The sequence below is a fragment of the Streptomyces sp. PKU-EA00015 genome (genome assembly GCF_013387495.1).
Taxonomy (GTDB): Bacteria; Actinomycetota; Actinomycetes; order Streptomycetales; family Streptomycetaceae; genus Streptomyces.
Map to the genome: position 1 here is coordinate 55816 of NZ_JABZEE010000002.1, position 57291 is coordinate 113106.

The 57291-nt window shown below is 71.1% G+C and carries 52 protein-coding genes and 1 tRNA gene (2 of these 53 cut by a window edge); 36 read left to right on the top strand and 17 right to left on the bottom strand.

The window, feature by feature from the left end; genetic code table 11:
* Window positions 1-627, top strand: the final stretch of a protein-coding gene (locus HW130_RS01925; RefSeq protein ID WP_177147580.1) for a site-specific integrase. Its footprint begins 747 nt before the window's first position; the window shows 627 of its 1374 coding nt (coding positions 748-1374); its start codon lies beyond the left edge, outside the window; it ends in the stop codon at window positions 625-627.
* 219 nt (window positions 628-846) lie between these two features.
* Here HW130_RS01925 and HW130_RS01930 read toward each other — a convergent pair.
* A tRNA-Arg gene (locus HW130_RS01930) sits at window positions 847-918 on the bottom strand.
* 146 nt (window positions 919-1064) lie between these two features.
* On the opposite strand from HW130_RS01930, the gene HW130_RS01935 reads away from it, so the two are divergent.
* From HW130_RS01935 to HW130_RS02055, 25 genes are all read left to right on the top strand, one after another.
* Window positions 1065-1556 carry a response regulator gene (locus HW130_RS01935; RefSeq protein ID WP_177147581.1) on the top strand — a complete coding sequence of 164 codons (492 nt, stop codon included), beginning with the start codon at window positions 1065-1067 and terminating at the stop codon, window positions 1554-1556.
* A 145-nt stretch (window positions 1557-1701) separates the two neighbouring features.
* Window positions 1702-2679: an ArgS-related anticodon-binding protein NrtL gene (gene nrtL / locus HW130_RS01940; RefSeq protein ID WP_177147582.1), complete on the top strand. Its 978-nt coding sequence runs from the start codon at window positions 1702-1704 to the stop codon at window positions 2677-2679.
* Between the two features lie 14 nt (window positions 2680-2693).
* Entirely contained in the window at window positions 2694-4085 is a 1392-nt protein-coding gene (gene lysA / locus HW130_RS01945) for a diaminopimelate decarboxylase (protein ID WP_177147583.1), read from the top strand.
* A 95-nt stretch (window positions 4086-4180) separates the two neighbouring features.
* Entirely contained in the window at window positions 4181-5473 is a 1293-nt protein-coding gene (locus HW130_RS01950; protein WP_177147584.1) for a homoserine dehydrogenase, read from the top strand.
* 7 nt (window positions 5474-5480) lie between these two features.
* Entirely contained in the window at window positions 5481-6551 is a 1071-nt protein-coding gene (gene thrC / locus HW130_RS01955) for a threonine synthase (protein WP_177147585.1), read from the top strand.
* Window positions 6552-6895: 344 nt separating this feature from the next.
* Window positions 6896-7816, top strand: a complete 921-nt coding sequence (gene thrB / locus HW130_RS01960; RefSeq protein ID WP_177147586.1) for a homoserine kinase — start codon at window positions 6896-6898, stop codon at window positions 7814-7816.
* 390 nt (window positions 7817-8206) lie between these two features.
* Complete coding sequence (gene rho, locus HW130_RS01965) at window positions 8207-10258, top strand: transcription termination factor Rho (protein ID WP_177147587.1); 2052 nt, start codon at window positions 8207-8209, stop codon at window positions 10256-10258.
* 188 nt (window positions 10259-10446) lie between these two features.
* On the top strand, window positions 10447-11562 hold the full coding sequence (locus HW130_RS01970) for an LCP family protein (RefSeq protein WP_177147588.1): 1116 nt from the start codon (window positions 10447-10449) through the stop codon (window positions 11560-11562).
* Window positions 11563-11763: 201 nt separating this feature from the next.
* Window positions 11764-11988: a 50S ribosomal protein L31 gene (gene rpmE / locus HW130_RS01975; RefSeq protein WP_005311879.1), complete on the top strand. Its 225-nt coding sequence runs from the start codon at window positions 11764-11766 to the stop codon at window positions 11986-11988.
* A 108-nt stretch (window positions 11989-12096) separates the two neighbouring features.
* On the top strand, window positions 12097-13176 hold the full coding sequence (prfA, locus tag HW130_RS01980) for a peptide chain release factor 1 (RefSeq protein ID WP_177147589.1): 1080 nt from the start codon (window positions 12097-12099) through the stop codon (window positions 13174-13176).
* Between the two features lie 42 nt (window positions 13177-13218).
* Window positions 13219-14064, top strand: a complete 846-nt coding sequence (prmC, locus tag HW130_RS01985) for a peptide chain release factor N(5)-glutamine methyltransferase (RefSeq protein WP_177147590.1) — start codon at window positions 13219-13221, stop codon at window positions 14062-14064.
* A 277-nt stretch (window positions 14065-14341) separates the two neighbouring features.
* Window positions 14342-14989: an L-threonylcarbamoyladenylate synthase gene (locus tag HW130_RS01990; RefSeq protein WP_177147591.1), complete on the top strand. Its 648-nt coding sequence runs from the start codon at window positions 14342-14344 to the stop codon at window positions 14987-14989.
* A 28-nt stretch (window positions 14990-15017) separates the two neighbouring features.
* On the top strand, window positions 15018-15668 hold the full coding sequence (locus HW130_RS01995; protein ID WP_177147592.1) for a protein-tyrosine-phosphatase: 651 nt from the start codon (window positions 15018-15020) through the stop codon (window positions 15666-15668).
* Between the two features lie 131 nt (window positions 15669-15799).
* On the top strand, window positions 15800-17059 hold the full coding sequence (glyA, locus tag HW130_RS02000; RefSeq protein WP_177147593.1) for a serine hydroxymethyltransferase: 1260 nt from the start codon (window positions 15800-15802) through the stop codon (window positions 17057-17059).
* Window positions 17060-17159: 100 nt separating this feature from the next.
* Complete coding sequence (locus tag HW130_RS02005) at window positions 17160-18494, top strand: MraY family glycosyltransferase (protein WP_177147594.1); 1335 nt, start codon at window positions 17160-17162, stop codon at window positions 18492-18494.
* 354 nt (window positions 18495-18848) lie between these two features.
* A complete protein-coding gene (locus tag HW130_RS02010) occupies window positions 18849-19286 on the top strand; it encodes a hypothetical protein (protein ID WP_177147595.1) in 438 nt (145 codons plus the stop codon).
* A gap of 274 nt (window positions 19287-19560) precedes the next feature.
* Entirely contained in the window at window positions 19561-20331 is a 771-nt protein-coding gene (gene atpB / locus HW130_RS02015; RefSeq protein WP_177147844.1) for a F0F1 ATP synthase subunit A, read from the top strand.
* Between the two features lie 72 nt (window positions 20332-20403).
* A complete protein-coding gene (gene atpE, locus HW130_RS02020; RefSeq protein WP_147988146.1) occupies window positions 20404-20640 on the top strand; it encodes an ATP synthase F0 subunit C in 237 nt (78 codons plus the stop codon).
* Between the two features lie 41 nt (window positions 20641-20681).
* Window positions 20682-21230: a F0F1 ATP synthase subunit B gene (locus HW130_RS02025; RefSeq protein WP_177147596.1), complete on the top strand. Its 549-nt coding sequence runs from the start codon at window positions 20682-20684 to the stop codon at window positions 21228-21230.
* Window positions 21227-22042, top strand: coding sequence for a F0F1 ATP synthase subunit delta (locus HW130_RS02030; protein ID WP_177147597.1), 816 nt, complete (start codon window positions 21227-21229; stop codon window positions 22040-22042). The genes HW130_RS02025 and HW130_RS02030 overlap by 4 nt, the downstream gene beginning before the upstream one ends.
* Before the next feature lie 137 nt (window positions 22043-22179).
* Entirely contained in the window at window positions 22180-23778 is a 1599-nt protein-coding gene (gene atpA / locus HW130_RS02035; protein WP_177147598.1) for a F0F1 ATP synthase subunit alpha, read from the top strand.
* 20 nt (window positions 23779-23798) lie between these two features.
* Window positions 23799-24716, top strand: coding sequence for a F0F1 ATP synthase subunit gamma (locus tag HW130_RS02040; protein WP_177147599.1), 918 nt, complete (start codon window positions 23799-23801; stop codon window positions 24714-24716).
* On the top strand, window positions 24716-26158 hold the full coding sequence (gene atpD, locus HW130_RS02045) for a F0F1 ATP synthase subunit beta (RefSeq protein ID WP_177147600.1): 1443 nt from the start codon (window positions 24716-24718) through the stop codon (window positions 26156-26158). The genes HW130_RS02040 and atpD overlap by 1 nt, the downstream gene beginning before the upstream one ends.
* 195 nt (window positions 26159-26353) lie before the next feature.
* Complete coding sequence (locus HW130_RS02050) at window positions 26354-26728, top strand: F0F1 ATP synthase subunit epsilon (RefSeq protein WP_177147601.1); 375 nt, start codon at window positions 26354-26356, stop codon at window positions 26726-26728.
* Window positions 26729-26858: 130 nt separating this feature from the next.
* Complete coding sequence (locus HW130_RS02055) at window positions 26859-27305, top strand: DUF2550 domain-containing protein (protein ID WP_177147602.1); 447 nt, start codon at window positions 26859-26861, stop codon at window positions 27303-27305.
* Between the two features lie 96 nt (window positions 27306-27401).
* Here HW130_RS02055 and HW130_RS02060 read toward each other — a convergent pair whose 3' ends face one another.
* From HW130_RS02060 to HW130_RS02070, 3 genes are all read right to left on the bottom strand, one after another.
* Window positions 27402-29168 carry a glycoside hydrolase family 18 chitinase gene (locus HW130_RS02060; protein ID WP_177147845.1) on the bottom strand — a complete coding sequence of 589 codons (1767 nt, stop codon included), beginning with the start codon at window positions 29166-29168 and terminating at the stop codon, window positions 27402-27404.
* A gap of 250 nt (window positions 29169-29418) precedes the next feature.
* Window positions 29419-30063 carry a response regulator transcription factor gene (locus tag HW130_RS02065; protein ID WP_309140306.1) on the bottom strand — a complete coding sequence of 215 codons (645 nt, stop codon included), beginning with the start codon at window positions 30061-30063 and terminating at the stop codon, window positions 29419-29421.
* Between the two features lie 143 nt (window positions 30064-30206).
* Window positions 30207-31412 carry a histidine kinase gene (locus HW130_RS02070; RefSeq protein ID WP_177147604.1) on the bottom strand — a complete coding sequence of 402 codons (1206 nt, stop codon included), beginning with the start codon at window positions 31410-31412 and terminating at the stop codon, window positions 30207-30209.
* A gap of 152 nt (window positions 31413-31564) precedes the next feature.
* Here HW130_RS02070 and HW130_RS02075 point away from each other — a divergent pair, with 152 nt between their 5' ends.
* Entirely contained in the window at window positions 31565-32140 is a 576-nt protein-coding gene (locus HW130_RS02075) for a hypothetical protein (RefSeq protein WP_177147605.1), read from the top strand.
* Window positions 32141-32529: 389 nt separating this feature from the next.
* On the opposite strand, the gene HW130_RS02080 is transcribed toward HW130_RS02075, so the two are convergent.
* Entirely contained in the window at window positions 32530-33102 is a 573-nt protein-coding gene (locus HW130_RS02080; protein WP_177147606.1) for a cob(I)yrinic acid a,c-diamide adenosyltransferase, read from the bottom strand.
* 221 nt (window positions 33103-33323) lie between these two features.
* Between HW130_RS02080 and HW130_RS02085 the strand changes: the two genes are divergently transcribed.
* From HW130_RS02085 to HW130_RS02095, 3 genes are all read left to right on the top strand, one after another.
* Entirely contained in the window at window positions 33324-34172 is an 849-nt protein-coding gene (locus tag HW130_RS02085) for a 3-hydroxyacyl-CoA dehydrogenase family protein (protein WP_177147607.1), read from the top strand.
* A 149-nt stretch (window positions 34173-34321) separates the two neighbouring features.
* Entirely contained in the window at window positions 34322-34645 is a 324-nt protein-coding gene (locus HW130_RS02090; protein ID WP_177147608.1) for an STAS domain-containing protein, read from the top strand.
* A 331-nt stretch (window positions 34646-34976) separates the two neighbouring features.
* Window positions 34977-37370: an ATP-binding protein gene (locus tag HW130_RS02095; protein ID WP_177147609.1), complete on the top strand. Its 2394-nt coding sequence runs from the start codon at window positions 34977-34979 to the stop codon at window positions 37368-37370.
* A gap of 438 nt (window positions 37371-37808) precedes the next feature.
* Here the strand turns inward: HW130_RS02095 and nucS are convergent, their stop codons facing one another.
* Window positions 37809-38471 carry an endonuclease NucS gene (gene nucS / locus HW130_RS02100; RefSeq protein ID WP_177147610.1) on the bottom strand — a complete coding sequence of 221 codons (663 nt, stop codon included), beginning with the start codon at window positions 38469-38471 and terminating at the stop codon, window positions 37809-37811.
* 243 nt (window positions 38472-38714) lie between these two features.
* Here nucS and HW130_RS02105 point away from each other — a divergent pair, with 243 nt between their 5' ends.
* Window positions 38715-39107, top strand: a complete 393-nt coding sequence (locus HW130_RS02105; protein ID WP_177147611.1) for an SCO5389 family protein — start codon at window positions 38715-38717, stop codon at window positions 39105-39107.
* Window positions 39108-39244: 137 nt separating this feature from the next.
* Here the strand turns inward: HW130_RS02105 and HW130_RS02110 are convergent, their stop codons facing one another.
* Window positions 39245-40276, bottom strand: coding sequence for an LLM class flavin-dependent oxidoreductase (locus tag HW130_RS02110; RefSeq protein WP_177147612.1), 1032 nt, complete (start codon window positions 40274-40276; stop codon window positions 39245-39247).
* 212 nt (window positions 40277-40488) lie between these two features.
* Here HW130_RS02110 and HW130_RS02115 point away from each other — a divergent pair, with 212 nt between their 5' ends.
* Window positions 40489-40821, top strand: a complete 333-nt coding sequence (locus HW130_RS02115; protein ID WP_177147613.1) for an ATP/GTP-binding protein — start codon at window positions 40489-40491, stop codon at window positions 40819-40821.
* 4 nt (window positions 40822-40825) lie between these two features.
* Here the strand turns inward: HW130_RS02115 and HW130_RS02120 are convergent, their stop codons facing one another.
* From HW130_RS02120 to mce, 7 genes are all read right to left on the bottom strand, one after another.
* Window positions 40826-41659 carry an ABC transporter permease gene (locus tag HW130_RS02120; RefSeq protein ID WP_177147614.1) on the bottom strand — a complete coding sequence of 278 codons (834 nt, stop codon included), beginning with the start codon at window positions 41657-41659 and terminating at the stop codon, window positions 40826-40828.
* Complete coding sequence (locus HW130_RS02125; RefSeq protein ID WP_177147615.1) at window positions 41656-42828, bottom strand: ABC transporter ATP-binding protein; 1173 nt, start codon at window positions 42826-42828, stop codon at window positions 41656-41658. The genes HW130_RS02120 and HW130_RS02125 overlap by 4 nt, the downstream gene beginning before the upstream one ends.
* Window positions 42829-43001: 173 nt before the next feature.
* Window positions 43002-43781 carry an ABC transporter permease gene (locus HW130_RS02130; protein ID WP_177147616.1) on the bottom strand — a complete coding sequence of 260 codons (780 nt, stop codon included), beginning with the start codon at window positions 43779-43781 and terminating at the stop codon, window positions 43002-43004.
* 3 nt (window positions 43782-43784) lie between these two features.
* The gene (locus HW130_RS02135) at window positions 43785-44771 is read right to left on the bottom strand and encodes an ABC transporter ATP-binding protein (RefSeq protein ID WP_177147617.1); all 987 of its coding nucleotides are present in this window, start codon (window positions 44769-44771) and stop codon (window positions 43785-43787) included.
* Between the two features lie 145 nt (window positions 44772-44916).
* The gene (locus HW130_RS02140) at window positions 44917-45855 is read right to left on the bottom strand and encodes a cellulose-binding protein (protein WP_177147618.1); all 939 of its coding nucleotides are present in this window, start codon (window positions 45853-45855) and stop codon (window positions 44917-44919) included.
* 113 nt (window positions 45856-45968) lie between these two features.
* Window positions 45969-49979 (bottom strand): polarized growth protein Scy, encoded by a 4011-nt coding sequence (scy, locus tag HW130_RS02145; RefSeq protein ID WP_177147619.1) that lies wholly within the window; start codon window positions 49977-49979, stop codon window positions 45969-45971.
* A 167-nt stretch (window positions 49980-50146) separates the two neighbouring features.
* On the bottom strand, window positions 50147-50575 hold the full coding sequence (gene mce / locus HW130_RS02150; protein WP_177147620.1) for a methylmalonyl-CoA epimerase: 429 nt from the start codon (window positions 50573-50575) through the stop codon (window positions 50147-50149).
* Window positions 50576-50719: 144 nt separating this feature from the next.
* Here mce and HW130_RS02155 point away from each other — a divergent pair, with 144 nt between their 5' ends.
* Both HW130_RS02155 and meaB read left to right on the top strand, forming a co-directional pair.
* Entirely contained in the window at window positions 50720-51922 is a 1203-nt protein-coding gene (locus HW130_RS02155; protein ID WP_177147621.1) for an acetyl-CoA C-acetyltransferase, read from the top strand.
* 35 nt (window positions 51923-51957) lie between these two features.
* Entirely contained in the window at window positions 51958-52914 is a 957-nt protein-coding gene (gene meaB / locus HW130_RS02160; RefSeq protein ID WP_177147622.1) for a methylmalonyl Co-A mutase-associated GTPase MeaB, read from the top strand.
* A 179-nt stretch (window positions 52915-53093) separates the two neighbouring features.
* Here meaB and HW130_RS02165 read toward each other — a convergent pair whose 3' ends face one another.
* Window positions 53094-53717 (bottom strand): PepSY domain-containing protein, encoded by a 624-nt coding sequence (locus tag HW130_RS02165; RefSeq protein WP_177147623.1) that lies wholly within the window; start codon window positions 53715-53717, stop codon window positions 53094-53096.
* A 125-nt stretch (window positions 53718-53842) separates the two neighbouring features.
* Between HW130_RS02165 and HW130_RS02170 the strand changes: the two genes are divergently transcribed.
* Both HW130_RS02170 and HW130_RS02175 read left to right on the top strand, forming a co-directional pair.
* Window positions 53843-54508 carry a response regulator transcription factor gene (locus HW130_RS02170; protein WP_177147624.1) on the top strand — a complete coding sequence of 222 codons (666 nt, stop codon included), beginning with the start codon at window positions 53843-53845 and terminating at the stop codon, window positions 54506-54508.
* Window positions 54505-55932: a HAMP domain-containing sensor histidine kinase gene (locus tag HW130_RS02175; RefSeq protein ID WP_177147625.1), complete on the top strand. Its 1428-nt coding sequence runs from the start codon at window positions 54505-54507 to the stop codon at window positions 55930-55932. Before HW130_RS02170 ends, HW130_RS02175 begins: the two co-directional genes overlap by 4 nt.
* Window positions 55933-55980: 48 nt before the next feature.
* Here HW130_RS02175 and HW130_RS02180 read toward each other — a convergent pair whose 3' ends face one another.
* Window positions 55981-56457, bottom strand: a complete 477-nt coding sequence (locus HW130_RS02180; protein WP_177147626.1) for a MarR family winged helix-turn-helix transcriptional regulator — start codon at window positions 56455-56457, stop codon at window positions 55981-55983.
* A gap of 126 nt (window positions 56458-56583) precedes the next feature.
* On the bottom strand, window positions 56584-57291 hold the 3' portion of the coding sequence (locus HW130_RS02185) for an AIM24 family protein (RefSeq protein ID WP_177147627.1). It continues 75 nt past the right edge of the window; only the last 708 of its 783 coding nucleotides appear in the window; its start codon lies off the right edge, out of view; its stop codon occupies window positions 56584-56586.

Genomic DNA, 57291 nt, shown 5'->3' on the forward strand with positions numbered 1-57291 from the left:
TCGTACGTCGGCGGCTACAGGCGCGCCCGTGGCCGGAGGCTCGTGGGTCTTTTCGCCGGGATGTACTTCGGTGGCTTCCGTCCCGCTGAGGTCGTGGGCCTGGCTGAGCCGGATCTGACGCTCCCGGCATCCGGCTGGGGGTCCGCGCTTCTGCACCGGACGCGTCCGAGCGTCGGCAAACAGTGGACCGACTCTGGGGAGAGCCACGACGACCGCGGCCTGAAGAATCGACCGAACGAGGACGTCCGGCGGGTGCCGATTCCACCCCAGCTCGTGACCATCTTCCGAGAGCACATCGACACCTTCGGGACTGCAGACGACGGCCGCCTGTTCTTCAGTGAGGGCGGGGGAGTGGTTGCCTCCTCGACGTACTACCGTGCCTGGCAGGAAGCCCGGACACTGGCGCTCCCGCCGGCCGCGGTCGCCTCGCCGCTCGCCCGGCGCCCTTACGACCTCCGGCACTCCGCGCTCTCCACGTGGCTGAACGCCGGAGTCGACGCCACCGAGGTGGCCGAGCGCGCCGGCAACAGTGTCGAGGTTCTGCTCAGCCGGTACGCCAAGTGCCTCGACGGCAGGCAGGAGGTGGCGAACCGGCGTATCGAAGATCTCCTGCGCGAGTACGAGTGAGATCCCCAGTCTCGCGCTACGCTCCTTGGCCCCTGGACCTGTCCGGGGGCCTTCGCCGTTCCCGGGCATGACCTGGGGCGATGCTCCAAGATCCTGTCCACGAATAGTCCACGGACCCCGACATACGCCCGCTCCGAGCGGCATACGGCTGCATATACAAGAAGACCCCGTCCTCAGCGTTCTCGCTGGTGGCGGGGTCTTTGGGCACCTCATACAGGGTGCCCCCGGCAGGATTCGAACCTGCGCACACGGCTCCGGAGGCCGTTGCTCTATCCCCTGAGCTACGGGGGCGTGCGCCGCGCTGCTGCGTGGCGACGGGTAGAACCCTACCAGCTCCGGAAGGGTCGCTGTGAACAGGTATTTCCAGCCCGTGACGCCCCCTTGATACGCGCCCCCTGCGCCCCCTCGTGACCCCGCGTCCCCCGCACGGGGCGGAAGTGGGGAAAAGCCGGACGCGGCCGTGCTCGCGCACCTACTCTCGAGTTGTGTCCGGCGCGTCCGGTCGAGTCCTCGTTGTCGATGACAACCGGGTGATTCGGCAGCTGATCAGGGTCAACCTCGAGCTGGAGGGCTTCGAGGTCGTGACCGCGGCCGATGGTGCCGAGTGTCTGGACGTCGTCCACCGGGTACGGCCGGACGTGATCACTCTCGACGTCGTCATGCCCCGGCTCGACGGCCTGCGGACCGCCGCGCGGCTGCGGGCCGATCCCGCGATCCGGCATGTGCCGCTCGCGATCATCAGTGCGTGTACGCAGTACGAGGTCGAGTCCGGGATCACCGCGGGCGTGGACGCCTTTCTCGCCAAGCCCTTCGAACCCGCCGAGCTCGTCCGGATCGTGCGGCAGCTGATGTACCGCGAGCGCCGGGAGGGTCCGCCGTCCGTGGACGGCAGGCATGAGGCCGGGCGGGCCGGCAGCACCCGCGGCTGACCCCCGGCGGCTGATCACCACCGCGGATCAGAGCTCGGCGCAGCTGCCGCTGATCACCTGCCCCGGGCCGGACCTCGACGCCCCCGCTGACCGCATGGCGAAACCGGTTCGCAAAGCCACCCCCTCCCTCCCATACGCTTGTCCCGTGACTCCCGCCGAGCTCTCCCGTACCGTCCTGCACGCCGTGTGCCGTGCGGTGGAGGACGGTGTGCTGCGGGCGCCCGTGCCCGAGAGCGTGCGGATCGAGCGGCCCCGGCCCGGCGGGCGCGGGGACTACGCCACCAACGTCGCCCTCCGGCTCGCGGGACCCGCCGGGCAGCCGGCCGGTGACGTCGCCGTGCTCCTCAGGGAGCGGATCGGCCGCACCGGCGGCATCGAGCGCATCGAGATCACGGGGCCCGGGTTCCTCAACTTCACCCTCGCCGGCAGCGCCCAGCAGCGGCTTCTCGTGACCGTGCGCGAGCAGGGCGAGCGGTACGGAATGCCCGGCAGCGCCGACAAGCCTCACAGCGCCGGCCTGCCCGACGGCCCCGGCCCGGCCGCCTTCCCGCACGCCGACGAGCTGCGCGCCCGCGTCTGGGCCGAGACCCTGCTCCGCCTCGGGGCCCGGCCCCTCGACGGCGAGACCGTCACGGTCGTCCCCGCCCCCCACGGCGACCTCCCCGAGTCCCTCGGCAGCGACGCCGTCCGCTGGGCGCTCCTCGCCGCCGCCGCGCACGACCGGCCACGGACCGAGGGGCTCCTCGTGCAGCACGAGCGCAGTCCGCTGTACCGGGTGCGCTACGCCCACGCCCGCGCGAGGGCCCTCAGCAGGAGCGCCGCCGCGCTCGGCTTCGGCGCCGCGCCCGACGCGTACGTCGACGCCCCCGCCCTCACCACCGCCGTCGCCGACCACCCCGCGGTCGTCGCCGACGCGGCCCGGCTGCGCGCGCCCGACCGGCTCGCGCGGCACCTGGACGTCACCGCCGACGCGCTCCTCGCCTTCCAGCACACGGTGCTGCCCGTCGGGGACGAGAAACCCTCGGCCGCCCATCGCTCCCGGCTCGCTCTCGCCGAGGCCGCCGGGACGGTGCTCGCCGGTGGCCTGTCCCTGCTCGGCATCAGCGCACCCGAATACCTGTGAGATGTGAGAGACAGATGAGCCGATCCGCCCACCCCGCCGGGCCCCGTCACGCCGATGTCCTTCCCGAGGGCCACTACACCGCTCCGCCCACCGACCTCAACGCCCTCGACGGCAAGGTGTGGTCCACCACCGTCACCCGGAACACGGACGGTGTCGTGACCGTCGGCGGGATCGAAGTCACCCGGCTCGCGGAGGACTTCGGCACGCCCGCGTACTTCCTCGACGAGACCGACTTCCGCGCCCGGTGCCGTGCCTGGGCCGAGGCGTTCGGCAAGGACGCCGACGTGTTCTACGCGGGGAAGGCGTTCCTCTCGCGCGCCGTCGTCCGGTGGCTGACGGAGGAAGGGCTCCATCTCGACGTGTGCTCCGGCGGCGAGCTCGCGACCGCCCTCGACGCCGGGATGCCCGCCGAGCGCATCGCCTTCCACGGCAACAACAAGTCGGAGGCCGAGATCGAGCGCGCCGTGCGCGCGGGCGTCGGGCGCATCGTGCTCGACTCCTTCCAGGAGATCGTCCGCGTCGCGCACATCGCGCAGGGCCTCGGCAAGCGGCAGCGGGTCCAGATCCGGGTGACCGTGGGCGTCGAGGCGCACACGCACGAGTTCATCGCCACGGCCCACGAGGACCAGAAGTTCGGCATCGCGCTGGCGGGCGGGCAGGCCGCCGAGGCCGTACGCCGCGCGCTGAAGCTCGACGGCCTCGAGCTCATCGGCATCCACTCCCACATCGGGTCCCAGATCTTCGACATGGCCGGCTTCGAGGTCTCGGCCCGCCGCGTCGTGCAGCTGCTGGCCGAGGTGCGGGACGAGCACGGCGTGGAGCTGCCCGAGATCGACCTCGGCGGCGGTCTCGGCATCGCGTACACCCCCGAGGACGACCCGCGCGAGCCGCACGAGATCGCGAAGGCCCTCGGCGAGATCGTCACCCGCGAGTGCGAGGCCGCCGGGCTGCGCACCCCGCGTATCTCCGTCGAGCCGGGCCGCGCCATCGTCGGGCCGACGGCCTTCACGCTGTACGAGGTGGGTACGGTCAAGCCGCTGGAGGGCCTGCGGACGTACGTCAGCGTCGACGGCGGCATGTCGGACAACATCCGCACCGCGCTGTACGACGCCGAGTACAGCGTCGCGCTCGTGTCGCGGACGTCGGACGCGGCGCCGATGCTGAGCCGTGTCGTCGGCAAGCACTGTGAGAGCGGCGACATCGTGGTCAGGGACGCGTTCCTGCCGGCCGACCTGGCGCCCGGCGACCTGATCGCCGTGCCGGCGACCGGCGCGTACTGCCGATCCATGGCCAGCAACTACAACCACGCACTTCGCCCGCCCGTCGTGGCCGTCAGGGACGGCGAGGCGCGGGTGATCGTCCGGCGTGAGACGGAGGAAGATCTCCTGCGTCTCGACGTCGGTTAATTGAGATAGATGTCTCGCATGCCGGACGAGGGATAGAAACTCCGGTCCGGTGGGTGAGACTGGTCCAACCGTAGAAGTAAGAGAAACGAGGTCGGATGATGCGTACGCGTCCGCTGAAGGTGGCGCTGCTGGGCTGTGGTGTGGTCGGCTCAGAGGTGGCGCGCATCATGACGACGCACGCCGACGACCTCGCCGCGCGCATCGGCGCCCCGGTGGAGCTCGCCGGGGTCGCCGTGCGCCGCCCCGGGAAGGTGCGCGCCGGGGTCCCCGACGAGCTCGTCACCACCGACGCCACCGCGCTGGTCAAACGCGGCGACATCGACGTCGTCATCGAGGTCATCGGCGGCATCGAGCCGGCGCGCGCCCTCATCACCACGGCGTTCGAGCACGGCGCCTCCGTCGTCTCCGCCAACAAGGCGCTCCTCGCCGAGGACGGGGCGACGCTCTACGCCGCTGCCGAGCAGCACGGCCGCGACCTGTACTTCGAGGCGGCGGTGGCGGGCGCGATCCCGCTGATCAGGCCGCTGCGGGAGTCCCTCGCGGGCGACAAGGTCAACCGCGTCCTCGGCATCGTCAACGGCACGACGAACTTCATCCTGGACAAGATGGACACGTCCGGGGCCGGCTACTCCGAGGCGCTGGACGAGGCGACGGCCCTGGGGTACGCGGAGGCGGATCCCACCGCCGACGTCGAAGGGTTCGACGCGGCCGCCAAGGCCGCCATCCTGGCCGGGATCGCCTTCCACACCCGCGTACGGCTCGACGACGTCTACCGCGAGGGCATGACCGAGGTCACCGCCGCCGACTTCGCCTCCGCCAAGCGCATGGGCTGCACCATCAAACTGCTCGCCATCTGCGAGCGCGCCGCCGACGGGCAGTCCGTCACCGCGCGCGTGCACCCCGCGATGATCCCGCTCAGCCACCCGCTGGCATCGGTCCGCGAGGCGTACAACGCGGTGTTCGTCGAGGCCGAGGCCGCCGGCCGGCTGATGTTCTACGGCCCCGGCGCCGGCGGCTCGCCGACCGCTTCCGCGGTCCTCGGCGACCTCGTCGCCGTCTGCCGCAACAAGCTCGCCGAGGCAACGGGGCCCGGCGAATCCGTGTACACCCAGCTGCCCGTGAGCCCCATGGGCGACGTGGTGACGCGGTACCACATCAGCCTCGACGTGGCCGACAAGCCGGGCGTCCTCGCCCAGGTCGCGACGGTCTTCGCCGAGCACGGGGTGTCGATCGACACCGTCCGCCAGCAGGGCAAGGACGGCGAGGCATCGCTCGTCGTCGTCACCCACCGCGCGCCCGACGCCGCCCTTTCCGGGACCGTCGAGGCGCTGCGCAAGCTCGACACCGTGCGCGGTGTCGCCAGCATCATGCGTGTTGAAGGGGAGTAAGGGACCCATGACCACCAACGGCACCCACCAGTGGCGCGGCATCATCGAGGAGTACCGGGACCGCCTTCCGGTCACGGACACGACGCCCGTCGTCACGCTCCGTGAGGGTGGCACGCCGCTCGTCCCGGCGCAGGTCCTCTCCGAGCGCACGGGCTGCGAGGTGCACCTCAAGGTCGAGGGCGCCAACCCGACCGGGTCCTTCAAGGACCGCGGTATGACGATGGCCATCACCCGGGCCAAGGAGGAGGGCGCGCAGGCCGTCATCTGCGCCTCCACCGGCAACACCTCCGCGTCGGCCGCCGCCTACGCGGTGCGCGCCGGCATGGTCTGCGCGGTGCTCGTCCCGCAGGGGAAGATCGCGCTCGGCAAGATGGGCCAGGCACTGGTCTACGGCTCGAAGATCCTCCAGGTCGACGGCAACTTCGACGACTGCCTGAACCTGGCCCGCAGCCTGTCCGAGAACTATCCGGTGGCGCTGGTCAATTCGGTCAACCCCTACCGCATCGAGGGCCAGAAGACCGCCTCCTTCGAGATCGTCGACGCGCTCGGCGACGCCCCCGACATCCATGTGCTGCCCGTGGGCAACGCCGGCAACATCACGGCGTACTGGAAGGGCTACACCGAGTACGCCGGCGACAAGATGGCGTCCCGGACGCCCCGCATGTGGGGCTTCCAGGCCTCCGGCTCCGCGCCGATCGTGCGCGGCGAGGTCGTCAAGGACCCGTCGACGATCGCCACCGCGATCCGGATCGGCAACCCGGCTTCCTGGAAGCAGGCGCTCGCCGCGCGCGACGAGTCGGGCGGCTTCATCGACGAGGTGACGGACCGTGAGATCCTGCGCGCCTACCGCCTGTTGGCCTCGCAGGAGGGCGTCTTCGTCGAGCCGGCGTCGGCCGCCTCCGTCGCCGGCCTGCTGAAGGCCGCGGAGCAGGGCAAGGTCGACCCGGGCCAGAAGATCGTGTGCACGGTCACCGGCAACGGCCTGAAGGACCCCGACTGGGCCGTCGCCGGAGCACCCCAGCCGGTCACCGTCCCGGTGGACGCCGCGGCCGCGGCCGAGCGCCTCGGCCTCGCCTAGAGCCTTCGGCGCCTGCCCGGCCCGACCGGCCGGGCAGGCGCCCCGCGGGCCGGGCCCGCAGACCGGGGTCCAGCTCAAAGCTCCCTTGCGGCCGCGCGGTTGCCCTACTGGAAAGTAGGGCAACCGGGACAACGGCACAGGTAGGGGCACAGGTGGCCCGCGACACGCATCGTGCGCCTCCCGTGCGCCCTATGTCGCAGGTGAACCTTCCTTCGATAGGCTGTACCCGAACCCGCCCCGCCGCATATGCCGCGGTGTTGTTGCCATTGAGGCCATCGGGTGTTCGTCCTCTCGAACAAATCTCGTACATCTCACAGTTCAGAACCAAGGAGAGTCGTCGAGCGATGGCCGGTCCAGCGTTCCGTGCCGCCGCCGTCCGGGTGCGCGTCCCCGCCACCAGCGCCAACCTCGGTCCGGGCTTCGACGCCCTCGGGCTGTCGCTCGGTCTGTACGACGACGTCGTCGTCCGGGTCGCGGATGCCGGTCTGCACATCGACATCGCGGGCGAGGGCGCCGAGACGCTGCCCCGCGACGAAAGCCACCTGCTCGTGCGCTCCCTGCGCACCGCCTTCGACCTGCTCGGCGGGCAGCCGCGCGGCCTCGAGGTCGTCTGCGCCAACCGCATCCCGCACGGTCGCGGCCTCGGTTCCTCCTCGGCGGCCATCTGCGCCGGCATCGTCGCCGCGCGTGCCGTGACCATAGGCGGCGACGCGAAGCTCGACGACGCGGCGCTGCTGGAGCTCGCCACCGAGATCGAGGGGCACCCCGACAACGTGGCCGCCTGTCTGCTCGGCGGCTTCACCCTGGCGTGGACCGAGGCCGGAGCGGCGCGCGCGATCAGGATGGACCCCACCGATTCCGTCGTTCCGGTGGTTTTCGTCCCCGCGAAGCCGGTGCTGACCGAGACGGCCCGCGGACTGCTGCCGCGCACCGTCCCGCACGTCGACGCCGCGGCGAACGCGGGCCGCGCGGCGCTGCTGGTCGAGGCTCTGACCAGGCGCCCGGAGCTGCTGCTGCCCGCCACCGAGGACCGGCTGCACCAGGAGTACCGCGCCCCCGCCATGCCGGAGAGCATCGAGCTGGTCAACCGACTGCGCGCCGACGGCGTCCCCGCAGTCATCTCCGGTGCGGGCCCCACGGTGCTCGCGCTGGCCGAGGACGGTGTGGCCGACAAGGTCGCACGACTGGCGGGCGAGGGATGGGCGGCCAACCGGCTCGCCTTCGACGCCGCGGGCGCGAGCGTCCTGCCGCTCGCTCCCCAGTGACACGCGATTGCCGGTGAGTGAGAGGGGGAATGTTTGTTGGAGCCGGTAGTGTTAACCTCAAGTCTGCAACCGTCGTCATCACGACGCGGTGCTGCGTGTCCCTCATCGGGACCACCATTCTTCCGAGAGCCTCCCACACTGCCTGAGCAGCCTGCCTGAGCAGTTCGAGCACGCTCCGGAACCGGCACGACACCCCTCGCTTTTCCCAGGAGTGGGCCGAGCAGGGGGACCTCGGGCCGGGCTTGCACGTATGCATGTATATCTCTCCGCCGTTGATTTGCACCGGCGGGACCACCGCTCCGACACGGTCCGCTGCGACGGGCCGATGCCGGACAGCACAACCGGTCGCCGAGCCAGAAGGCCGACGTCCGCTCCAGGGAAGGACCCTTCGTGAGCGACACCACCGATCTGATGGGCGTGACTGCCGACAACAACGTCGACACCGCCGCGCCCGCCGCAGGTGCTGCCTCCGGCACCACCGCACGGCGCCGCCGCTCCGGCACCGGCCTCGAGGGCATGGTCCTGGCCGAGCTGCAGCAGGTCGCGTCCGGCCTCGGCATCAGGGGCACTGCGCGCATGCGCAAGAGCCAGCTGATCGAGGTCATCAAGGAGGCGCAGGCCGGCACCGGGGTCTCTCCGGCGAAGAGCGCGGAGGCCGAAGGCGAGGCGCCGACGAAGCCCAAGCGCCGCACCACCTCCAAGACGCGTACGGGCGAGGAGTCCGCCGCCCCGGCCGAGGAGAAGGCGGACAAGGCCGAGAAGGCCGTCGCCCAGCAGCAGATCGAGATCCCGGGACAGCCGGCCAGCGACGAACAGCCGGCCGGTGAGCGCCGCCGTCGTCGTGCCACCGCCCAGGCGGGCAGCCCCGAGACTCGTACCGAAGCGCGCACGGACACGGCCGTCGACGTCAAGACCGACGTCAGGACCGAGCCGCAGGGCGACGCCAAGGCCGAGACCGCCATCGGCGCCCAGGAAGGCGAGGGCCGCCGCGACCGTCAGGAGCGCGGTCAGCGCGGCGAGCGCCGCGACCGCGGTGAGCGCGGTGAGCGCGGTGAGCGCGGTGAGCGCGGTGAGCGCGGTGAGCGTCAGCGCGACCGCCGCGGCAAGGGCGACGACCAGCAGGGCGGCCAGCGCCAGCAGCGCCAGGGCGGCCAGCAGGGCCAGCAGGGCGGCGGCCCGCAGGACGACTTCGACGAGGACGGCGGCGGCCGGCGCGGACGCCGCGGCCGCTACCGCGACCGTCGCGGCCGTCGCGGCCGTGACGACTTCGCGAGCGGCGAGCCGCAGGTCTCCGAGGACGACGTCCTGATCCCCGTCGCGGGCATCCTGGACATCCTCGACAACTATGCGTTCATCCGGACCTCCGGCTACCTGCCCGGCCCGAACGACGTGTACGTCTCCCTCGCCCAGGTCCGCAAGAACGGCCTGCGCAAGGGCGACCACGTCACCGGTGCCGTGCGCCAGCCCAAGGAGGGCGAGCGCCGCGAGAAGTTCAACGCGCTGGTCCGCCTCGACTCGGTCAACGGCATGGCGCCCGAATCGGGCCGCGGCCGCCCCGAGTTCAACAAGCTGACCCCGCTGTACCCGCAGGACCGCCTCCGCCTGGAGACCGACCCGGGTGTGCTGACCACGCGGATCATCGACCTCGTGTCGCCGATCGGCAAGGGCCAGCGCGGCCTGATCGTGGCCCCGCCGAAGACCGGCAAGACCATGATCATGCAGGCGATCGCCAACGCGATCACCCACAACAACCCCGAGTGCCACCTGATGGTCGTCCTCGTCGACGAGCGTCCGGAAGAGGTCACCGACATGCAGCGGTCGGTCAAGGGCGAGGTCATCTCCTCGACCTTCGACCGTCCCGCAGAGGACCACACCACCGTCGCCGAGCTGGCCATCGAGCGCGCCAAGCGTCTCGTCGAGCTGGGTCACGACGTGGTCGTCCTGCTCGACTCGATCACCCGCCTGGGCCGTGCGTACAACCTGGCGGCCCCGGCCTCCGGGCGCATCCTGTCCGGTGGTGTCGACTCGACCGCGCTGTACCCGCCGAAGCGCTTCTTCGGTGCCGCGCGCAACATCGAGGACGGCGGATCCCTGACCATCCTCGCGACCGCTCTGGTGGACACGGGTTCGCGCATGGACGAGGTGATCTTCGAGGAGTTCAAGGGCACGGGCAACGCGGAGCTCAAGCTCGACCGCAAGCTCGCCGACAAGCGCATCTTCCCGGCGGTGGACGTCGACGCGTCCGGCACCCGCAAGGAGGAGATCCTGCTCGGCAGCGACGAGCTCGCGATCACCTGGAAGCTGCGCCGTGTGCTGCACGCGCTGGACCAGCAGCAGGCGATCGAGCTGCTGCTCGACAAGATGAAGCAGACGAAGTCGAACGGCGAGTTCCTGCTCCAGATCCAGAAGACCACTCCCGGCATCGCCAACGGCAACGACTGAGAGATCTTCGCCACGGCAGCCGGGGCCCGGTCACGGGCCCCGGCGCCGCCGTCGGCCACTGTGCCCACCGTGCGACGCACGGTGGGCACACGTCGTTCTCAGGGACTTCTCATACGCCCGTGCAACCCTTTCGGGCGCTTCACCGTCTGTCATCCCAAGGGCAGCGGTCCGACAGAGCCGAGGAGACCATGACCGACAGCAGCGGTGGCGGCCGGATACTCCCCCTACGCCCAGGGGGCGTGGGGGGACCCCCAAGCGGCGTACGCCGCTTGGGGGTGTGGACCGCCGCGGCATGGTCGGCGGCCGCCCTCGTCCTCGTCGGCGGCTCCGGCCTCGGGTACGTGTACGTCAAGGTCGACGGGAACCTCGAGGGCGTCGACATCAACCAGGCCCTCGGCACCGAACGCCCGAAGAACATCGACAACGGCTCCATGGACATCCTGGTCCTGGGCTCCGACTCCCGCGCCGGCGCGAACGGCGCATACGGCACCGACGAAGGCGCCGCCCGCTCCGACACCGCGATGGTCGTGCACGTCTATCAGGGCCACAAGAAGGCCGGCGTGGTCTCCATACCCCGCGACACCCTCGTCGAGCGGCCCGAGTGCACCGACACCGAGGGCGCCGTCCACGCCGGGGCACCCCGCGCGATGTTCAACACGGCGTACGAGGTCGGCGGCCCGGCCTGCGCCGTCAAGACCGTCGAGGCCATGTCCGGCATCCGCATGGACCACTACATCGAGGTCGACTTCACCGGCTTCACGAAGCTGATCGACGAACTCGGCGGCGTGGAGGTCACCACGACGCGCCCCATCGACGACTCCAAGAGCCACCTCAGCCTTCCGCCCGGCACCCACACGCTCGACGGCGAGCAGGCCCTCGGCCTCGTCCGCACCCGCAAGGGCGTCGGCGACGGCAGCGACCTCGGGCGCATCCAGCTCCAGCAGGCGTTCATGAAGGCGTTCATCGACCAGGTCAGGAACGTCGGCGTCTTCAGCAACCCGAAGAAGCTCCTGGACCTCGCCGACACCGGCAGCAAGGCGATCACCCCGGACTCCGAGCTCGACTCCGTCAGCGAGCTCGTCGGCTTCGCCCGTGGCCTGAGCGCCCTCGGCGCCGAGGACGTCCACATGGTCACGATGCCGGTCCGCTACGACCCGCTCGACCCCAACCGCGTCGTCCCGGTGGAGACGGGTACCGCGCAGGTGTGGTGGGCGCTCAAGCAGGACAGGCCGATCCCCGCCGCCGCACTTGAGGACTCCGCCGGCGACAAGGGTGAGGCCGCCGGCGTGGTCAGCGGCGGGTGACGGCTGCCCGACCGTAGCCGCTCCGGCACGGCATGTGGCCGCAAGCGCCGTCCGTACCCGCCGAAGGGGCCCGGAATACTGCGGGCCCCACCCCGGTTTTGGGAGATACGGCCGGTCCTGGCAGACTGGTACGTCGGCCCCGGTTCACGTACGAGCAATCCGCGCGTACGACCCGGTGCCCTCCCGAATCTAGGAGACACCTTGAAGCGCGACATCCACCCCGAGTACGTCGAGACCCAGGTCAGCTGCACCTGCGGTGCGTCGTTCACCACCCGTAGCACGATCCAGAGCGGCAACATCCGTGCCGAGGTCTGCTCCGAGTGCCACCCGTTCTACACGGGCAAGCAGAAGATCCTCGACACCGGTGGCCGTGTGGCCCGCTTCGAGGCCCGTTTCGGCAAGGCTGCCGGCTCCGCCAAGAAGTAGCGAGCCACTGCGCCGGTCGTCGGCCGTCCTCTCGGGGGCGGCCGGGACCGGCGCTTTGTCCGTTCTGAGCAGCAGCCACCCCACGTGTACGGAAGCAGGAACCCGGAGATGTTCGAAGCGGTCGAGGAACTGGTCGGCGAGCACGCCGACCTCGAGAAGAAGCTCGCCGACCCTTCGGTCCACGCGGACCAGGCGAACGCGCGTCGGCTCAACAAGCGCTACGCCGAGCTGACGCCCATCGTCGGCACGTACCGCTCGTGGAAGCAGGCCGGTGAGGACATCGAGACGGCGCGTGAGTTCGCCCAGCACGACCCCGACTTCGCCGCCGAGGTGAAGGAGCTGGACAAGCAGCGCGAGGAGCTCACCGAGAAGCTGCGGCTGCTGCTCGTCCCGCGCGACCCCAGCGACGACAAGGACGTCATCCTCGAGGTCAAGGCGGGCGCGGGCGGCGACGAGTCCGCCCTGTTCGCCGGCGACCTGCTGCGCATGTACCTGCGCTACGCCGAGCGCGTCGGGTGGAAGACCGAGATCATCGACGCCACCGAGTCGGAGCTGGGCGGCTACAAGGACGTCCAGGTCGCCGTGAAGACCAAGGGCGGCCAGGGCGCGACCGAGCCCGGCCAGGGCGTGTGGGCGCGGCTGAAGTACGAGGGCGGCGTGCACCGCGTGCAGCGCGTGCCGGCCACCGAGTCCCAGGGCCGTATCCACACCTCCGCGGCCGGTGTGCTCGTCACGCCCGAGGCCGAGGAGATCGACGTCGAGATCCACGCCAACGACCTGCGGATCGACGTCTACCGTTCGTCCGGCCCCGGTGGCCAGTCCGTCAACACGACCGACTCCGCCGTGCGCATCACGCACCTGCCGACCGGCATCGTCGCTTCCTGCCAGAACGAGAAGAGCCAGCTCCAGAACAAGGAGCAGGCAATGCGTATCCTGCGCTCCAGGCTGCTCGCGGCCGCGCAGGAGGAGGCGGAGAAGGAGGCGGCGGACGCCCGTCGCAGCCAGGTCCGCACCGTCGACCGGTCCGAGAAGATCCGGACGTACAACTTCCCGGAAAACCGGATCTCGGACCACCGCGTCGGGTTCAAGGCGTACAACTTGGACCAGGTGCTCGACGGGGACCTCGACGCCGTGATCCAGGCGTGCGTCGACGCGGACTCCGCGGCGAAGCTCGCGGCCGCGCAGTAGCCCGCGATCAGTCCCCACGAGCGTCACAGGAAGGGTGGGCGCGTGAACCTGCTGCTTGCCGAGGTGGCCCAGGCCACCCAGCGGCTGGCCGACGCCGGCGTGCCGTCGCCGCGCTTCGACGCGGAGGAGCTGGCCGCTTACGTCCACGGTGTGAAGCGCGGAGAGCTCCACAACGTCAAGGACGCGGACTTCGACGCCCGTTACTGGGAGGCCGTCGCGCGCCGTGAGGCGCGCGAGCCGCTGCAGCACATCACCGGACGGGCCTTCTTCCGCTTCCTGGAGCTCCAGGTCGGACCCGGCGTCTTCGTGCCGCGGCCCGAGACCGAGTCCGTGGTCGGCTGGGCCATAGAGGCCGTACGGGCCATGGACGTCGTCGAGCCGCTCATCGTCGACCTGTGCACGGGATCGGGCGCGATCGCCCTGGCCATGGCGCAGGAGGTGCCGCGCTCGCGGGTGCACGCCGTGGAGCTGTCCGAGGACGCCCTCACGTGGACGCGCAAGAACGCCGAGGGGTCCAGGGTCACCGTCCACCAGGGCGACGCCCTGAGCGCCCTGCCCGAGCTCAACGGCCAGGTCGACCTGGTGATCTCCAACCCGCCGTACATCCCGCTCACCGAGTGGGAGTACGTCGCCCCGGAAGCACGTGACCACGACCCGCAGATGGCGTTGTTCTCCGGGGAGGACGGTCTCGACACCATCCGCGGCATCGAGCGCACCGCGCACCGGCTGCTGCGGCCGGGCGGTCTCGTCGTCGTCGAGCACGCCGACACCCAGGGCGGCCAGGTGCCGTGGATCTTCAACGAGGAATCCGGCTGGGCCGACGCCGCCGACCACCCCGACCTGAACAACCGGCCGCGGTTCGCGACCGCACGCAAGGCGATGCCATGACGGCGTCGACTCCGAAGGCTCCGAAGGCGCCTGGAGCGAGTGAATTCAAGAGGCGTGGCGCCGCCGGAAGGGAGTGGGGGCACTGCCCCCACTCCCGCCACCCAGCGGGGGCAGCCGGGGGAGCGCGCAGGGCGCGAGGGCTGTGCCGCACGTGCGGCTGCCGCCGCGTCAGCGACCGAGCACGGTCGACCGTCGGCGGGGTCTTCGGCGCCCCGTGGGGGTGCCCGCGCCGCAAGCTGGGGGAGAACCGAGTGACCATGAAAAGGGAGGCCCGCTGATGGCTCGGCGATACGACTGCAACGACGCGACGGACCGGACCACCGGGCTGCGCGAAGCAGCCTCCGCGGTCCGCCGCGGCGAGCTCGTCGTGCTGCCCACCGACACCGTGTACGGGATCGGGGCCGACGCCTTCACCTCCGAGGCCGTGGCCGACCTGCTGGCGGCCAAGGGGCGCGGCCGCAACATGCCCACGCCCGTCCTCATCGGCTCCCCGAACACCCTGCACGGGCTCGTCACGGACTTCTCCGAGCAGGCGTGGGAGCTCGTCGACGCCTTCTGGCCGGGCGCGCTGACGCTCGTCGCCAAGCACCAGCCGTCGCTGCAGTGGGACCTCGGCGACACCCGGGGGACCGTCGCGATCCGTATGCCGCTGCACCCGGTCGCCATCGAACTGCTCACCGAGGTGGGCCCGATGGCGGTCTCCAGCGCCAACCTCACGGGACACCCCTCGCCCGAGGACTGCGACGCCGCGCAGGAGATGCTCGGCGACTCCGTCTCCGTCTACCTCGACGGCGGCCCGACCCCGGGCATCGTGCCGTCCTCCATCGTCGACGTCACCGGCAAGGTCCCGGTCCTGCTGCGCGAGGGCGCGCTTTCGGCGGACGAGCTGCGCAAGGTCGTACCCGACCTCGAGGTGGCCCCGTGAGGCGAGCGAGCATCCGGGGGCGGGCCCAGTGACCGCCCCTGAGGGGCGTGGCATAGCGGAATCCGGCAGAACGGCGTCGACCTTCCGCATCCTCCACGTCAGCACCGGCAACGTCTGCCGCTCGCCCATCACCGAGCGGCTGACCCGCCATGCCCTGAGCGACCGCCTCGGCGATCCCCTCACGGGCGGCCTCATCGTGGAGAGCGCCGGCACCTGGGGCCATGAGGGCGCCCCGATGGAGGCCAACGCGGAGATCGTCCTCGCGGACTTCGGCGCCGACGCCACCGGCTTCGTCGGCCGCGAACTGCTCGACGAGCACGTCATCCGCGCCGACCTGGTCCTCACCGCGACCCGCGACCACCGCGCCCAGGTGATCTCGATGGGGCACTCGGCGGGCCTGCGGACCTTCACGCTCAAGGAGTTCACCCGGCTCGTGCGGGCCATCGACCCGGCCACGCTGCCCGACCCGCGGGAGGACGGCGTGGTCGAGCGCGCGCGTGCGCTCGTGCGCGCGGCCGCGGCTCTACGCGGGTGGCTGCTGGCGCCGAGTCCGGACGCGGACGAGGTGTTCGACCCGTACGGTGCCCCGATCACGTTCTTCCGTTCCATCGGCGACGAGATCCACCAGGCGCTGGACCCCGTGGTCACCGCGCTCACGGGTGTGGAGTCGCGGGGCTGACGTCCGGTGCCCGCGGCAGCGGGCGGCCTTCGGCGGCCGTCCGAACCGGCCCGGCCGTACACCGCGCGCGCACCCCGCCCCGGTCCTACATTGGAGGTGCCGCCAGCACCTCGACGACGACCGGAGCCGCCATGTCCGTCACTCCTGAAGTGCGTTCCGTACCGGCCGTCTACGACAGCCCGTCCTTCGAGGCGCTGCGCCGCCAGGACCCGCAGGCTGCCGACATCCTCTTCGCCGAGGCACAGCGGCAGGCCGCATCGCTGCAGCTCATCGCGGCGGAGAACTTCACCTCGCCCGCGGTCCTCGCGGCCCTCGGCTCGCCCCTCGCGAACAAGTACGCCGAGGGCTATCCGGGCGCCCGTCACCACGGCGGCTGCGAGCTGGTGGACGCCGCCGAACGGCTGGCCGTCGAGCGGGCGATGACCCTGTTCGGTGCCGAACACGCCAATGTGCAGCCGCACTCGGGGTCCTCGGCGGTCCTCGCGGCGTACGCGGCACTGCTGAGGCCCGGCGACACCGTCCTCGCGATGGGGCTGCCGTACGGCGGGCATCTCACGCACGGCTCGCGGGCGAACTTCTCGGGGCGCTGGTTCGACTTCGTCGCTTACGGCGTCGACGCCGAGACCGGCCTCATCGACTACGACCAGGTACGCCACCTGGCCCGCCAGCACCGGCCGAAGGCGATCGTCTGCGGCTCGATCTCCTACCCGCGCCACCCCGACTACGCGGCCTTCCGCGAGATCGCCGACGAGGTGGGCGCGTATCTGATCGCCGACGCGGCGCACCCCATCGGGCTGGTGGCGGGCGGCGCGGCGCCCAGCCCCGTCCCGTACGCCGACGTGGTCTGCGCCACCACGCACAAGGTCCTGCGCGGCCCGCGCGGCGGCATGATCCTGTGCGGGGCCGAACTGGCGGACCGCATCGACCGCGCGGTGTTCCCGTTCACGCAGGGCGGCGCGCAGATGCACACGATCGCCGCCAAGGCCGTCGCCTTCGGCGAGGCGGCGACGCCCGCGTACCGGGCGTACGCCCATCAGGTGGTCGCCAACGCGAGGGCGCTCGCCGAGGGCCTCGCGGCCGAGGGCTTCGCGGTCCTGACGGGCGGTACGGACACGCACATCGTCGGCGCGGACCCGGCCGGTCTCGGCGTCGACGGCCGCACCGCGCGGGGCCGGCTGGCCGCCGCCGGCATGGTGCTCGACACATGTGCCCTCCCGTACGGGGACGGCCGCGGCATCCGGCTCGGGACGGCCGCGATCACCACGCAGGGCATGGGCCGGCCGGAGATGGCGCGGATCGCGACGCTGTTCGGGGCGGCGGTTCACGAGGACGGGCGGGTACTCGACCGGGTACGGGAGCTGACCGCGAGCTTCCCGCCGTATCCGCGCTGAGGCGGGCGGAGGCTGTGGAGGCCGTGTAACTGTCGGCCGTCCTCAGTCGTCCCATGTCTTAAGGTGTGGAGCGGCGCGTCGTCCAACACATGGGGAATCAGTGCGCGAGTACCTGCTGACGCTCTGTGTCACGGTCGCAGTGACTTATCTGCTGACCGGACCGGTGCGGAAGTTCGCCATCGCCGCCGGCGCGATGCCGGAGATCCGTGCGCGTGACGTGCACCGGGAACCGACACCGCGGCTCGGCGGTATCGCCATGTTCGGCGGTCTGTGCGCGGGTCTGCTCTTCGCGGACCACCTGGCGAACCTCAACGACGTCTTCGAGCTGTCGAACGAACCGCGTGCCCTGCTGTCGGGCGCGGCCCTGATCTGGCTGATCGGTGTCCTCGACGACAAGTTCGAGATCGACGCGCTGATCAAGCTCGGCGGGCAGATGATCGCCGCCGGGGTGATGGTCGTGCAGGGCCTGACCATCCTGTGGATCCCGGTGCCCGGCGTCGGCACCGTCTCGCTGACCGCCTGGCAGGGCAATCTCCTGACGGTCGCGCTGGTGGTCCTCACCATCAACGCCGTCAACTTCGTGGACGGCCTCGACGGGCTCGCGGCGGGGATGGTGTGCATCACCTCCGGCGCGTTCTTCATGTACGCCTACCGTCTCTGGTACGGCTACGGGATCGAGTCCGCCGCCCCCGCGACGCTGTTCGCCGCGATCCTGATGGGCATGTGCCTGGGCTTCCTGCCGCACAACATGCATCCGGCCCGGATCTTCATGGGCGACTCGGGGTCCATGCTGATCGGTCTGGTGCTGGCGGCCGGCGCCATCTCCATCACGGGCCAGGTCGACCCGGACCGGCTGGGGATCTTCGTGGGCGGCGAGCGTGCGGCGACGCACGCGATGCTCCCGGTCTTCATCCCGCTGCTGCTGCCGCTGACGATCACGGCGTTGCCGGTCGCGGACCTGTTGCTGGCGATCGTGCGCCGCACGTGGCGCGGCCAGTCTCCGTTCGCGGCGGACCGCGGCCACCTCCACCACCGCCTGCTGGAGATCGGCCACTCCCACAGCCGCGCGGTGCTGATCATGTACTTCTGGTCGGCGCTGATCGCGTTCGGCACGGTCGCGTACTCGGTGCATTCGGCGTCGATGTGGATCGTGCTGGTGATCGTGGCGCTGAGCGCGGTGGGCCTGGTCCTGCTGCTCCTGCCGCGCTTCACACCGAGGGCGCCGCGGTGGGCGGAGTCCTTCGTCCCGCCGCGCTACCGCCGCCGCAGGCCGGCGAGGGCGGCGATCACACCGTCGCCGGGCACGCCGTCCGCGTCGTACGAGGACGAGCCGAGGGTCCCGGTGGGCGTGGGTGTGAGCGGTGCGAACGGGGCGACGGCGATCGGTGGCCGCTCACGCTTCCGCGAACGGGACAACGCGGGCTCCGCGCGCTGAGCTTCCACGCGGCCGGTGCGTCGTTATCCGGCCTGCTGTCTCATGAATCCGGGCATTCGCGACACCCCTCGTTCCGGTGAAAGCCGGCCTACGTGCCGAGCGGGCGTTCGGTATAGCAGGCAATGCGGCGTTTTGTCGTGCACACACGCGCGGGGTCACTCTCATGTGTGAGAGTTGGCACACCTCTGGGTAAAGACCTCATCAAATAGTTTGTGATACCGTTCACGAGACCCGGAGACAGCGCCGAAGGACCGTAGTGCGACGGTCCGTTGGCCCCCGAGGCCCATCTCGGGACCGGGCCTACGCTCGTCCATGACGACACCACTGCCCCCACCAGCAAGCGGAGCTGCCGCCATGCCGTCCAACGACGCACGCTCACTTCTTCCCACCGTCGTACCCACCGCTGCCGCCGGCGTGATCGCCGCCGTGATCAGTGGGGTGGTCGCCGGTGGAAAGGGTGCGCTGGGCGCGGTCGTGGCCGCGCTGGTGGTCATCCTCTTCATGGGGATCGGCGTTCTCGTCCTGCAGCGGACCGCAAAGCAGTTCCCCCAGCTTTTCCAGGCGATGGGCCTGATGCTCTACACGACACAGCTGCTCGTGCTGTTCGTCTTCGTCGCCGTCTTCAAGGACACGACGCTGTTCAACCCCAAGGCCTTCGCTGTGACACTGGTCGCGGCCACGGTCGTGTGGGTGGCGGCTCAGGCCCGCGCCCACATGAAGGCCAAGATCCTCTACGTTGAGCCCGAACCGTCTGATTCCCGTCAGGGCGAGAAGACGGGGTCCTCGACGTGACAGGTAGGGCCGGGATAAATGCCCGTTCGAGACCCTGCTATCGTCCGGTGCCAACTGCGGCACTGCGGGCGCGGGCATCTGAGCTGACGCCTGCTCGATCGCGAGGCTTTGATGCCTGAGAGCCGCCCCCACATCCGAAACACCAGTCCGGTGCCGACTCGCGGCTGCGCGCCGCTCCGACACAACGAGGTTGCCGAACCCATGCGTCACGCCGAAGGAGCCCGCGGTGAGTGCTGAACAGACCACGCTCGCCTTTGACTGGAGCTGCCGCATCCTGGCCGACAACGGCTGTGGCTTTCCGGCGCCGGGCCTGCACTCCTTCCTCTTCAAGCCGATGTTCCACGTAGGCGGCTTCGAGTTCAACAAGGTGATGCTGCTCGCGCTGATCACCACGCTGCTGATCGTCACGTTCTTCACGATGGCGTTCGGCAAGGCGAAGGTCGTGCCGGGCAAGCTGCAGATGATCGGCGAGGCCGGCTACGACTTCGTCCGCCGCGGCATCGTCTACGAGACCCTCGGCAAGCGCGAGGGCGAGAAGTACGTCCCGCTCATGGTCTCGATCTTCTTCTTCGTCTGGATCATGAACGTCTGGTCCGTGGTCCCGCTGGCGCAGTTCCCGGTGTCGTCGATCATCGCCTACCCGGCCGTGCTCGCCCTGCTGGTGTACGTGATCTGGGTGTCGCTGACCTTCAAGCGTCACGGCTTCGTCGGCGGCTGGAAGAACATCACCGGCTACGACAACTCCCTCGGCCCGATCAAGTGGCTGGTCTCGTTCATCGAGTTCTTCTCGAACCTGCTCGTCCGCCCGTTCACGCACGCGGTGCGACTCTTCGCCAACATGTTCGCCGGTCACCTGATGCTGGTGATGTTCACCGTCGCCTCCTGGTACCTGCTGAACAGCTACATGATCCCGGCCGCCGGTGTCTCGTTCGTGATGACCATGGCCATGATCGTCTTCGAGCTCTTCGTGCAGGCCGTCCAGGCGTACGTCTTCGTCCTCCTGGCCTGCACCTACATTCAGGGCGCTCTCGCCGAGCACCACTGAGCCTCAGCACGGACCCCGAAAACGTCCGGTGGTCAACCCCCACCGGTCCGTACATGAAAAGGAAGAATCAGCATGGCTGCCACTGAGACCCTCGCCCAGGTCACCGGTTCGCTCGGCTCCATCGGCTACGGCCTCGCCGCGATCGGCCCCGGCATCGGCGTCGGCATCGTCTTCGGCAACGGCACCCAGGCCCTGGCCCGTCAGCCCGAGGCTGCCGGCCTGATCCGTGCCAACCAGATCCTGGGCTTCGCCTTCTGTGAGGCGCTCGCCCTGATCGGCATCGTTATGCCGTTCGTGTTCGGTCAGTAATCACTTCTCACTGACGACACTTTTCGACGAAAGGCACTGATGTGATCGCCAACATCGTTCAGCTGGCGGCCACGGAGGAGCAGAACCCGCTCCTTCCGCCGGGCCCCGAGCTGCTCGTCGGCACGATCGCCTTCGCCATCGTCTTCTTCTTCTTCGCGAAGAAGCTCCTCCCGAACATCAACCGTGTTCTCGAAGAGCGTCGCGAAGCCATCGAAGGCGGCATGGAGAAGGCGGACGCGGCCAAGATCGAGGCCGAAAGCGTCCTGGAGCAGTACAAGGCCCAGCTCGCCGAGGCCCGCCACGAGGCCGCACGGCTGCGCCAGGAAGCCACCGAGCAGGGCACCGCGATCATCGCTGAGATGAAGGCGGAAGGCCAGCGGCAGCGTGAGGAGATCATCGCGGCCGGCCACGCCCAGATCGAGGCCGACCGCAAGGCCGCGGCCGCGGCGCTGCGTCAGGACGTGGGCAAGCTCGCCACCGACCTGGCCGGCAAGCTCGTCGGCGAGTCCCTCGAGGACCACGCCCGGCAGAGCCGCACCATCGACCGCTTCCTCGACGAGCTCGAGGCGAAGGCCGAGGTCGCACGATGAACGGAGCCAGCCGCGAGGCGCTGGCCGCCGCGCACGAGTCCCTCGACGCGCTGACCGACAACACGTCGGTCGACGCGGCGATGCTCGCCGGCGAGCTGGCCGCCGTCACCGCGCTGCTCGACCGTGAGGTGTCGCTGCGTCGGGTCCTGACCGACCCGGCGCAGGCCGGCGAGGCCAAGGCCGAGCTGGCGGGCCGTGTGCTCGGCGGCCAGGTGGGCGGCGAGACCGTCGACCTGATCAAGGGCATGGTCCGCGCCCGCTGGTCGCAGTCGCGCGACCTGGTCGACGCGCTCGAGGAGCTGGCGAACACCGCAGACCTCACGGCGGCCCAGCAGGCCGGTGCGCTCGACAACGTCGAGGACGAGCTGTTCCGGTTCGGCCGGATCCTTTCGTCCAGCACCGAGCTGCGGTCCGCGCTGACCGACCGGTCCGCCACCGCCGCCGCCAAGAGCGAGCTGCTGAGCAGCCTGCTCGGCGGCAAGGCCGAGCAGGTCACCGAGCGTCTGGTCGTGCGTCTCGTCACGCACCCGCGGGGACGTAGCCTGGAAGCGGGACTCGAGTCCCTCTCCAAGCTGGCCGCGGGGCGCCGGAACCGGATGGTCGCCGTCGTCACCTCCGCGGTGCCGCTGACCGACGCGCAGAAGCAGCGCCTCGGCGCGGGTCTGGCGCGGATGTACGGCCGCGAGATGCACCTGAATCTCGAGGTGGACCCCGAGGTCCTCGGCGGGATCTCGGTGCGCGTCGGTGACGAGGTCATCAACGGCACCATCTCGGAGCGGCTCGACGAGGCCAAGCGTCGGATCGCCGGCTGACACGGCTCAGCCGCACAACTGAATTGGCAAGACCAGCGGCCCGGTTGGGCCGTGCAGAGATTGCAGAAGATTCCTGGGGGTCGGCCCCCAGACCCCCAAAGAAACTTCGGGCCCAACAAGGAGAGCAGGGAACCCAGATGGCGGAGCTCACGATCCGGCCGGAGGAGATCCGGGACGCGCTGGAGAACTTTGTCCAGTCGTACCAGCCGGACGCGGCCTCGCGCGAGGAGGTCGGCACGGTCAGCCTGGCCGGCGACGGTATCGCGAAGGTCGAGGGTCTTCCCTCGGCCATGGCGAACGAGCTGCTGAAGTTCGAGGACGGCACCCTCGGTCTCGCCCTCAACCTCGAGGAGCGCGAGATCGGTGCGATCATCCTCGGTGAGTTCAGCGGTATCGAGGAAGGCCAGTCGGTCACCCGCACCGGCGAGGTGCTGTCCGTCGCCGTCGGCGAGGGCTACCTCGGCCGTGTGGTCGACCCGCTCGGCACCCCGATCGACGGTCTCGGTGAGATCGCGACCTCGGGCCGCCGTGCCCTCGAGCTGCAGGCCCCCACGGTCATGCAGCGCAAGTCGGTCCACGAGCCGATGGAGACGGGCTACAAGGCCGTCGACGCGATGACCCCGATCGGCCGTGGCCAGCGTCAGCTGATCATCGGCGACCGCCAGACGGGCAAGACCGCCCTGGCCGTCGACACGATCATCAACCAGCGCGACAACTGGCGCACCGGCGACCCGAAGAAGCAGGTCCGCTGCATCTACGTCGCCATCGGCCAGAAGGGCTCGACCATCGCGTCCGTGCGCGGCGCCCTGGAAGAGGCCGGCGCGCTCGAGTACACGACGATCGTCGCCGCCCCGGCGTCCGACCCGGCGGGCTTCAAGTACCTCGCCCCCTACACCGGTTCGGCCATCGGTCAGCAGTGGATGTACGAGGGCAAGCACGTCCTCATCATCTTCGACGACCTCTCGAAGCAGGCCGACGCCTACCGCGCCGTGTCCCTGCTGCTGCGCCGCCCGCCGGGCCGTGAGGCCTACCCGGGTGACGTCTTCTACCTGCACTCGCGTCTGCTGGAGCGCTGCGCCAAGCTCTCCGACGACATGGGCGCCGGTTCGATGACCGGTCTGCCGATCGTCGAGACCAAGGCCAACGACGTCTCGGCGTTCATCCCGACCAACGTCATCTCCATCACCGACGGCCAGTGCTTCCTGGAGTCCGACCTGTTCAACGCCGGTCAGCGCCCGGCCCTGAACGTCGGTATCTCGGTCTCCCGTGTCGGTGGCTCCGCCCAGCACAAGGCGATGCGCCAGGTCTCCGGCCGTCTGCGCGTGGACCTCGCCCAGTTCCGTGAGCTCGAGGCGTTCGCCGCCTTCGGTTCCGACCTGGACGCCGCGTCCAAGGCCTCGCTGGAGCGCGGTAAGCGCATGGTCGAGCTGCTGAAGCAGCCGCAGTACCAGCCGATGGCGACCGAGGACCAGGTCGTCTCCGTCTGGGCCGGCACCACCGGCAGGATGGACGACGTTCCGGTGCAGGACATCCGCCGCTTCGAGCGCGAGCTGCTCGACTACCTCCACCGCGAGGAGGGCGGCCTGATGTCGTCGATCCGCGAGGGCGGGAAGATGTCGGACGACACCCTGACGAAGATCGCGGACTCCATCGCGGACTTCAAGAAGCAGTTCGAGACCTTCGACGGCAAGCTGCTCGGCGAGGACGCTCCGGCGGCCGTCAACGTCTCCAAGTGACGACGGAAGGGACCTGACTCATGGGAGCGCAGCTCCGGGTCTACAAGCGTCGCATCCGGTCCGTCACCGCGACGAAGAAGATCACCAAGGCGATGGAGATGATCGCCGCCTCGCGCATCGTCAAGGCGCAGCGCAAGGTGGCGGCCTCCACGCCGTACGCGACCGAGCTCACCCGCGCGGTCACGGCGGTGGCGACCGGATCGAACACCAAGCACCCTCTGACCACGGAGGCGGACAACCCGGCCCGTGCCGCGGTTCTGCTCGTCACGAGCGACCGCGGTCTGGCCGGCGGCTACTCCTCCAACGCCATCAAGGCGGCGGACCGGCTCGTCGAGCGGCTCCGCGGCGAGGGCAAGGAGGTCGACACGTACATCGTCGGCCGCAAGGGTGTCGCCTACTACGGCTTCCGTGAGCGCAAGGTCACGGACTCGTGGACCGGCTTCACGGACAGCCCGTCCTACGCGGACGCCAAGAAGGTCGCGGCTCCGCTCATCGAGGCCGTCCAGCTGGACACCGCCGAGGGCGGCGTGGACGAGCTGCACATCGTCTTCACGGAATTCGTGTCGATGCTGACGCAGACGCCCGTCGACCGCCGGATGCTGCCGCTCAGCCTCGATGAGGCCGCGGAGGAGACGACGGGGAAGGGCGAGATCCTTCCGCTGTTCGACTTCGAGCCGTCGGCGGAGGACGTCCTCGACGCCCTCCTGCCGCGCTACGTCGAGAGCCGTATCTACAACGCCCTGCTGCAGGCCGCAGCCTCCGAGCACGCGGCCCGCCGCCGGGCGATGAAGTCGGCGACCGACAACGCGGGTGAGCTGATCAACTCGCTCTCCCGACTTGCCAACGCGGCCCGCCAGGCCGAAATCACCCAGGAAATCAGCGAGATCGTCGGTGGCGCCAGCGCCCTGGCCGACGCGACCGCGGGGAGTGACAAGTAATGACGACCACTGTTGAGACGGCCGCCGCCACGGGCCGCGTCGCCCGGGTCATCGGCCCGGTCGTCGACGTGGAGTTCCCCGTCGACGCGATGCCGGAGATCTACAACGCGCTGCACGTCGAGGTTGCCGACCCGGCCCTCGAGGGTGCCAAGAAGACGCTGACGCTCGAGGTCGCCCAGCACCTCGGTGAGGGCATCGTCCGCACCATCTCGATGCAGCCCACCGACGGTCTGGTCCGCCAGGCCGCGGTGACCGACACGGGCGCGGGCATCAGCGTCCCCGTCGGCGACTTCACCAAGGGCAAGGTGTTCAACACCCTCGGTGAGGTGCTGAACGTCCCGGAGGAGAACGCCAACGTCGGTGAGCGCTGGCCGATCCACCGCAAGGCCCCGGCCTTCGACCAGCTCGAGTCCAAGACCGAGATGTTCGAGACCGGCCTGAAGGTCGTCGACCTTCTCACCCCGTACGTCAAGGGTGGAAAGATCGGTCTGTTCGGTGGTGCCGGTGTCGGCAAGACCGTTCTGATCCAGGAAATGATCATGCGTGTCGCCAACCTCCACGAGGGCGTTTCCGTCTTCGCGGGTGTCGGTGAGCGTACGCGTGAGGGCAACGACCTGATCGCGGAGATGGAGGAGTCCGGCGTCCTCGACAAGACCGCGCTGGTCTTCGGTCAGATGGACGAGCCCCCGGGCACCCGTCTGCGCGTCGCCCTGGCCGGTCTGACCATGGCGGAGTACTTCCGCGATGTGCAGAAGCAGGACGTGCTCTTCTTCATCGACAACATCTTCCGGTTCACCCAGGCCGGTTCCGAGGTGTCCACCCTGCTCGGCCGTATGCCGTCCGCGGTGGGTTACCAGCCGAACCTGGCGGACGAGATGGGTCTGCTGCAGGAGCGCATCACCTCGACCCGCGGTCACTCGATCACCTCGATGCAGGCGATCTACGTCCCCGCGGACGACCTGACCGACCCGGCGCCGGCGACCACCTTCGCCCACCTCGACGCGACGACGGTTCTCTCCCGTCCGATCTCCGAGAAGGGCATCTACCCCGCGGTGGACCCGCTGGACTCCACGTCCCGCATCCTGGACCCGCGCTACATCGCGCAGGACCACTACGACGCCGCCATGCGCGTCAAGGGCATCCTGCAGAAGTACAAGGACCTCCAGGACATCATCGCGATCCTCGGTATCGACGAGCTGGGCGAGGAGGACAAGCTCGTTGTCCACCGTGCCCGTCGTGTCGAGCGGTTCCTGTCCCAGAACACCCACGCGGCGAAGCAGTTCACCGGCGTGGACGGTTCGGACGTGCCGCTGGACGAGTCGATCGCCGCGTTCAACGCGATCTGCGACGGTGAGTACGACCACTTCCCCGAGCAGGCCTTCTTCATGTGCGGTGGTCTCGAGGACCTCAAGAAGAACGCCAAGGAGCTCGGCGTCTCCTGAGTCCCGTGACTCGCTGAAGGGGGCGGGCGCCGTCCCGCCCCCTTCGCCACGCCGTGCCTGCACGGTCCGGGTAAGACCCCGGAAGCCCGGCCTCTGAGCCGGGGGCGGGCCGGGAGGCTTCGGCTTCCCGAGCCCTACTAGACTTATGACCCAACACCCGGCATTACCGCCGGGTGGTGACCCGAGGAGCCAACCTTGGCTGCTGAGCTGCACGTCGAGCTGGTCGCCGCGGACCGCAGTGTCTGGTCCGGCGAGGCCACCCTGGTCGTCGCGCGCACCACGTCCGGCGACATCGGCGTCATGCCCGGTCACCAGCCGCTGCTCGGTGTGCTGGAGTCGGGCCCGGTGACCATCCGCACGAGCGAGGGCGGCACCGTCGTCGCCGCCGTTCACGGTGGATTCATCTCCTTCGCCGACGACAAGCTGTCGCTGCTGGCGGAGATCGCCGAGCTGGCGGACGAGATCGATGTCCAGCGCGCCGAGCGTGCGCTGGAGCGCGCCAAGTCGGACGCGGACGCCGCCGCCGAGCGTCGTGCCGATGTCCGGCTGCGTGCGGTGGCGGTGCACTGACACCCCCGCCCACAGTTTTGTCCCTCAGCCGCGGCCCGGGCTGGAGCTACTCCAGACCGTGCCGCGGCTGAGGCGATGCAGGTGCACGTGGTATTCGGTTTTACGGGACGATGCGAGGAGGTCGGTGGAGATGTTCCTCGCTCTTCTTGTGAGCGGCCTGGTCGTCCTACTGGTAGTGGTCGCGCTCTTGGTCTTCGGGCTGCGCAGGCGCCTGATCCAGCGCTCCGGCGGCACGTTCGACTGCAGTCTGCGGTGGAACGTCCCCGAGAAGGGCGACCCGTCCAGCAAGGGCTGGGTGTACGGCGTCGCCCGCTACAGCGGTGACCGCATCGAGTGGTTCAGGGTCTTCTCGTACGCTCCCCGGCCCCGGCGCACCCTGGAGCGCTCGGCGATCGAGGTGCTCGCCCGGCGTACGCCGGACAGCGAGGAGGAGCTCGCGCTGCTGTCGGACTCGATCGTGCTCGGCTGCCTGCACCGCGGCACCCGTCTGGAGCTGGCGATGAGCGAGGACGCGCTCACCGGCTTCCTCGCCTGGCTGGAGGCGGCTCCGCCCGGGCAACGGGTAAATGTTGCGTGAATTATGTTGCCTGAATTCCTGTTGCCTGAATTCCCAGGCCGTGAAGCGGGGGCGGTGCGCATGCACCGCCCCCGCTCTTGTGCCCGGCTCCCGGGGCTACCCGAGGCCGCTGTTGATCGCGCTCACGAGCTCGCCGTTCGCGGTGTCACCGCTGAACTCCCAGAAGAAGGCTCCGCCGAGCCCCTGGTTCTTCGCCCAGCCCATCTTGGACGTGACGGTGGCCGGGGTGTCGTAGCTCCACCAGTTGCTCCCGCAGTGTGCGTAGGCCGTCCCGGCGATCGTGCCGGTCGCCGGGCAGGTGTTCTTCAGGACCTTGTAGTCCTCGATGCCCTGCTCGTACGTGCCGGCCGCCGGTCCGGTGGCCGAACCGCCGGGCGCCGACTGCGTCACGCCCGTCCAGCCCCGCCCGTAGAAGCCGATGCCCAGCAGCAGCTTCGACGAGGGGACGCCCTTGGCCTTGAACTTGGCGATCGCCTCGGCGGAGTTGAAGCCCGCCTGCGGGATGCCCGCGTACGAGGTGAGGGGGGAGTGCGGGGCGGTCGGGCCCTGGGCGGCCCAGGCGCCGAAGAAGTCGTACGTCATCACGTTGTACCAGTCGACGTACTGCGCGGCGCCGCCGTAGTCGGCCGCGTCGATCTTGCCGCCTGAGGAGGCGTCGGCCGTGACGGCCGCGGTGACCAGGTTGTTCGTGCCGAACTTCGCGCGCATGGCCTGCATCATGTTCCTGAAGGCCGCGGGGCCGCTGGTGTCGCACGACAGACCGCAGGCGTTCGGGTACTCCCAGTCCAGGTCGATGCCGTCGAAGACGTCGGCCCAGCGCGGGTCCTCGACCAGGTCGTAGCAGGACTGGGCGAAGGCGGCCGGGTTCGCCGCGGCCTGGCCGAAGCCGCCGGACCAGGTCCAGCCGCCGAACGACCACAGCACCTTGATGTGCGGGTACTTCGCCTTCAGCTTGCGCAGCTGGTTGAAGTTGCCGCGCAGCGGCTGGTCCCACGTGTCGGCGACGCCGTCGACGCTCTGGTCGGCGGTGTAGGCCTTGTCGTAGTCGGCGTAGGCGTCACCGATGGCGCACTTGCCGCCGGTCACGTTGCCGAAGGCGTAGTTGATGTGCGTGATCTTCGACGCCGACCCCGAGGTGACCAGGTTCTTCACGTGGTAGTTGCGCCCGTAGACGCCCCATTCGGTGAAGTAGCCCAGCTTGACCTTGCCGCCGGGGCCGGGACCCGGGTCGGTGCCGCCGCCGGTGGTGCGCACCGCGCGGGCGCCGCTGACGGGGCCGGTCTGGTCGGCGGTGTCACGGGCCTGGACGGTGTACGAGTAGTCCGTGCCGGCGGTCAGCCCGGTGTTGGTCCACGTGGTGCCGGTGACCGTGGCGACCTTGGCGCCGTCGCGCAGCACGTCGTAGTTCTTGATGCCTTTGTCGTCGGTCGCCGCGCTCCAGCTGAGCGTGACCGAGGTGTTCGTGATGTTGCTCGCGGCCGGGGTGCCGGGGGCGGAGGGCGGCGCGTCACCGGGGACGGAGCCGCCGTCGCAGGACGCGCCGTTGAGCTTGCAGCCGGAGGGGGAGCCGGAGCCCGTGCCGTTGAAGCCGAAGGACACGGAGGCGCCGGGTGCGAGTGACCCGTTCCAGCTCTTGTTCTTCGCGCTCCAGTGGGTGCCGGAGTTCGTGACGTCTGCGTCCCAGGCGGAGGTGACGGCGGTGCCGGTGGGGAAGTCCCACTCGACGGTCCAGGAGCTGAGGGCGGTGGTGCCGGTGTTCTTCACCGTCCACTTGCCCTCGAATCCGGATCCCCAGTCGGAGACCTTGGTGTAGGAGGCCGTGGCCGACGCAGCGGCCTTGGCGGGGGAGGCGAGGCCGACCATGGCGGCGAGGGGGAGGAGAAGCGCGGTCAGGCCCGCGGTGGTTCTGGCTCTGAAGCTGCTTCTGGGGCGGGGCGCCCCGGTGACGGGAGTGCTCAAGGAAGCTCCTCGAGTTGCGGACGGACAAGTCGGGTGGTCCGTGCACTGGGCACGCCGCGTGGCTCACACGGCGTATGTGCCGTGAGAGTAGGAAGGTCTGGACCAATCGTCAATAGGTCCAGACCATAGGTGACGCCCTGTCGAGCGGGACGCGTCAGATGCCCAATTCCTGCGCCAGCACCGCCGCTTGGACCCGGCTGCGCAGCTCCAGCTTCCCGAGCACCCTGCTGACGTGCGTCTTCACCGTCGCCTCCGCCATCGACAGACGGCCGGCGATCTCGGCGTTCGACAGCCCCTCGCCCAGGCACGACAGCACCTCGCGCTCGCGACGCGTCAGCGCCTCGATGGCCGAGAGGTCGGGCGCCTGGGCGGGGCGGACGGCGCGCGGCGCGGCGAACTCCGCGATCAGGCGGCGCGTCACCGCGGGAGCGATCAGGCCCTCGCCGCGTGCCACCGTGCGCACCGCTCCGATCAGGTCCCTGGCGTCCGTGTTCTTCAGCAGGAATCCCGCGGCCCCGGCCCGCAGCGCACCGAAGACGTACTCGTCGAGATCGAACGTCGTCAGCACGAGCACGTCGGCCAGGCCCTCGGCGACCACCTGCCGGGTCGCCGCTACACCGTCCAGCTTCGGCATCTGCACGTCCATCAGCACGAGGTCGGGCCGCAGCTCGCGGGCCAGCCGGACCGCCTCCTCCCCGTCCGCGGCCTCGCCCGCCACCTCGATGTCCGGGGCACTGCCCAGGATCAGCACCAGCCCGGCGCGCACGGCGCTCTGGTCCTCGGCGACGAGCACCCGAATGACCCGGGGCGGCGCCTGCCCGCCGGATGCCTCCGTCGGCGCCTGTGCGCCCGTCGGCGGGTGTGCGTCCGCCGACGCGTGTGCGCCCGTTGCGCCCACCGGCGTCCGCCCGCCCGGTGCGTCCGACGGTCCCGCTGCGAACGTCATGCCGATGGCTCCTTGTCGTCCGGTACGGGCAGCTCCGCCCGTACCCGCCAGATCTTTCCGGTCCCCGGAGCGGGCCAAGCCGCCGGCCCCGCCTCGAACGTCCCGTCCAGCAGGGCCACCCGCTCCTGCATCCCGACGAGGCCGGCGCCGGATCCCGGCGCCCGCGGTCCCGGCCGCCGGCCGAACGGGCTCGTCACCGTCACGGTCAGCGCGCACCCCCCGTCGTTCGACACCTCCACCAGGACCTCGCCCTCCTCCGCGTGCTTGATGGCGTTGGTCAGCGACTCCTGCACGATCCGGTAGGCCGCCAGCTCCACCGGCGCGGGCAGCCGCGCGCCCCGCTCCCGTACGTCGTGCAGCGTGAACGTGAGGCCGCTCGACGCCCCGTTCGTCCGGGCCTGCTCCACCAGGGCGTCGAGGCCGGCCAGAGTGGGGGCGGCGGCCGGTTCCGCGTCACCGCTGCTGTCCCGCAGCAGCCCGATGAGCCGGCGCATCTCGGCCAGCCCCTCGACGCTGTTCTCACGGATGACCGTCAGCGCCTGCCGGGTCGTCGCCGCGTCGTCCAGCGAGAGCGCGGCGGTGGAGTGGATGGCGATCGCCGAGAGATGGTTGGCGACCATGTCGTGCAGCTCCCGGGCCATCCGGGCGCGCTCGGCGACGACGGCCTGTGTCCGGTCCATCTCGGCCAGCAGTGCGGTCTGCTCGGCGCGCAGGCGGGCCGCCTCCGCGGCCTCCCGGTGGTTGCGCACGATCGCGCCGGTGGTGGCGGGGCCGAACGAGACGAGCCCCGTGACGAGGCCGATCAGCAGGGCGCTCGGCTCTCTGAGCCAGGCGAGGAAGCCGATCGTCACCGCGAGCGTGATCATCCCGGTGGTGACCGGGATGCGGCGGGCGGAGGCGGGGGGCCCGTACACCACGGCCGCGTACACGATGTCCGCGAACATCAGGAGCGACACGATGCTGCCCGGGGTGAACGGGTCCACCACGACCGCGGCCGTACCGGCGATCAGGGTCGTGCGCGGCATGGTCCGGCGCAGCAGCTCCAGTCCGGCCAGCGCCACCAGCGGAACCAGCGTCACCCACGACGGCAGCGGGGCGTACGGGCCGTTGGTGTGGACCCCGAGCGACCACAGCAGCAGGCCGCCGAGCAGGCACACGGCCGCGATGAGGACGTCGTCGCGGTGCGGGCGGGGGAAGGGCACGTCCCCATCCAACACGCTGGGGGCCGCCCGCTGCCTCACCGTACGGGCGGAGCCGCGACTACATCGAACGATGCAGTCGCCGTTCGTCACTCATGACGACGAAACCGCGGTCCCGTGCCGACACGCTGGAACCGTACGAAAGGAGAGCCGTCGTGATCGTCACGCTGATCGTGGTCTGCGAGGTCGGCTTCTGGGTGCTGCTGGCCGCAGGACTCGCCACCCGCTACCTGCTCAAGATGCCGCGCACGGGGGCGGCGCTGCTGCTGTGCGAACCGCTGCTGGAGGTCGTGCTGCTCGTCGCCACGGCCGTCGACCTCGAGAGCGGCGCCGAACCGAGCTGGAAGCACGGCCTGGCCGCGCTCTACATCGGCTACACGGTCGGCCACGGCCACCGCACGGTCAAGTGGCTCGACGGACACGCCGCGCACCGCTTCGGCGGCGCGCCGCCGCCCGCGAAGCCGCCGCGCCACGGCATGGCCCGGGCCAAGCACGAGGGACGCGTCTGGCTGGGCACCCTGATCGCCGCCGGCGTCACCACCGTGCTGCTGCAGATCGCGATCTGGTACGTGGGCGACGCGAGCCGGACGGTTTCCCTGGAGAGCTGGATGACCGTCGCATGGCAGGCGGCCGCGATCCACGGCCTGATCGCGCTGTCGTACGCGCTGTGGCCGAAGAAGGCCCCCAAGACCGAGCCGGAGCGCGAACCGGTCCCCGCCGGACGCGACTAGCGGTCTCCGCCCGGGACCCCCGGCCGCGGTGTCCGGGGTCAGCGGTCTCCGCCCGGGACCCACAGCACGTCGCCCACCTCCTTGTTCGCCGTCCTCGCGAGGATGCTGTGTCTTTCCGGGGGCAACCCCGGGACCCCCGGCCGCGGTGTCCGGGGTCAGCGGTCTCCGCCCGGGACCCACAGCACGTCGCCCACCTCCTTGTTCGCCGTCCTCGCGAGGATGCTGTGTCTTTCCGGGGGCAACCCCGGGACCCCCGGCCGCGGTGTCCGGGGTCAGCGGTCTCCGCCCGGGACCCACAGCACGTCGCCCACCTCCTTGTTCGCCGTCCTCGCGAGGATGCTGTGTCTTTCCGGGGGCAACCCCGGGACCCCCGGCCGCGGTGTCCGGGGTCAGCGGTCTCCGCCCGGGACCCACAGCACGTCGCCCACCTCCTTGTTCGCCGTCCTCGCGAGGATGAACAGGAGGTCGGACAGGCGGTTCAGGTACGTCGCCGTCAGCGCGTTCATCGTCTCGCCGTGCACCTCCAGCGCCGCCCACGTCGAGCGCTCCGCCCGCCGCACGACCGTGCACGCCTGGTGCATCAGCGCCGCCCCCGGCGTGCCGCCGGGCAGGATGAAGCTGCGCAGTTTCTCCAGCTCCTCCAGGAAGCGGTCGCAGTCCGCCTCCAGCTTGTCGATGTACGACTGCTCGACTCGCAGCGGCGGGTACTTCGGGTTCTCGACCACCGGGGTCGACAGGTCCGCGCCCACGTCGAACAGGTCGTTCTGCACGCGGACGAGGACTTTCACGACGTCCTCGCCGAGCTGCCCGAGGGCGATGGCCGTGCCGATGACGGCATTGGCCTCGTTGGCGTCGGCGTACGCGGCGATGCGCAGATCGGTCTTGGCGGTGCGGCTCATGTCGCCCAGAGCGGTGGTGCCCTGGTCGCCGGTACGGGTGTAGATACGCGTCAGATTGACCATACGGCCAGCGTAGTTACGTGCGAGCCCCGCGGGACACACGTGTGCCCGCCGTCACGGCGCAGGGGGACGAACGGGCGCCCGTCCGGGGTGACACGCCGTCCGGCGGTGTGATGTCCGCCATGTGGGACGTGACGCGCATCTCTTCATGGTCACAGGGCACCTCACGGGCGCTAACCTCCGCCAGAGAGCGAACATGTAAACAGCTGTTAAGGGGTGCCGCAGTGGCCAGGAAGCTCGCCGTCATCGGGGCCGGACTCATGGGGTCCGGAATCGCGCAGGTCTCGGCCCAGGCGGGCTGGGACGTCGTCCTCCGCGATGTCACCGACGAGGCCCTGACCCGCGGCCGGGACGGCATCAAGGCGTCGTACGACAAGTTCGTCTCCAAGGGCAAGCTCGAAGCCGCCGACGCCGAGGCCGCGTTGGCCCGCATCACCACCACGACCGACCTGGACGCCGTCGCCGACGCGGACATCGTCGTCGAGGCCGTCTTCGAGAAGCTCGAGGTCAAGCACGAGATCTTCCGTACGCTGGACAAGCTCGTACGGGACGACGCCGTCCTCGCCTCCAACACCTCCGCCATCCCGATCACCAAGATCGCGGCTGTGACGGAGCGTCCGGAGCGCGTCGTCGGCACCCACTTCTTCTCGCCGGTGCCCATGATGCAGCTGTGCGAGCTGGTCCGCGGCTACAAGACCAGCGACGAAACGCTCGCCACCGCCCGGGAGTTCGCCGAGTCGGTCGGCAAGACCTGCATCGTCGTCAACCGCGACGTCGCCGGTTTCGTCACCACCCGCCTCATCTCGGCGCTCGTGGTCGAGGCCGCGAAGCTGTACGAGTCGGGCGTCGCCAGCGCCGAGGACATCGACATCGCCTGCAAGCTCGGCTTCGGTCACGCCATGGGGCCGCTGGCCACCGCCGACCTGACGGGCGTCGACATCCTGCTGCACGCCACCAGCAACATCTACACCGAGTCGCAGGACGAGAAGTTCGCACCGCCGGAGCTGATGCGCCGGATGGTGGACGCCGGTGACATCGGCCGCAAGAGCGGGCAGGGCTTCTACAAGTACTGACCATATCGACCGATTCGGTATCGCCCGCCGGGGTGAATTCGGTATCGGTTCGCTTACAAACAGCAACCCCTCCAGGTGCCGGGCAGTCAGTTGTTGCTAGACGAAGAAGTATCGGTTTCGGGGTAGCGAAGAGTTCTCGGGGAGCGCATATGCACATCAGGGGCGACCACGCCGAGCTGGTCGTCGGGGGCCGCCTCGACGTCCGCAGCGCGGCGGACGCCCGTACGGTCCTGCACTCGGCCGTCGACGACGGAGTCGGCGACCTGGTGCTCGACCTGACCCATCTCGACTCCTGGGACGCCACCGGGCTCGGGGTCATCATGGGCGCGCACAGGCGGGCCGGCCGGTGCGGCCGCCGCCTGGTGCTGCGCGGTGTCCCGCCGCAGATGCAGAGACTCCTCGTCGCGACCCGGCTGCACCGCATCCTCGCGATCGAAGGCGGCCTCGCGGCCGAATCTCTGCCCCGGGTCTGACGCGGGTCCGATCGGACACGACGGTACGAGCCGCGCGGGACGGCACGAGACTCACGTGACGGCACGAGCCCCACGGGGCGGCATGAGTCGCGCAAATCTCCCGAGACTGTGACGTCCCAGGCGGCGCGGGACCCCGCCGGTTCCGCCACGCCGACAGAGCGTCTAGGGTTCAGGCGCCCACCCTTGTGAAGGACCCATCAGGTGGGCACCGGACCGAAGCGACGGCGAGCGTGCAGAAAGGCCGGGAGGGCATCCGCACGCGGCTCGGGCCCCGGGATCGGCAGATCCGGGCGGCGCGAGGCCAGGCGAACCGTATCTGGGGGCTTTCACCATGGACAACGACAGCTTCGGCGAGGGCGGCTTCGGCGACGGCGGCAGCTTCGGCAACGGCGCGGCCCGGCCGCCGCGCGACGCCGTCACTCCGGCCGTGAAGGCCGCACCGGCGCACGCGCGCACCGTCAAGGTCGTCTCGGGCGACTTCCTGCTCACCGTCAACCCCGTCGACGGCAGCGAGATCGAGCCCTGCCCGCCGGGGGAGCAGCCCGCGCGTCCTGCCCGGCGCACCGCCGCCGAGCGCGTGGAGCGGCAGCGCGCCGCGCTTCCTCCCGTGCCGCCGGGGCCCGCGTCCCCGCGGCTGCCGCTGCTGGAGCGGGGCGAGGAGCGGGAGCGGCTCGTCCGCCTGCTCGGCCAGGGCCGATCCGTACGGCTCACCGGCCCCGCGGGCTCGGGACGCAGCACCCTCCTCGACGCGGTGGCAGAGGACTGCGCGGACCTCGCGCCCGACGGCGTCATACGCCTCAACGGCCACCACCGCACCCCCGGGGAGCTCCTCCAGGAGCTCTTCACCATCGTCTTCTCCGCGCCCGGCCACCGGCCCGACCGGAACGCGCTCGCGGGATTCGTCCGCGACATCGGGGCCGTCGTCGTCCTCGACGACCTGGAGTTCGGCGGCGCCGCGCTCGACGAGCTGCTCGACGCCGCTCCCGAGTGCGCCTTCCTGCTCGCCACAACGCCCGACGTGCCCGCGCCCTCCGCGGACTCTCCTCTCGAAGAGGTCTTCCTCGGCGGCCTCGGCCGCGCGACGGCGCTGGAGCTGCTCTCGCACATCGTGGAGCGGCCGCTCACCGAGGACGAGTCGAACTGGGCGGGCGACCTCTGGTTCGAGTCCGAGGGACTGCCGCTGCGCTTCGTGCAGGCCGGTGGGCTGCTGAGGCAGGGCGACGAGCTGCGCGGGGATCCGGAGGCCGTGGACGAGTTCGCGGCGTTCGACGCCGCGCAGGGCCGGGACGTACCGCTGCCGACGCTGGGGGAGGGGGCGGCGCCCGCGCCGCTGCTCGCCTCGCGGCTCAGCGAGTCCGCGCGGCAGACCCTGCGGATCGCCGTCGCCCTCGGCGGCGAGGTACCGCACCAGGCACACCTGCCGGCGCTCGTCGGCGACACCCACGCGGACGCGGCGCTCGGCGAACTCATGGGCTGCGGGCTCCTCTCCCCGGTCGGCACGCGCTACCGGCTGGCGGCCGGAGTGCTCGCGCAACTGCGGGAGAAGGGCTACGACAAGGACTCCGTCGCCCACGCGCACACCGCCGCCCAGCATTACGCCTGGTGGTCGGGCCACCCGTCGGTCACGCCCGAGCGCGCGATCGCCGAGTCGGACGCCGTGCTCGCCGCGCTGGGCGCGCTGGTCTCGGGCGGCCGGGACGCCGGGCACGCAGGCGCGGCCGTGCGGCTGGCCCGCAGCGCCGCGCCCGTGTTCGCCACGGGGCTGCACTGGACCGCCTGGGAGAAGGCCCTCCGGGCCGGCTCGGAGGCCGCCAGGATCGCGGGCGAGGTCGCCGAAGACGCCTACTTCCACCACGAGTTGGGCGTCCTCGCGCTCTGCACCGGCAATCTCGAGCGCGCCAGGGCCGAGCTCGAGGCCTCCATCGGGATGCGCGGGGCGCTCGCGGACAAGCGCGGCACGGTGGCGGGGCGGCGGGCGCTGGCGCTCGTCGCGGACCGTGCGTCGGGGCCGACGCCCAAGCCCGAGGCGCCGACGATACGTACGGAGACCCCGGCGCAGCCCGTGTTCCCGCTGTCCGGGCTCACGGCCAAGACGTCGAAGCTGCCTCGTACGGGACCGGAGGACGGGCCCGCGACGCTGGTGACCACCACCGAGCCGCCGTCCCGGCGCGGTCTCGCCCTCCTCGGCGCCCGGCGCAACGTGGTCGCGGCGGGAGCGGGTGCGCTGCTCGCGGTCGTCCTCGGCACGGTGGTGACGCTCGGGGCGGCCTCCGACAAGGACGAGGCGCCGACGGACAACGTCAAGAACGGGCAGCAGACGGACGGGGACGACTTCACGGAGGACTGGGACACGCCTCAGGACCCGGCGGACGACGGGTCGCAGAAGCCGGACGACAAGGGCGCGACGAAGAGTCCGACGTCGTCGGCGGTGCCGGGCACGTCCACGGCCCCCTACGCGCCGGGGGCGCCGGGCGAGACCCCGTCGTCGACCCCGTCACAGCCGGGCAGCCCCTCGGAGACGGCGCAGTCGCCGCGTCCGACGCCGACGCGCTCCACGCCGAACCCGCCGTCGACGCCGCCGAAGCCGTCGTCCCCCTCGACGGGAACGCCCACCTCGGAGCCGCCGCCCACGGAAACGACCTCTCCTGCGCCGCCTCCTGCGGGTGGAGAGACTTCGGCAAGCGGCCCCTCGGCGCCGGAGAGCTCGTCGGCGCCGGTGATGTAGGGGCCCGGCGTCTGCGACCTACGCCGCGCCCCGCGCACAGGGCGCGGCGCGGCCCCGGCGTGACGGCCCACCGCTCCCTTACGCGGCGCGGCCGCCGAGGCGGTGGCGAGTCGGGGGACGTGCCCACCGGCGCCGGCCGACCCCGGTCCCGGCCGGCCGGCATGTTGAGAGGTCAGTGCAGCGTGAGCCATCGCGCAGGGGACGGGGCCGCGCTGCCGGCGTGTGCGCTGCCTACTGGTGCCTCTTGGCGTCGCGGCTGCCGGTCGGCGGCCGGCTGAGGTGTCCTGCCGCCGCAGTGGGCGCAGCCCGCACCCGCCGCGCCGACGCGGCCCTTCTCCTCAGCCCCGCGCCCCACGCGCCCGCGGGCGCAGCCCCGCGCCGCATGTGCCTCGGCCGCGCGCCCGACCCCGCGCGCGTGCGGGGTCGGGCGCAGACCCGTCAGAACAGGCGGAGTTTGTCGTCCTCGATGCCCCGCAGCGCGTCGTAGTCCAGCACCACGCAGCCGATTCCCCTGTCCGTCGCCAGCACCCTGGCCTGGGGCTTGATCTCCTGCGCCGCGAACACGCCCTTCACCGGGGCCAAGTGCGGGTCACGGTTCAGGAGTTCGAGGTAGCGGGTCAGCTGCTCCACGCCGTCGATCTCGCCGCGGCGCTTGATCTCCACCGCAACCGTCCCGCCGTCCGCGTCGCGGCACAGGATGTCCACCGGACCGATGGCCGTGGGGTATTCGCGGCGGATCAGGCTGTATCCCTCGCCGAGTGTCTCGATCCGGTCGGCCAGAAGCTCCTGCAGGTGCGCTTCCACGCCGTCTTTGATGAGGCCCGGGTCCACCCCGAGCTCGTGCGACGAGTCGTGGAGGACTTCTTCCATCGTGATGATCAGTTTCTCGCCCGCTTTGTTCACCACGGTCCACACACTGTCGTCGCCCTCCTTCAAGGTGCAGGGAGGCGACATCCAGTTCAGCGGTTTGTACGCCCTGTCGTCGGCGTGGATGGACACACTGCCGTCCGCCTTGACCAGGATCAATCGGGGAGCGGAGGGCAGATGGGCGGTGAGCCTGCCCGCGTAGTCCACGGAGCAGCGGGCGATGACGAGACGCATGGTCGGCAACGCTACTCGACCGACACCGCCCCGCGCGATTCGCCCCGGAAGCCCCCTTCTTATTTGGCCGGTTGTGCTCCCAATCTCCTGGTGCGCTCAAGACACCGCACTTACCGTGGAAGCGGGAGGTTGCCGCTCGTGCACTCTGCGTCGTCTTACGTCGTTCGTATGCCGTCGTTTCGTCTGCTACCTCCTTCCCTGCCCGTAAGGCCCCGTTCACCCGGGGCCGCGAGAGGAGAACCCATGTCGCTCGACGTCTCACCGGCGCTGTTGGAACAGGCCGAGCGAGGCGAGGTCGACGAAGCAGCCTTCGTCGACTGCGTCCGGACCTCCCTGCCCTACGCATGGGAGATGATCAGTTCTCTGGTGGCTCAGCTGAAGGTGGACGGCGGCGACTTCGCCGACAACCAGACGCCTCCGCCGGACGAGCAGGCACGTGGTCAGCTGCTGCGCGCACTCGCGAGTGACGCCATTCGCGGTGCGCTCCAGCGGCACTTCGGTGTGCGTCTGGCATTCCAGAACTGCCACCGCGTCGCGGTGTTCCCGCTGGACTCCTCGGTGGACGAGCGGCTCGCCCGCTTCACTTCCGTACGGGGCCAGCTGCTCAACCAGTCGCCCGAACTGCGCGACTGCTGAGAACTTCCGCTACCGCTCCGCCTCGCGGGAGAAACCGCCCGGGATTGCCGGGGCGCCGGCACTGTGCGCGTTTCCCGTGAGTGCGTACGACCCCGGCCGGGTTCGACGGGACCGGCCGGGGCCGTGCGGCGGGGGGCTCAGGCGAGCTGCGGCAGCACTTCCGCGCCCAGGCGCCGTACGTTCTCCTCGGTCGCCGCCAGATCCCCCGAGCCTTCGGCCAGCAGCGCGAAGCGCGTGATGCCGGTCCGCTCCGCCGTCGCCGCGAGCCGGTCGGCCGCCAGCCGGGGCGGACCCACCGGGTGCAGCGCGCACAGCAGTTCCGTGTAGGCCAGGGGGTCGCGCATCGTGCGGGGCCGGCCGTCGACCGTGACATGCGCCTCCAGGCCCCACTTGAGCCAGCCGGGCATCGCCTTCACCAAGGCCTCGGACGCGTCGGCGGCCCGGTCGGCGATCTGGACGACGCCCGCCGACACATGCCCGGCCGCCGCGATCTCGTCGGGGGAACGGCCGCAGGCCCGCGCATGCGTACGCCACAGGGCGACCATCTCCGCCTTCTCCTCGTCCCCGCAGTGCATCCCGAGCAGCATGGGCAGCCCGCGCTCCGCGGCGAGCTTCACGCTTTTCGGGGACGTACAGGCGACGACGACCTCCGGGCCCCCGGGCGGACCGCCGATCAGTTCCTCCGGCCGCGGGACGACCGCGACCTCGCGGAAGCTGTACCGCTCGCCGTCCGCGCCGACGCGCGGCTCGCGCAGCCAACGCATCAGCAGGTCGAGCGATTCGGGGAACCCGCTCTCGTAGGCGGCCGGTCCGGCGCCGAACACCTCCAGGTCGACCCACGGCCCCCCGCGCCCCACGCCGAGCGTGAACCGCCCGCTCGAGGTGAGATGGAGCAGCGCCGCCTGCTCGCCGAGCGCCACGGGATGGGCGGTCGGCAGCACGCTCACGGCCGTGCCGACCCGGATCCGGCGCGTGCGGCCGAGGAGCAGCGCCGAAAGCGTCACGGCCGACGGGCACACCCCGTACGGTACGAAATGGTGCTCCGCCAACCAGACGGAATCCAGCCCGGCTTCCTCCGCGACCTCGGCGGTCCGCACCGCGCGGTGCAGTGCCTCCCCCTGCCCCTGGCCCGGGAACTGGGCGGCCAGTACGAAAGTCCCAACGCGCATCGCCTTTAGCCTCCTTGCGGCCGACGCGTCACTCCCCCTACCGGCAACAACGTCTGACACGTGCCAAAGGCACGGCCGGACGGGAAGTTGTTGCGATTGTCCGGTAACCGGCGGTCGCCGGCGGCCGCGGTCCGCGGCCGGCAGGACGAGTGCCCCGCTTCTCGGCCCGTACGCTGGAAGTGAACTGTTCCGACTCTCCGTGAGGTGTCCACGTGTCCCCGCGCCGCAACCGCCCCCGAGGCGGCGAGAAGCCGACCGAGCGAGCAGCGGGGAGCGGCGACCGGTACGGCGGGTTCGGGAGCAGCGAGACCTGGCAGGGCGAGGACTGGTCGGTGCGCCATGTCGCGGGCGCAAGTGCCGCCGGCAAGACGTACCGCTGCCCGGGCTGCGACCAGGAGATCCCCTCCGGTCTCCCGCACGTCGTGGCCTGGCCCCAGCAAGGCGGCGGCCTCGACGAACGGCGCCACTGGCACAAGGCGTGCTGGAACGCGAAGGACCGCCGCACCACGAGGGTGCAGCGGTCCCGGAACGCGCCTCGCTACTGACGTCTCAGACGTCGCGGCTGTTGAGAACGGCGAACGCGCCGCCCATCGCCACCGCGGTGATGCCGAGCACGATCCACACCGGCTCCCAGCCGACCGGGCCCGCGGAGCCGCCGGCCGCGGCCTCGCCGTAGATGCCGATGAGCTGGCTCGGGATGGCGTAGTTCAGCAGGAACTCCTGCACGTCGGCGAGCGATTCCGAGAACATGAACATGGCCGCGACGAGCGGCAGCAGCATCACACCGATCATGATCGTGATCGCGCCGGCGGAGTGCCGGATCATGGTGCCGACGGCCAGCGACAGCAGACCGATCGAGGCGACGAAGAGTGCCACGCCGACCGTCGCGCGCAGCCACTCGTCGCCGGTGGGCTCGGTGGCCTCGACCATGCCCGTCTGGACGACGGCGACGAGCGCCGCGAAGACCGCCGTGATGGTGAAGACGAGGCCGAAGAAGACGATCGCCTTGGCGGCCAGCACACGCGAACGGCTGGGGCAGGCGGTCAGAGTCGTACGGATCATGCCCGTGCCGTACTCGGAGGCGATCGTCAGCACGCCCAGCGTGATCACGCAGATCGTGCCGAGCAGCACGCCGAAGAAGCCGAAGCCGAGCGCCGACTCGCCCTGGAGATCGACGTCGCTGGCGGCCACGATCGCCGCGGTGCCGAGGCCGATGCCCACCATGAGCACGATCATCACGCCGAGCGTCCACATCGTGGAGCGCACGGAGCGGATCTTGGTCCACTCCGAGGCGAGGGCGTCCCCGAGGTGGGCGCTGCGGACCGGGATCGGGGAGGCGTACGTCGGGGACGCGGCGCCCGGGTGCTGGTAGGGGGTGGTCATCGGGTGTCCTCGGGCTTGGTCAGGTCGGCGGGGGCGGCGGCAGGGGGAGCGGCGGGCGGTGCGGCCGGCGGCGCGGGCTGCACGGGCGCGGGCTGGGCGGGGGCGCCCGGCGCCACGGCCGCGTACGGGTTCTGGCCCGCTCCGGGCGGCGGCGGGGCGTACCAGCCCTGCTGCGGGACCTCGGGGATCTGCGGCTGCTGCGGCGGCATGTAGCCCATAGGCGGCTGCTGCATCAGCCCCGCCTTCTGGTCGTCGGTGGAGCGGTAGTCGACGGCGCCCTGCGTCATCCGCATGTACGCCTCCTCCAGGGACGCCTGGTGCGGAGACAGCTCCCACAGCCGGACGTCGGCCTCGTGGGCCACGTCGCTGATCCTCGGCAGGGCGAGTCCGGTGACGCGCAGTGCGCCGTCCGGCTCGGACATGACCTGCCCGCCCGCCTCCGTGAGCGCCGCGAGAAGCTTCTCCCGCTGCTGCGGGTCGGTGTGCGGCGTGCGCACACGCGCGAAATCGGCCGAGTTGTGCGAGATGAAGTCCTTGACGCTCATGTCCGCGAGCAGCTGCCCGCGGCCGATGACGATCAAGTGGTCGGCGGTGAGCGCCATCTCGCTCATCAGGTGGGAGGAGACGAAGACGGTACGGCCCTCGGCGGCCAGCTGCTTCATCAGGTTGCGCACCCACAGGATGCCCTCGGGGTCGAGACCGTTGACCGGCTCGTCGAAGAGCAGCACCTGCGGGTCGCCGAGCAGCGCGGCCGCGATGCCGAGCCGCTGCCCCATACCGAGGGAGAAGCCCTTGGAACGCCGCTTGGCGACGTCCTGGAGACCGACGACGCCCAGCACCTCGTCGACCCGGCGGGCCGGGATGCCGGACAGCTGCGCCAGCGACAGCAGGTGGCTGCGCGCACTGCGCCCGCCGTGCACGGCCTTGGCGTCCAGCAGCGCACCGACCTGCCGCGGCGCGTTCGGCAGCTGACGGTACGGCCGGCCGCTGATGGTGACCTGTCCCTCCGTCGGCTTGTCGAGCCCGAGGATCATGCGCATGGTCGTGGACTTGCCGGCTCCGTTGGGCCCGAGGAACCCGGTGACGGCCCCGGGCCGCACCTGGAAGGAAAGGTTGTACACGGCCGTCTTGGCGCCGTAGCGCTTCGTCAGGCCGACTGCCTCGATCATTCTCCAGCCCCATCGACTTTCGGGTCGTCGGGGCACAGGCCATGCATGCCGTACGCCCCCCGTAAGAGTTAGGAGGATATCCGGGCCTTGACGGTTCCGTTCAAGCCCGCGCGCCGTGAGTCCCGGATTCCGCGGCGGCCGCCTCCCGCTCCCGGGCGCCGCGTCCAGGACGCCTACGCGTCCCGCTTCTTGAGCACCAGGACCCCGCCGATCAGCGCCGCCGCCACCCACAGCAGCATGATGCCGAGGCCGCCCCACGGCCCGTAGGGGGAGTCGCCGCTGTTCATCGCGTTGGGGACGACCTGCATGATCTTGGCGCCGGCCTGGTCGGGGAAGTAGCGGGCCACGTCCTTCGCGCCCGGGACCGCGGAGAGGATCTGGGACACCAGGAAGAAGAACGGCATCAGGATGCCGAGCGACAGCATCGAGCTCCGCAGCATCGCCGCGACGCCCATCGAGAAGATTGCCATCAGCCCCATGTAGAGGCCGCCGCCGACCACCGCGCGCAGCACGTTCTCCTCGCCGATCGTGGTGCGGTACTCGCCCAGCAGCGCCTGGCCGAGGAAGAAGGTCAGAAAGCTCGTCGCCATCCCGACCACCAGGGCCAGCAGCCCGGCCACCGTGATCTTGCCGAACAGGAAGGTGGCGCGCTGCGGAACGGCCGCGAGCGACGTGCGGATCATGCCGGAGCTGTACTCCGTGCCGACGACGAGGACGCCGAAGACGACCATCGCCAGCTGGCCCAGCACCATTCCCGAGAAGCTGATCAGCGTCGGGTCGAAGGTGAGGCGCTCGGCCTCGGGCAGGTCGTCGAAGGTGGAGTTCATCAGGGCGCAGAGCGCGGCGCTCATGGCGACCGTGACCGCGAGCGCGCAGATCAGGGTCCAGCGCGTCGAGGAGACCGTACGGATCTTGGTCCACTCGGACTGGAGGACGGCGGGTACGGATGCCATCGGTCAGGCTCCCTTGCTGCGCGGGGCCCACTGCGGGGCGGCGGTGCCGGTGGCGGCAGGTGCGGAGGGCGGTGCGGCGGGGCCGGTCGCATGCGCGTGGTACTCCACCGCGCCTGCCGTCATCTGCATGAACGCCTCCTCCAGCGAGGCGCGTTGGGCGCTGAGCTCGTGCAGCACGATCCGGTGCTCCGCCGCCAGCTCGCCCAGCTGCTCGGTGGACGCCCCGTCGATCTCCAGCGTGCCGTTGCCCGATTCGACGGCGATCAGACCGGCGGCGTGCAGGACGTCGAGCAGCCTCTCCCGCTGCGGAGTGCGCAGCCGGACATAACTGCGGGAGTTCTCCTGAATGAAATCGGCCATCGATGTGTCGGCGAGCAGTCTGCCCTGGCCGATCACGATCAAGTGGTCGGCGGTGAGCGCCATTTCGCTCATCAGATGGGACGAGACGAAGATCGTCCGGCCTTCGGCGGCAAGGGTCTTCATCAGATTGCGGATCCAGTGAATTCCCTCGGGGTCCAGACCGTTGACGGGCTCGTCGAACATGAGAATCTCCGGATCGCCGAGCAGCGCCGAGGCGATTCCGAGCCGTTGGCCCATGCCGAGGGAGAAGCCCTTGGCCTTTTTGCGCGCCACCGCCGTCAGTCCGACCACGTCCAGGACCTCGGCCACGCGGCTCGCCGGGATCCGGTTCGCCTGGGCCAGACAGAGCAGGTTGTTGTAGGCGCTGCGGCCGCCGTGCATCGCCTTGGCGTCCAGCAGGGCGCCGATGTACTTGAGCGGCTCGTCGAGGTCCCGGTAGTGCTTGCCGTCGATCCTGACCGTGCCGCTCGTGGGGTTGTCCAGGTCGAGCATCATGCGCATCGTCGTCGACTTGCCCGCGCCGTTGGGACCGAGGAAACCGGTCACCGTGCCCGGGCGGACCGTGAAGGACAGACGGTCGACGGCGACCTTCGTACCGAAGTGCTTGGTGAGGCCCTCGAGCTCGATCATGCGTTTCACGCTACGGGGGCGTCATGGCGTCCGCCACCGGGTTCGCCCAACGGACGAGGGCCGTTCCGCATAGGGCCGGTGACGCGCGAGTGCCCGGTGCCGAAGCGGCACCGGGCACTCGTCGGATCAGGCCTGCGGAAGGGCGTCAGCGGGACTGCTGCGCCGGAACCCCGCGGGAGATCGGCTCGTCGTCCGCCGGCGTACCCGCCGCGGCGACGGCCGCACCGGTCAGCGTCGCCAGCATCTCGCGGACGTTGGTCAGCTGGGCGTTGATCGAGTCGCGGCGGTTCGTCAGCGCCGCCAGCTCGCGCTCCGATTCGCTGCGGATGCGGTCGGCCTTGGCGTTCGCGTCGGCCACGATGTCCTCGGCCTGACGCTGAGCGGTCTCCACCGTCTGGCGGGCCCGGCGCTCCGCGTCCGTGCGCAGCTTCTCGGCCTCCAGGCGCAGCTGCTCGGCGCGGTGCTCGATCTCGGCGAGGCGCTTCTCGGCCTTGGCCTGACGCGAGGCCAGGTCACGCTCCGACTGCTCACGGCGCTTGGCCAGGTTGGTCTCGAAGTCCGCGGCGGCCTGGGCGGCCTTGGCGCGGGTCTCCTCGAAGAGGGCGTCAGCCTCCTCGCGCTTGGACTGCGCGTCCTTCTGCGCATCGGCACGCAGCGAGTTGGCCTCGCCCTGCGCCTTCTCGACGATCCGAACGCCCTCGTCCTCGGCCTTCGCCTTGCGCTCCGCAGCGAACGCCTCGGCGTCGTTGCGCACCTGCTGGGCGGCGGACTCGGCGAGCTCACGGTGCTGCTCGGCCGCGCGACGGGCCTCCTCTCGCAGGTCCTTCGCCTCCTCCTCGGCGAGGCGGAGGATCTTCTCGACACGGGCGCCGAGCCCCGCGTACGACGGCTCGGCGTCGTTGACCTGGGCCTGGGCGTTCTGCGTCTCGAGGTGGAGCTCCTCGATGCGCTTTTCCAGAGAGGTGATTCGGGCCAGAGCACTATCACGGTCGGCGACGAGCTTGGTAATGCGGTCGTCCACCTGACCGCGGTCGTAACCACGCCGCACGAGCTCGAAGCCGAAGGGGGAGGAAGTGTCGCTCATGGGGTTCCTGTCAATGAGACCGGTGAGGTGTTAGAGGGAATCCTAGGGGCCGAAGCGGCGTGTCATCGAGTGGATGCCGGTTTGATCTGGAGAATGTCCAGCCTTTTGAGTGGCTAGTCGTCGGACGACTTGCCACTCGAACGTGTACCCCCTGCTGACGCTCCCGCCTTGACGGCTCCCGCTCCCGAGCCGCCATTGGCCGAAGTCTTACCCCCCGTCGGCGCTTCGAAAGACTCCAACGCCTCGAGTACGTCCTGGACTCGCGAGATCTCGGCCTGAATGTCCTCACGCCTGCGCACCAGCACGTCGAGTTCCCGCTTGCCCTCGGCGATGGTGCGCTCGGCCTCGCGGTCGGCCTCGGCCTTCACACGCTCGGCCTCGCGGATCAGTTCGGCCTTCTTGGTCTCGGCCTCCTTCAGGAGCGCCTCCGCCTTCTTCACGGCGGCGATCCTGACCTTGCCGGCCTCGGAATCGGCGTCCGACACCAGCGCCTTGGCCTTGGCCTCCGCCTCGGCCCGCTGCTGCTCAGCGGCCTTGACCAGCTTGTCGACACGCTCGCCGGCCGTCTTCAGCTGCTCCGCCGTCTCCCGGCGGGCCCGCTCGTGCAGCTCCTCGATCTCGCTCTCGACCCGGGCCCGCAGCTCCTCGCCGCGTTCCCTTATCGCCGTCGCGTCCCGTCGCGCGCCGACCAGCAGCTCGTCGGCGTCCGTACGCGCCTTCTCCACCCGGGCGTTGCCCTCGACGGTGGCCTCGGCGACGATCCGCTCGGCCTCCTTGCGGGCGGCGCCGACCATGGTGTCGGCCTGCTCCTCCGCCTCGGTGGCCGCGCGCAGCGCCTCCTCCTGCGCCTTGGTCATCAATTGGTCGACCTGCTGGGCCGCGTCCGCCCGGCGCTTCGCCGCCGCCGTGCGCGCCTCGTCCAGCAGCCGGTCCACCTCGGCGCGCGCCTCGTTGCGCAGCCGCTCGGCAGCGGCCTCCGTCTCGGCACGGTGCTGCTCCGCCTCCGCCCGCATCCGCTCGGCGGCCTGCTGCGCGGACCTCACCGTCTCGGCGGCCTCCGCCCGCATCCGCTCCGCGTCGGCGGCCGACTCGGCCGCGATCCGCTCCGCCTCGCTCGTCGCCTCGGCGATCAGCTGGTCGGCCTGCGCCGCGGCGTCGGCACGGCGCTTGTCCGCGGCCTTCCGCGCCTCGTCGAGCACCTGCTCCCGGTCGGCGCGCACGGCCGCGCGCATCTGCTCGACCTCGGCCTCGCCGTCCACCTTGATCTGCTCGGCCTCGGTGAGCAGCCGCGTCGCGTCCTCCTCCGCGGCGGCCAGCACCCCGGCGGCCTCCGTGCGCAGCCGCTCGCTCTCGCTCGTCGCCTCGCCGACCAGCAGGTCCACCTGCGCAGCCGCCTCGGAACGGATCCGGTTGGCGTCCTCGCGCGCCTCCGCCCGCGTCCGCGACGCGTCCTGCTCGGCGGATGCGAGCGAGTCCGACGCCTCCGTACGCATCCGCTGCGCGTACTCCGAGGACTCCGCCCGCAGCCGCTCCGCCTCCGCGATCGCCTCGGCGACGGTCCGCTCGGACAGCGCCTGCGCCGCCTCCGTCTCCTCCTGGGCCCGCTGCCGCAGCCTGGCCGCGTCCTCGGAGGCTCGCTCCCGCTCCGCGTACGCGTCGGCGCGGACCCGGTCCGCCTCCTCCTGCGCCTCGCTGCGGGTGCGCTCCGCCGCGTGCTCGGCGGCGCTGCGCAGCCCGGCGATCTCCTGCTCGGCCTGCTCCTGCAGCCCGCTGACGGACTCCCGTACCTGCTGGGCGGTCTGCTCGGCGGCCGAGACCATCTCGGTGGCCCGCCGGTCCGCCTCCTCCACGAGCCGCTGCGCCTCGGTCTGGGCCTCCTCGACCCGCTTGCGGGCCGACGCCAGCAGCTCCTCGCTCTGCTCGCGGGCGTGTTCGCGCTCCTGGTCCGCCTCGGCGCGCGCGGACTCGAGGGTCTCCTCGGCCGCCCGCCTCCGGCGGGCCGCCTCCTCCTGCGCGGCGCCGAGCGCCTCGGCGGCCTCCGCACCGAGGCGCTCGGCGGCCGCCGCGGCCTCCGCCCGTACCCGGTCGGCGGTGTCCTGCGCCTCGGTGCGCAGCCGCTCCGCCTCGGCCGCCGCGTCGCTGGTGAGCCGTACGGCGACGGACTCGGCCTCCGCACGGGACGCCGACGCGTCGGCCGCGGCCTCGGTGCGCAGCCGCTCCGCCTCCTGCTCGGCCTGCGCCTGGAGCGTACGCAGCCGCTCCGCGGCCTCGGTCCGCAGCCGCTCGGTCTCCTCCGCCGCCTCGCGGCGGATCCTCTCGCCCTCCGCGCGGGCCTCGGTCAGGTTCTCCTCGGCGCTCGCGAGCCGGGCCTCGGCCTCGCTGTGCAGCCGCGTCAGCTCCTCGGCCGCCTCCGCCTGCCGGGCCGCGACGCCGCGCTCGGTCTCCTCGCGCAGCCGGTCCGCGGCGGCCTCGGCCGCCGCGCGCATGCCGTCCGCCTGCTCCTCGGCCTCCGCGCGCAGCCGGTCGGCCTCCGCGCGGGTGCGCTCCAGCGTCTCCTCGGCCTGCTTGCGCAGCGTGGTGGCGCGCTCGATCGCCTCGGTGCGCACCTTCTCGGAGTCGGCCGCCGCCTTCGCCCGCAGCTCGTCCGCGTCCGTCCGCGCCTTGGTCAGCAGCTCCTCGGCGGTCTTCGCCGCCTCCTCGATCTGCTGGACGGCCTCGCGCCGCGCCTCGCCGCGGATCCGCTCGCCCTCGGCGACCGCCTCGGCCCGCAGATGCTCGGCCTCGCCGCGCAGCCGGCGCGCCTCCTCCTGCAGCTCGACCGTCTTGGCGCGGTACTCCTTGGTGTCGTCCTTCGCCGCACCCTTGAGCTGGTCGGCCTGCTCGGCCGCCTCGCCGCGCAGCCGGTCCGCCTCGGCCTCGGCCTCGTGCCGGATCCGCTCGGCCTCCTCGCTCGCCGCACGGGTGGTCGCCCTGGCGTCCTCGGACGCCTTGGTCAGCACCTCCTCCGCGGTGCGGGCAGCCTTCGCGAGCTGGGCGGCCGAGTCCTCGGCCGCGGCCGTACGGGCCTTCTCGGTGGCGGCCGCGACCAGCTTCTCCGCCTCGGCGCGGGCGTCCGCGAGCGCCTGTTCGGCGTCCGCCTTCAGCGCCTCGGACTCCTTGGTGGCCTCGCCGACGAGACGGGCGATCTCCGCCTTGGCCGTACGCGTGCGCTGCTCGTTGACCGACTCGGCCGACGAAAGCTGCTTGGCCGCGGACTCCTTGGCCTCGGCGACCAGCTTCTCGGCCTCGGCCCGCGCCTCGCGGAGCTTCTCCTCCGCTTCCTGCATCCGCGCCTCGGCGGCACGGCTGAGCTCGGTGGCCTGCTGGCGCGCCTGGTCGGACTCCGCCGTGGTCGACGACCGCAGCCGCTCGGCGTGGGTGGTCGCCTCCTGCGCCTGGTTGGAGGCCGCCGTCAGCAGCCGCTCGGCGTCCTTGCGGGCACGCAGCAGGATCGCCTCGGCCTCGGCGCGGGCCGCCTCGGCCTCGCTGCCGAGCCGGCGACGGGCCTCCTCGGCGATCCTGGCGGCCTCGGCGCGTGCCGCGGCGAGGGACTGCTCGGCCTCGGCGCGGGACTGGTCCAGCAGACGCTGCGCCTGCGACTCGGTGCGGGCGCGCAGCTGCTCGGCCCAGGCGACGTTCTCGTTGACGTGCGACTCGACGGTCTGGCGGCGCTCGGCCAGCTCCTGGTCGAGACGCTGCCTGCGCTGCACCGCCTCGGCGTGCAGCTCGGCCTGCAGGCGCGCCTGGTGCTCGGCGTGCTCCTGCAGGATGCGCTGGGTCTGGGCGCGCGCCTCGCGCAGCTCCCGCTCGGCGTCCGAGCGCAGCTGGTCCGCCTGGATCTGGGCATTACGGAGCAACTGCTCGGCCTGGTAACCGAGGTCGGCGCTGTCATAGGCGGGGCGGGAAGCGATGGTCCGGCGCGCCTCATGGAGTTTGGCGCGCAACACCTCGACCTGGTAGCCGAGGTCCTCGGCATGCTGGACGGCCTTCTCCCGCTCGGTCTTCAGCCGGTCCATCTCGGCCTCGAACCGCGAGAGGTGGTCGTCGTCAGCTCGGTGGCTCTCCTGGCGTTCGTAGCCCCGCACTGCGCGGTCCCATCCGTCCCCTGGTCGCAACTGTCTCCACACGAGCACCGTTCGCCGGCGAACGGCCCCCCGGGGAATGGTGACAGATCAACGACGGAGACGCGGCACGGCCCCGACCCGGCCCCGGCCCGGAACGGCCCACTCTACCGGGCCGGGAATCGTGTCGGTCAGTGCTCCGTTGCGGAGGTGACGAGTTCGGTGAGAACGCCGTGGCAGTCCTTCGGGTGCAGGAAGGTGATGCGCGACCCCATGGAGCCGATGCGCGGTTCGTCGTAGAGGACGCGTACGCCCTTGCCGCGGATGTCCGCGGCATCGCCGTCGACGTCCGCCGTGCCGAAGGCGATGTGGTGCACACCCTCGCCGTTCTTGGCCAGCCACTTGCCCACCGCGGAGTCCTCGCGGGTGGGCTCCAGGAGCTGGAGGTAGGAGGCGCCGCCGTCGGACGTCTCGTTGATCTTGAGCATGGCCTCCCGCACGCCCTGCTCTTCGTTGACCTCGGAGTGGAAGACCTCGAAGCCGTAGGTCGCGCGGTAGAACTCGACGGTCTTGTCGAGGTCGAAACAGGCGATTCCGATGTGGTCGATTCGCGTCAGCATTGCTCCAGTGCAGCGCCCCGGTGCCCGGTTACGCAACGTGCGCGCGATCACACCGGCCGACGGGTGACCGGCGACCGTACCGCTCAGTACATTTGAGTAAACCCTCGTTCACTCCTCAGCTGCGGCTGAAAGGGGATCGTGCACATGTCTGGAACGACCGGTACCACTTCCGTGATCGTCGCGGGTGCCCGTACGCCCATGGGCCGTCTGCTCGGCTCGCTCAAGTCCTTCTCCGGCGCCGACCTCGGCGGCTTCGCCATCAAGGCCGCCCTCGACCGTGCGGGCATCGGCGGCGACCAGGTGCAGTACGTGATCATGGGGCAGGTGCTCCAGGCCGGCGCCGGCCAGATCCCCGCCCGTCAGGCCGCGGTCAAGGCCGGAATCCCGATGAACGTCCCGGCCCTGACCGTCAACAAGGTGTGTCTGTCCGGTCTCGACGCCATCGCGCTCGCCGACCAGCTGATCCGTGCCGGCGAGTTCGACGTGATCGTCGCCGGCGGCCAGGAGTCCATGACGAACGCGCCGCACCTGCTGCCCAATTCCCGCGAGGGCTTCAAGTACGGCGCGATCGAGATGCTCGACGCCATGGCGTACGACGGCCTGACCGACGCCTTCGAGAACATCGCCATGGGCGAGTCGACGGAGAAGCACAACACCCGCCTCGGCATCCCGCGCGACGTGCAGGACGAGATCGCGGCGCTCTCCCACCAGCGGGCCGCCGCGGCGCAGAAGAACGGCCTCTTCGAGGCGGAGATCACGCCCGTCGAGATCCCCCAGCGCAAGGGCGACCCGATCCTGTTCTCCAAGGACGAGGGCATCCGCGCCGAGACCACCGCCGAGTCGCTGGGCAAGCTGCGCCCCGCGTTCACGAAGGACGGCACGATCACCGCGGGCACCTCCTCGCAGATCTCGGACGGCGCCGCTGCCGTCGTCGTGATGAGCAAGGCCAAGGCCGAGGAGCTGGGCCTGGACTGGATCGCCGAGATCGGCGCCCACGGCAACGTGGCCGGCCCCGACAACTCCCTGCAGTCGCAGCCGTCCAACGCCATCCGGCACGCCCTGAAGAAGGAGGGCCTGGAGGTCTCCGACCTCGACCTCATCGAGATCAACGAGGCCTTCGCCGCGGTCGCCCACCAGTCAATGAAGGACCTGGGCGTTTCGCCGGAAAAGGTGAACGTGAACGGTGGCGCGATCGCGCTCGGCCACCCCATCGGCATGTCCGGCGCGCGTGTGGTGCTCCACTTGGCGCTCGAGCTCAAGCGCCGCGGCGGCGGCGTCGGTGCGGCCGCGCTGTGCGGCGGCGGCGGTCAGGGCGACGCGCTGATCGTCCGCGTCCCGGCCAAGTAGGACAGTCGGTACCCGACGAGGATCGGAGCAGCACCATGGTGGACGTCCCCGAGCTGGTCGCCCAGGCGAGGGAGGGCCGGCCGCGGGCCGTGGCCCGGCTGATCTCACTCGTGGAGGGGGCGGCGCCGCAACTCCGTGAGGTCATGGCGGCGCTGGCGCCGCTGACCGGCGGGGCTTACGTCGTCGGGCTGACGGGCTCTCCGGGCGTCGGCAAGTCCACCTCCACCTCGGCACTGGTCTCCGCCTACCGGCGGGCCGGGAAGCGGGTCGGCGTCCTGGCCGTCGACCCGTCGTCGCCGTTCTCGGGCGGGGCGCTGCTGGGTGACCGCGTCAGGATGTCGGACCACGCCTCCGACCCGGGCGTCTACATCCGCTCGATGGCCACCCGCGGCCATCTGGGCGGCCTGGCCTGGGCGGCGCCGCAGGCGATCCGTGTCCTGGACGCGGCCGGCTGCGACGTGATCCTCGTCGAGACGGTGGGCGTCGGCCAGTCGGAGGTGGAGATCGCCTCCCAGGCCGACACCTCCGTGGTGCTGCTCGCTCCCGGCATGGGCGACGGCATCCAGGCGGCCAAGGCGGGAATCCTCGAGATCGGCGACGTGTACGTCGTCAACAAGGCGGACCGGGACGGCGCGGACGCGACGGCCCGGGAGCTGAACCACATGCTGGGCCTCGGCGAGGCCCGCGGCCCCGGCGACTGGCGGCCGCCGATCGTCAAGACGGTCGCGTCGCGCGGCGAGGGCGTGGACGAGGTCGTCGAGGCGCTGGAGAAGCACCGGGCGTGGATGGAGGAGCACGGCGTCCTCGCGGAGCGCCGTGCGCGCCGGGCGGCGACGGAGGTCGAGACGATCGCGGTCACGGCCCTGCGCGAACGCATCGGAGACCTCCACGGCGACCGCCGTCTGGGCGCGCTGGCGGCGCGCATCGTGGCGGGCGAGCTGGACCCGTACCGGGCGGCGGACGAACTGGTTGCGGGCCTGACGCAGTCGTAGCCGGGGGCGGGCTTGTGCGCGGGGCCGCCGCGCCCGCGGCGGGCTTGTTCCCCACCCCCGCCCCCTTCCCGAACCGGGGCTCCGCCCCAGGCCCCGGTACCGCGCTTCGCGCGGTGTCCTCAAGCTCCCTCTACGGCCTGGCGGCCGTAGAGGGAGGGCGGGGTGGGGAAAGCTTCGCGTCAGTCGTCCGCGCCGTCGTCGTCTGCCGCAGCCCTCTCCCGCGACACGTCACCAGTCCTCGCGTCGACCACCACCTCGGCCTCGTCGTCCGCGCCCTTGCCCTCGTGGAGTTCGACCTCCCAGTGGTCGCCCCGGTCGTCGTCGAAGTCGACCGACGTCACCGTCGCGCCCGGGTGGGACCTCAGCGCGGCCTCCAGCGCCTCGCGGGCGTCCACCGACGCGGCGCGCAGCGCGGCACGGTCGTCGTCGCGGTCGTCGTCGTTCCGGTCGTCGGCCCGCACCGCACCGGTCCTCGCGTCGACGTTCAGCTCGTGCTCGCGGTCGTCGTCCTGGCCGACGACGTCCACCTCCCAGTGGCCCGCTCCGTCGTCGTCGAGGTCCACGGAGGCCACCGTCCCCGGTGTGTGCTTCAGGGCCGCCGCCACGGCCTCGGCGGCGCCGAACCCGCCCGCGGGCCGCTCGGCGCGGTCGTCGTCCCGGTCGTCGTCCCGGTCCTGGACCGAGCGCGACGCCGGCGCGGACGCCGACGTGCCGTCGTCGGCCGCCACCGCCACCGCCGTGTACGCGCCGCCGCCCACCAGCACGGCCGCCGCGACGGTCGCGATCACCAGGTTGCGCTTCATGAGGGTTCCTCCCGAGTCGTCCGTTCGTCGCCGGTTGCGACAGGAACCAATCTCGCCGCGCGATGCTGAACGCGGCCTGAAGCCACCTGAAGAGATCTTCAGCCACGGTTTGCGACCCTGAGCGCATGAGGTTGTTGATCGTGGAGGACGAGAAGCGGCTCGCCCTGTCCCTCGCCGCCGGGCTGACGGCCGAGGGATACGCCGTGGACGTCGTCCACGACGGCCTGGAGGGGCTGCACCGCGCCGCCGAGGGCGTGCACGACCTCGTGGTGCTCGACATCATGCTCCCCGGCATGAACGGCTACCGGGTCTGCGCCGCCCTGCGCGCCGCCGGTCACGACGTGCCCATCCTGATGCTCACCGCCAAGGACGGCGAGTACGACGAGGCCGAGGGGCTCGACACCGGCGCCGACGACTACCTGACCAAGCCCTTCTCGTACGTCGTTCTCGTCGCCCGCGTGAAGGCCCTGCTGCGCCGCCGCGGCCGGGCCGGCGGCTCGCCCGTGCTGGCCGTCGGCGACCTGCGCGTGGACACGGCCGCCCGACGGGTGTTCTGCGGGGAGGACGAAGCGACCTTGACGGCCAAGGAGTTCGCGGTGCTGGAGCAGCTGGCGACCCGCGCCGGAGAGGTCGTCGGCAAGCCCGACATCCTCGAACACGTCTGGGACTTCGCCTACGAGGGCGATCCCAACATCGTCGAGGTGTACATCAGCTCCCTGCGCCGCAAGCTCGGCGCCGCCCGCATCCAGACCGTGCGCGGCGCCGGCTACCGCCTGGTGGCGGCGTCATGAGGTCCGTACGGGCACGCGCCGCGCTCGGCGCCACCCTCGTCGTCGCCGTCGCGCTCATCGCCGCCGGCGCGGCCGTGCTGCTGGCGCTGCGTTCCAACCTCATCGACCGGACGGACCTGCAGGCCGAGGTCGTGGCTCGGGAGGTGGCCTCCCAGATCGCCCTCGACACGCCGCTGGACCGTCTGGAGCTGCCGGACGACGAGGAACGGCCCGTGCAGGTCGTCGAGGAGGGCGGGCGGGTGGCCGCCGTCAGCGAGGGCCTGGACGCCGTCTCCGGGACGTCGAGCACCGCTGTCGCGCCCCAGCCCTCGGCGCCCACGTCGCCCGGCGGCGATGACGACGACGATGACGACGACGACCCGGCCCGCGGAGAGGTGGCGAACGGCGCCCCGCGGTTCACCTCCGGCAGCGCCACCGTCGACGGCGAACGCGCCGACTACCGGTTCGCGGCCGTCGAGGTGACCTCCGGCCGGGAGCAGCGGACCTACACCGTGTACGCCGGCGCCCCGCTGGCGACCGAGCAGGAGGCCGTGGGCACCGTCCGCGACGCGCTGCTGGTCGGCCTGCCGCTGCTCCTCGCGGTCGTCGGATCGGTGACCTGGCTGGTGACCCGCCGGGCCCTGAGGCCCGTGGAGGACATCAGGAGGGAGATGGCGGCCATCACCGCCTCCGAGGACCTCTCCCGCCGCGTCCCGGAGCCCGGCTCGCGGGACGAGGTGGCCCGCCTGGCACGTACGACCAACGAGACCCTGGCCGCGCTCGAGGCGTCGGTCGAGCGGCAGCGCCGGTTCGTCGCGGACGCCTCGCACGAACTGCGCAGCCCCATCGCCTCGCTGCGCACCCAGCTCGAAGTGGGCGCGGCGCACCCCGAGTTGCTGGACGTGCCGGGCGCGGTGGAGGACACCGTACGGCTCCAGCAGCTCGCCGCGGACCTGTTGCTGCTGGCGCGCCTCGACGCGGGGGAGCGGCCGGGGGAGACGCGCCTCGACGCGGCGCGGCTGCTGCGCGAGGAGGTGGCGCAGCGGGCGGGCGAGCGGGTGCCGGTCTCCGTGAGCGCCGACGAGGGGTTCGGCGTGGCCGGATCTCGCGGTCAGTTGGTCCGGGTGCTGGGCAATCTGCTGGACAACGCGCAGCGCCACGCGGCCACCTCGGTCACCGCGTCCGTACGGGCGGAACGCGGCCGGGTCGTGTTCGCGGTCGGTGACGACGGGGCGGGCGTGCCCGAGGACCAGCGGGAGCGGATCTTCGAGCGGTTCGTCCGCCTGGACGACGCCCGCAGCCGGGACGAGGGCGGTGCGGGGCTGGGCCTGGCCATCGCCCGGGATGTGGCGCAGCGCCACGGGGGAACGCTCACGGTGAGCCGTTCCCCGGCGGGAGGAGCGCTGTTCGAGCTGAGCCTGCCGCGTGCCGCGGAGCCCTCGTAGGGCGGGCGCGGGCCGGGGTGGCGGCCCCGGGTCGCTCGGCTCCGTCGCTCAGAGCTTGCCGCGCCGTCCGCGCAGGTGCTCGGCGACCGGAGTCAAGGACTCCCGCAGGTCGGCGAGGGCCTCGGGCGTCAGCAGATCGATGAAGTGCTTGCGCACGGAGGCGACGTGGTGCGGCGCGACCTTCTGCATCGTCGCGATGCCCTGGTCGGTCAGGACCGCGTACAGACCGCGCCGGTCCGACTCGCAGTTCTCCCGCCGGACGAGGCCCGCGTTCTCCATGCGGGTGATCTGGTGCGAGAGGCGGCTCTTGGACTGCAGCGTGGCCGCGGCGAGGTCGCTCATGCGCATGCGCTGGTCCGCCGACTCGGAGAGGTTGACCAGGATCTCGTAGTCGTTGTTGGTCAGGCCGAACGGCTGGAGGTCCTTCTCGAGCTGGTGCATCAGAAGCTTGTTGACCTCCAGATGCGTGCGCCAGGTGCACTGCTCGTCATCGGTCAGCCAGCGAGTGGCCGTCTCGGTCTCCATATATGGATTCTACCTAAGAAGTTGAAAAGCGGACGAAGTTGGGGGGTGTGACGTCCGGCACCCACCGCAACCCGAAGGCCGCACAAGGTGCGCAGACGTTCGACGTCACACTCCGCAGACTACCGCTCACAGGCCGAAGCGACGCTGGAGGTCCCCGAGCTGGCCGGGAAGGCGCGGTGACGAACCGTGCTGACCCGCGCCGACTATGGGCCCGCCGTTCCCAGGAACGCCCGGTTCCGGTGTCACCGCGCCCGTCGCCTGCTCCTGCATCAGCGCCTCGCTCGACTGCAGCAGCACCGTACCCGCCCCCACGAACTCGAACTGGTGCTCCTCGCCGGACACCCCGCCGATCCCGGTCATGGCCCGCAGCCCGCCCATCACGCCCTTCATGTAGCCGTGGTCGTAGTGGTGGCACGGGGAGGGGCAGTCCGCCCAGCCCACCAGTGCCTGCGGATCCACCCTGATCGGCGGCTCCATGAACACCACCGGCCCGTTGGAGGCGGCCACGAACTTGCCCGTGCCGATCAGGGTCAGGAAGCCCGGCACGATCGACTGCTTGAGAGCCAGCGTCGGCTGGTAGGCGAGCAGGTTCCCCGACCGGATCGTGAGGTTCCCGTCCTCGAGGTCGAAGGAGTTCACGTCGAAGGCGCGGTCGGCGAGCAGCATCTTGCCGCTGCCCTCGGCGACCACCCAGTCGCCCGCGTGCAACGGCGAGTGGAACGACGTACGCATCAGCCGGTCGAGGCGGCCGTGGCCGATTCCGTTGAAGTCGATGCGCCCGTAGTAGGCGATCATCTTGCCCTTCTGCAGGAACCACTGGCTGCCCTTGAGCTC

Excerpts from the sequence above, each read along its gene's own strand:
- lysA (WP_177147583.1), top strand. The coding sequence starts at position 2,694 with ATGAGCCGATCCGCCCACCCCGCCGGGCCCCGTCACGCCGATGTCCTT.
- HW130_RS01950 (WP_177147584.1), top strand. The coding sequence starts at position 4,181 with ATGATGCGTACGCGTCCGCTGAAGGTGGCGCTGCTGGGCTGTGGTGTG.
- thrC (WP_177147585.1), top strand. The coding sequence starts at position 5,481 with ATGACCACCAACGGCACCCACCAGTGGCGCGGCATCATCGAGGAGTAC.
- thrB (WP_177147586.1), top strand. The coding sequence starts at position 6,896 with ATGGCCGGTCCAGCGTTCCGTGCCGCCGCCGTCCGGGTGCGCGTCCCC.
- HW130_RS01970 (WP_177147588.1), top strand. The coding sequence starts at position 10,447 with ATGACCGACAGCAGCGGTGGCGGCCGGATACTCCCCCTACGCCCAGGG.
- prfA (WP_177147589.1), top strand. The coding sequence starts at position 12,097 with ATGTTCGAAGCGGTCGAGGAACTGGTCGGCGAGCACGCCGACCTCGAG.
- HW130_RS01990 (WP_177147591.1), top strand. The coding sequence starts at position 14,342 with ATGGCTCGGCGATACGACTGCAACGACGCGACGGACCGGACCACCGGG.
- glyA (WP_177147593.1), top strand. The coding sequence starts at position 15,800 with ATGTCCGTCACTCCTGAAGTGCGTTCCGTACCGGCCGTCTACGACAGC.
- HW130_RS02010 (WP_177147595.1), top strand. The coding sequence starts at position 18,849 with ATGCCGTCCAACGACGCACGCTCACTTCTTCCCACCGTCGTACCCACC.
- atpE (WP_147988146.1), top strand. The coding sequence starts at position 20,404 with ATGGCTGCCACTGAGACCCTCGCCCAGGTCACCGGTTCGCTCGGCTCC.
- HW130_RS02030 (WP_177147597.1), top strand. The coding sequence starts at position 21,227 with ATGAACGGAGCCAGCCGCGAGGCGCTGGCCGCCGCGCACGAGTCCCTC.
- atpA (WP_177147598.1), top strand. The coding sequence starts at position 22,180 with ATGGCGGAGCTCACGATCCGGCCGGAGGAGATCCGGGACGCGCTGGAG.
- HW130_RS02040 (WP_177147599.1), top strand. The coding sequence starts at position 23,799 with ATGGGAGCGCAGCTCCGGGTCTACAAGCGTCGCATCCGGTCCGTCACC.
- atpD (WP_177147600.1), top strand. The coding sequence starts at position 24,716 with ATGACGACCACTGTTGAGACGGCCGCCGCCACGGGCCGCGTCGCCCGG.
- HW130_RS02055 (WP_177147602.1), top strand. The coding sequence starts at position 26,859 with ATGTTCCTCGCTCTTCTTGTGAGCGGCCTGGTCGTCCTACTGGTAGTG.
- HW130_RS02060 (WP_177147845.1), bottom strand. The coding sequence starts at position 29,168 with ATGGTCGGCCTCGCCTCCCCCGCCAAGGCCGCTGCGTCGGCCACGGCC.
- HW130_RS02080 (WP_177147606.1), bottom strand. The coding sequence starts at position 33,102 with ATGGTCAATCTGACGCGTATCTACACCCGTACCGGCGACCAGGGCACC.
- HW130_RS02090 (WP_177147608.1), top strand. The coding sequence starts at position 34,322 with ATGCACATCAGGGGCGACCACGCCGAGCTGGTCGTCGGGGGCCGCCTC.
- HW130_RS02095 (WP_177147609.1), top strand. The coding sequence starts at position 34,977 with ATGGACAACGACAGCTTCGGCGAGGGCGGCTTCGGCGACGGCGGCAGC.
- nucS (WP_177147610.1), bottom strand. The coding sequence starts at position 38,471 with ATGCGTCTCGTCATCGCCCGCTGCTCCGTGGACTACGCGGGCAGGCTC.
- HW130_RS02105 (WP_177147611.1), top strand. The coding sequence starts at position 38,715 with ATGTCGCTCGACGTCTCACCGGCGCTGTTGGAACAGGCCGAGCGAGGC.
- HW130_RS02110 (WP_177147612.1), bottom strand. The coding sequence starts at position 40,276 with ATGCGCGTTGGGACTTTCGTACTGGCCGCCCAGTTCCCGGGCCAGGGG.
- HW130_RS02120 (WP_177147614.1), bottom strand. The coding sequence starts at position 41,659 with ATGACCACCCCCTACCAGCACCCGGGCGCCGCGTCCCCGACGTACGCC.
- HW130_RS02125 (WP_177147615.1), bottom strand. The coding sequence starts at position 42,828 with ATGATCGAGGCAGTCGGCCTGACGAAGCGCTACGGCGCCAAGACGGCC.
- HW130_RS02130 (WP_177147616.1), bottom strand. The coding sequence starts at position 43,781 with ATGGCATCCGTACCCGCCGTCCTCCAGTCCGAGTGGACCAAGATCCGT.
- HW130_RS02135 (WP_177147617.1), bottom strand. The coding sequence starts at position 44,771 with ATGATCGAGCTCGAGGGCCTCACCAAGCACTTCGGTACGAAGGTCGCC.
- HW130_RS02140 (WP_177147618.1), bottom strand. The coding sequence starts at position 45,855 with ATGAGCGACACTTCCTCCCCCTTCGGCTTCGAGCTCGTGCGGCGTGGT.
- mce (WP_177147620.1), bottom strand. The coding sequence starts at position 50,575 with ATGCTGACGCGAATCGACCACATCGGAATCGCCTGTTTCGACCTCGAC.
- HW130_RS02155 (WP_177147621.1), top strand. The coding sequence starts at position 50,720 with ATGTCTGGAACGACCGGTACCACTTCCGTGATCGTCGCGGGTGCCCGT.
- meaB (WP_177147622.1), top strand. The coding sequence starts at position 51,958 with ATGGTGGACGTCCCCGAGCTGGTCGCCCAGGCGAGGGAGGGCCGGCCG.
- HW130_RS02165 (WP_177147623.1), bottom strand. The coding sequence starts at position 53,717 with ATGAAGCGCAACCTGGTGATCGCGACCGTCGCGGCGGCCGTGCTGGTG.
- HW130_RS02170 (WP_177147624.1), top strand. The coding sequence starts at position 53,843 with ATGAGGTTGTTGATCGTGGAGGACGAGAAGCGGCTCGCCCTGTCCCTC.
- HW130_RS02175 (WP_177147625.1), top strand. The coding sequence starts at position 54,505 with ATGAGGTCCGTACGGGCACGCGCCGCGCTCGGCGCCACCCTCGTCGTC.
- HW130_RS02180 (WP_177147626.1), bottom strand. The coding sequence starts at position 56,457 with ATGGAGACCGAGACGGCCACTCGCTGGCTGACCGATGACGAGCAGTGC.